We start from the raw sequence: 54,917 nt of genomic DNA, 5'->3' as shown, positions 1-54,917 counted from the left end.
TCCGCGGACGACGTACTGATGAGCCTCAGCGGCGTCGCCCTCGCTGCGGGCGACCGCCGCGACCAGGCCGGCCGCCTCCTCGACCTATTGCTGGACGGCCTGCGGTACGGCGCCTAGCAAGTTTCTAGGGTGTGGGCATGGCGAAGGTGGCGTTGGTGACCGGGTCGGTGTCGGGGATCGGAGCCGGGGTGGCTCGGCGGCTGGCGGCGGACGGGTTCACGGTCGCGGTGCACTCGCGGGTGAGTCGAGACGGCGGCGTCGCGCTGGCGGCGGAGTTGGGTGGGTCGTACCACCAGGCCGACCTTGCGGATGACGAGGCGGCTCAGGGGTTGGTGCCGTCGGTGCTCGCCGAGCACGGGCGGCTCGACGTACTGGTGAACAACGCGGGGATCAGTTGGCCGGTGCCGCATGCCGAGCTGGCCGGATTGACGGCGGCGGACTGGCGGTCGATCCTCGACGTCAACCTGATCGCACCATGGCTGCTGTGTACGGCGGCCTTGCCCGCGCTGCGCGAATCGACCGGCTGCGTGGTGAACGTGACCAGCCACGCGGGCGTGCGACCGAAGGGCAGTTCGATCGCGTACGCCGCCAGCAAAGCCGCACTCAATCACGTGACGAAATTGCTCGCGGCCGCCCTCGGACCTGATGTGCGAGTGAACGCTGTCGCGCCGGGACTTGTGGATACACCGATGACCGCCGACTGGACCGACGCCCAGGAGCTGTGGAAAACCAGCAGTCCGATGCGTCGCGCCGCCCAGCCGGCGGATGTTGCCGACCTGGTCTCGGCACTCGTCCACAACGACTACATCACCGGCGAGGTGGTCGTGCTCGACGGTGGGCTGAACCTGCGCTGACGGTCGGGCGGTTTCTGTCGGTGGGCCCTCCTACGATCGCCGGATGGCTTTGGGTCGGGACTTCCAACGGTTGTGGTTCGCGTACACGGCAAGTGCGTTGGGGTCGGGAATCGGCTTCGGGGCCTTGCCGCTGATCGCCGTACTGGTGCTTGACGTCAGTACGGCGCAGGTGTCGATCCTCGCTGCGGTGTCGGCGCTTGCTGCTGCGGTGTTCGCGCTGCCACTGGGAGACGTGATTGAGCGACGGCCGAAGCGGCCGGTGATGATCGCCGCGGACCTGGTCCGGTTCGCTGCGCTGGCCAGCGTTCCGATCGCTGCGTTGTTCGGTGTCCTGAGTTATGTGCAGCTTTGCGTGGTCGGCGTGCTGCAGTCGGCCGCACTGATCGCGTTCACCAGCGCGAGCGGCGCTCATCTGAAGGCGCTGGTCGGGCCTGAGGGACGCGCCGAGGCGAACAGCAAGTTCGAGCAGGTCTTCTGGCTGACCATGAGTGTCGGGCCGGCCATCGGCGGCGGACTGGTCAGTCTGGTCGGGGCGACCGTAACCCTGGCCGTGGACGCGGTGTCGTTCCTCCTGTCCGCGCTGGGCATCCGGCGGATTCAGCAGCCCGAACCCGCGCCGGTCGAGCACACCGGCAAGCGTGACCTCGGCGCCGGTTGGCGGTACATCTTCGCCAACCGCGGACTGGCAGTGCTGTTCTGGAACTCGCAGCTCTTCGGCGGACCGCTGATGATGATCTCGCCGCTGCTGACCGTGTTCATGCTGCGGGATCTGCACCTGGCGCCGTGGAGCTACGGCGTCTTCCTGGGCGTCTCGTGTCTCGGGGGCGTGCTCGGCGCCTGGGTCGCGCCCGCGCTCACTCGGCGCTTCGGTCTCCATCGGGTGCTGCTGTGGTCCGGCGTACTGCGGGCCCCGTGGACGCTGCTGCTGCCACTCGCACCCGCGGGGATGGCCGGCTTCTTCTGGCTGCTGGTGGCAGAGACCGCTCTCCTTGTCGCGGCCGGCGCGTTCAATCCGTCGTTCGCGACGTACCGAATGGAGGTGACCGAGGACCGCTACATGGCGCGCGTGGTGACCTCGTGGTCGATCACCTCGCGCAGTGTCCAGCCCGCCTTCATGGCTCTCGGCGCCGCGCTGACCGCGGTCATCGGCCTCCGAGGCACGATGTACGTCGGCGGGGCGTGCGCGCTGCTCAGTGCGTTCGTCCTCCCGTGGCGGTCGGCTAAATCAGCCCCATTGCCAGAGCCAGTCTGACGATCGGGCCCATCACGCCGTCCGGCTGCTCCTCCAGCCAGGCAGCCGCCTCGCTCGGTGGCAGGACCAGCACCTGAGTAACCTGCTCGCCGTCCTCGGGGTTCGTCGGCTCCTGCTCGATGACGACGTCCGCGACGACGTTGCCCCAGTACGACACCGGGTGCGGCAGATGCGGCCGGTACGGCCCGGGCCGGCGGTGGTCGGCGCGGTGCGCGCCGACCCAGGTCAGCGGACCGGTCACCCGCGCACCGGCCTCTTCGAGCAACTCGCGCTCGACGAGCTGGTCGATCGTCTCGCCAGGCTCCCGCGTCCCACCCGGCAGGAACCGCCAGCCAAGGTCGTTGCCGCAGACAACAATCCCGCCCGCGGTCCGGCAGATCACATGGACGTTGCTGATCAGCTCGTCGGCCGGCTCCTCGAGGGTGAACCGGACGTCGAGCTCACCCCAGGGCCAATGGCCGGGTGCGAAGAGCTCGGGAAACTGCTCGGCCCAGGATTCCTCGGTCTGCATCCGTCCATTGTCCTTCGGTGCGCTACCGTCGCCGCCATGGCCCCAGCAGATCCCGAGCCCGACGCCGAGCAGGCCCCTCCGGCTCCGCAGCGCCCGAACAGCCTGTTCTGGATCTGTACGGCGGTCACCGTCCTGATCGGCGTGTTCCAGTACACCAACAGCCTGAGCGCGATGGACGGCTTCGACGTACCCACGGTGCTCGGCCTGGCGGCCCTGACGCTGTGCCTGCTCGCGCTCGCGGGCATCTACGCCCTCTGCGCCCTGGAGCGCACCACGCTGCAGGCACGACCGTACGGCCGGCTGGATCTGTTCCAGGTCTCGACGGTGCTGGTCGTGGTGGCGGTGCTGATCGGCGTACTGATCCCGCCGCGCACCACCAGCACGCTCGGACTGCTGCTGCCCTTCGGTATCGGCTACTGGCTCTACCACCTCGCCGCCCGGAAGGCCGCGGACGACAAGGCTGCCGAGGAGAAGGACTAACTCAGGTGTGAGCGCAGGTAGTCGATATCGGTCTTCTGACCGTGATCGGCATTCGGTGTCTCGACCACGACCGGCGCACCGGCGGCTTTGACGACCGCGACGATGTGCGCCGGATCGATGTGACCGTCCTCGAAGTTCGCATGCCGGTCGGCGCCGGAGCCGAACTCGTCGCGGGAACCGTTCGCATGCACGAGGTCGATCCGGCCGGTGATCGCGAGCACCTTCTCGACGATCGACGGCAGCTCCTCGCCGGCCGCGTGGAAGTGACAGGTGTCGAGACAGAAGCCGACGTTCTCCAGGCGGTCGTTCCCAGACGCCTGGACGGCCTCCCACAGCCGCTCGATCCGCTCCAGCTGGCGGGCCATCGCGTTCTCACCGCCGGCGGTGTTCTCGATCAGCAGCGGGACCGGCAGCTCGGCGCGCTCGATGCACTTGCGCCAGTTGTCGAACCCCGCCTCGGGATCGTCGTCGTCCCCGACGTGGCCGCCGTGCACGATGACGCCCTTGACGTCGATCTCGGCCGCCTTGTCGAGCGTCTGCTGGAGCAGCTTGCGGCTGGGGATCCGGATCCGGTTGTTCGTGTTCGCCACGTTCAACCGGTACGGCGCATGCACGTACAGATCGACGCCGGCCGCGGCGGCTCGCTCGCGCAGCGCCTCCTCGCCGTCGGCGTACGCCACCTTCGGGGCCTTGTAGTCCTGCGGATTGCCCAGGAAGAACTGCACCAGGTCGGCGCCCCGGTCGGCCGCCTCGGCCAGCGGGTCCTCCTGGTCCACATGCGCACCCAGCTTCAAGCTCATGACCCCACCCTAGATCCGTCGTCCGACAGTTCTCGACCGGCCGGGCCTACGCTGGCTGGGTGATCACCCCGAGCCTGTTCCGTGCCCTGCGCCCCGGTCCCGTCGAGGTCGACGGCCGTACCTGGTCCCTGACCGTCCATGAACTGGGCGTCCTGCGGGTCCCGAGCGGCCGGCTCGAGGCGTCGGACCCGTTCGTAACGCTGGGCGAGGGCCCGGTGGTCGACGTACCGCCGGGGGATTATCCGGCGTTCGTGACGGTGGCCGACGTGTCGGACGCCCAGGACGGAAGCCATCTGCGGGAGGCCTACCTCTCGCTGCGGCTGGCCGAGGGCGAGGTCGCGAAGGTCGAGGCCGCGACCAGCGACGGTGAGGAGCTCGACGAGGACGAGTTCTGGCTGGTGCCGGTCGACGCGGGCACCGTCGCCTTCGCGGACGCCGAGGCGGTCCGGACCAAGATGCCGCCAGGCGACTGGTACGAGGACCTCTTCGAGAACGACAGCGACGACAGCTGGTTCGCGCTGATGGACTCGCCCGACCACCTCCGGGAGGGCTGCGCGAACATCGTGCTCCCGCTCGCCACGGAGGGTGAGAATCTCGTCCTCGCCCACTCCGGCTGGGGTGATGGCGCGTATCCGGTGGTGCGCACGGTGGACGCGGACGGGCGCACCTTGGGGATCCATATCGACCTGCTGGTCGTGGGTCCGGAGAGTGACGACTGACCAACCGGTAGTGAGGACGCCCGCCTGAGTTGCCCTGTGGATATGGTCAATCGGCTGTCCGAACGCTGGTATTCTTTGGATGTGGCCCGGTCCATCGACCGGGCTCGTTGCTTGACATCGGCGGCAAGTGCCGGGGTCAAGTGCAATCGCATCGCCCTCCTGCCACGGAGAGACCGTGGCCGCCAAGTCCGAAGGAGGTGGAGTTCGCGCATGCGTCGTTATGAAGTCATGGTGATTCTCGACCCGGAGCTCGACGAGCGCACGGTCGAACCGTCCATCGACACGTACCTGAACATCGTCCGCAAGGAGGGTGGCACCGTCGAGAAGCTCGACATCTGGGGCCGCCGCAAGCTTGCGTACGACGTCAAGAAGAAGGCCGAAGGCATCTACGCCGTCATCGACCTGACCGCGGAGCCCGCGGTGGTGAAGGAGCTCGACCGTCAGCTCACGCTGAACGAGTCGATCCTCCGCACCAAGGTCATCCGGCCGGACCAGCACTGAGCCTGGGGTCGTCAGCAGCCATCGGTACTGTCGGCACCAGCCGGTACCAATAGCTGTAGACACGCACCACACCCGAAAGCAGGAGGAACGGCAATGGCAGGCGAAACCGTCGTCACACTGGTCGGCAACCTTGTCGACGATCCGGAGCTCCGGTTCACCCCGTCCGGTGCGGCCGTCGCGAACTTCAGGATCGCGTCGACCCCGCGGACGTACGACCGGCAGTCCGGTGAATGGAAGGACGGCGAATCGCTGTTCCTGAGTTGTTCCGTCTGGCGCCAGGCCGCCGAGAACGTGGCCGAGTCGTTGCAGCGCGGAATGCGCGTGATCGTGCAGGGCCGGCTCAAGTCGCGGTCGTACGACGACCGTGAGGGCCAGAAGCGCACGGTCTTCGAGATCGACGTCGACGAGGTCGGTCCGAGCCTGCGCAGCGCCACCGCCAAGGTGACCAAGGCTATGCGGTCCGGTCCCGGTGGCGAGGGCGGCGGCAACTTCGGTGGTGGCGGTGGCGGCGGCCAGGGTGGCGGGAACTTCGGCGGTGGCGGCCAGGGTGGCGCCCCGCAGAACGACCCCTGGGCGACCCCGCAAGGCGGTGGCGGCGGCGGTCAGGCCGCTCCGCAGAACGACCCCTGGGCCAGCCAGGGCGGCGGCTCGATGGAGGAGCCTCCGTTCTGATCGGGTCCCTTCGGGGTTCCAACTCGTAAGACAGACCATTCCGGCATCCGTGCCGGGCTCTGGAAGTAGGAAGAGAGCACCACAATGGCCAAGATCATTCGGAAGCCGAAGAAGAAGGTTTGCGGCTTCTGCAAGGACAAGGCGACGTACGTCGACTACAAGGACACCGCGCTGCTGCGCAAGTTCATCTCGGACCGCGGCAAGATCCGCGCCCGCCGGGTGACCGGGAACTGCGTGCAGCACCAGCGCGACGTGGCCACCGCTATCAAGAACGCTCGTGAGGTGGCTCTGCTGCCCTACACGAGCACCGCTCGCTGAGGGAGGTCCGACACATGAAGCTCATTCTGCAGCAGGAGGTCGAGGGCCTCGGAGCCCCCGGCGACATCGTTGAGGTCAAGGACGGCTACGGCCGTAACTTCCTGGTTCCGCGCGGTCTGGCCCTGGGCTGGACGCGGGGCGCCGAGAAGCAGATCCAGTCGATCAAGCGGGCGCGTGACGCCCGGGCGATCCAGGGCAAGGAGCACGCGAGCGAGGTCAAGAACCAGCTCGAGCAGCTCTCGGTCACGCTCGGCGTCAAGGCCGGCGAGACCGGCCGCCTGTTCGGTTCGGTGACCCCGGCCGACGTCGCCGGTGCCATCAAGGCCGCCGGCGGTCCGCTGGTCGAGAAGCGCGCGATCTCCATCGCGTCGCCGATCAAGACCACCGGCAAGCACCAGGTCACGGTCCAGCTGCACCCGGAGGTGGCCGCTACGGTCCGCCTCGAGGTCGCGGCCGGCTGACCAAGCCACAAGCGAAGGCCCGCGTTCCCCTCGGGGGACGCGGGCCTTTGTGCGTTCAGCTTCGTCGGCTCAGCCTTGTTTCGGCGCGGGCCACTTCGGCGGTTTGGGGTCTTCGTCGCCGCCGACATTGCTGGGCTTGTCGACGCGGGGGTAGCGCACCGGCACCGGATCCCCGGCGGCGCCGCCGTTGGCCGGCTTCTTGATCTGCGGGTACTTCGCCGGCGTCGGATCGTCCTCGGTGGCCACTGCCGGCGTGAGGCAGGCAGCAGCTGCCACCACCCCCGCGACGACGGTGACCAGGAGCCGCTTCACTTCTTGGCCAGTGCGTAGACGACGGAGTCGTGCACGATGATCGCGTGACTGCCGGCGATCCCCCACGGTCGCGCGGTGTCGGTCTGCAGCGTGGTCGGCTTCCCGCCCGGCGTGATCGCGATCAGGTTGCTGCCGGTGGTGCCGAAGATCGTCGTACCGGTGATCGAGTACGGACGGAAGTTCGGCAGGATCGAGGTCCGGGCGTTGCTGAAGTTGATCAGGCACGCACCCCAGGCGGCGATCTTGCGGTTCGGATCCGGGAGCCACTGCCAGTTCTGCGCGTCGTTCACGTTCGTGGGTTGGCAGGTGGCGACGACCGCGCCCGTCGCGCTGGACTGCACGGTCGGGATCACCACGTCCTTGGTGCCGTTGGTGTAGAAGGTCAGGACGAGTTCCGGGCTCGCGGCAACCACCCGCTCGACGTCCTTGGCACCCTTCGGCTTCTGGAGGTCGACCTGCTGCAGGTCGCTGCCCGGCTCGCTCCACCACAGCGGGCCGGCGTACCGGGCCATCAGCGCTTTGGTGCCCTGGGCAAGGAGGATGGTGGAGAGGCGCTGCTGGTTCGGCACCGGCTTCAGTTCGCTGCCGGTCACCACGCTGGCGCCGGCGTCACCGGCCAGGTCGACCAGTGGCGACGTACCGAAGAACTGGACGGCCGACGAGTTCGGCAGCTCGACCTCGATCGCCTCGGCGCCGCCGCCGGGCCAGTAGTACAAGGTGTCCTCGGACGCCACCGCCAGCACGCGCTTGCCGTCGATGGTCGTGTAGACCGGGCTCTCGGCGTCGTTCGGCACCTTGTCCTGCCACTGCACCTTGCCGTCGCTGTTGAAGACCGCGATCTTGTGATCGGGAGTCAGTACGGCGACCTCGCTGCCGTCCGGAGCCACCGCGGGCGTGCTGTTCGCGGCGATGTCGACAGACCAGTCAGCCTTGGTGGTCCAGCCCGGCGGCACCGGCCGCGCGGAGAACTGGTCGGGTGCGACGCTCGGCTCGGGCAGCGGGGGCAGCTTGCCCGGCTCGGTCTTCGCGACCGGCGGACCGCCCGAGTTGCGGAAGACCTTCAGGTAGAGAACGGTGCCGAAGATCAGTACGCCGGCCAGCACGAACGCGACGATGATCGGCCAGATCGGCTTCTGGGCATTGCCGCCGCCACCTCCACCGCCCCCACCGCCACCGCCACCGCGCTTGCGGGACTGGGCCTCGACCGCCTCGACCTCGCCGTCGGGGTGGATCACCAGCGGCCACGAGGTGCCGTCCGCGTCGACCGCGGTCGCTTTCATCGGCCGGCCGAGCTGTGCCGCGCGCTCGGCCACCAACGCGATCGCGGCCTGCCGGGGATCGTGGTGGTTGACCGGGTGACCGCGACCGGCGATCTTCACCTCGGCGTTGTGGTCGTCGTAAAGCCGAATCGTGACCTTTGGCCAGGACGGGATCTTCTCAGCCACGATGACCTCTCATTCCCGCCACAGATCTCCCTCGCTCATCCGGAGCCGACGCACTCGTTCTAGCATGTCCCCCGCACCCGAAGGCATGCCAGGAGACTCCCGGCAGGCAGAAACCCCGTGGAGCCCGCGGTTCCACTGACCCCGACAAGGGGGTAGAAACATCCTCGCCTGTGGATGGGTCACGAACGTACACCCGGAAAGCGAGACAATACTGTGGGCGGCAGCCAGTGACACAGCGGGAAGGGAGGTCTCATGACGCAGAATCCGTGGACTCGGCAACAACAGCCGGAGCCGGGTCCCGCACCGGGACCTGTCCAGCCTGCGATCCTGGCGCCGCGGGGGCCGTCCGCGCCCCAGCACGGTGTTCCGGCGCCCGCGGAGGACCAGCGGCTGCCGAAGTTCGCGATCCCGGCGGCCGACACGTTGTGGTGGGTCGGGGCGCACGGCGGGGCCGGCGAGACGACCATGGCGCAACTACTGCCGGGGACCCGCGCGGCCAATCACCGCTGGCCGATCCCGCCGCCGCCGGTGCCGACCCCGGTGATCCTGGTCGCCCGGACGAACGGCTCCGGCCTGCGGGCGGCGCAGCGCGCGGCCACCGAGTGGGCCTCAGGTGTCGTGCAAGGAGTGGCGGTGCTCGGCCTGGTGCTGATCGCCGACGCCTCGGGGCGGCTGCCCCGGGTGCTCGACGACTTCGCCGACATCGTCGGCGGCGGCGTCCCCAGGGTCTGGGAGCTGCCCTGGATCGAGGAGTGGCGCAGAGGGGAGGCTCCCACGCCCGAGAACACCCCCGACGAGGTTTTCGAAGTTCTTGAATCCATCTACGCTCTTCGCGCGTCCAACCCAGCGGACTATCCCGCCCCGTACTGAAAGGCTGTACTTCGATGATGTTGGCACACCTGATCTCGGAGGTCCCCTCCCTGCTCCCGACCGGCGGCCAGCGGCCCCCGGGTGCGGAGAAGCTCGATCTCGTCATCGACTGGGTGCGCTGGATCGCCTTCACCATCTGCGTCCTGGGCATCCTGATCGCCGGCGCGATGATGGCGGTCGGCCAGCGCCGCGGTGAGGGTGGCGAGCACGCTGCCCGCCTCGGATGGGTCCTGGCGGCCTGCATCGTGATCGGTTCCGCGTCGCTGCTCGTCGGCGCGCTCCAGGGCAACTGACAGCGTTCCTGACGGGAGTCTGATCGACGGTGGGGCTGTTCAGCAGGAGTTCCGACGACGACGGCGACGGTGACGAGGCATCCGGCTTCTGGCAGGAGCGGGGTTTCGTGGCCGGTGCCGTCGTTCTCGGAGCGGTCGTCATCTGCGTGCTGTTGTGGCTCGTCGTCGGCAACACCGGCGGGAACCAGGCGCAGCCGCGACCGACTCCGGTGCCGACGGCAACCGACCGGCCGACCACCGCTCCCACCGAGGATCCGACCGGACCGCCCGCCACGCCGTCCGGCGACCAGACCAGTACGCCGACCCCCAGGCCCCCGAAGGCCGGGACCGGTGGCTGCAAGACGGCCAAGCCCGATCAGGCGATCCCCCGGGTGGCACCGGCGGGCGTCACCTGGCAGTTCGAGGACGACATGCTGTTCCCGCTCCAGCAGGAGGCCGGACCCGCGCTGATGGACCGCAACGGTGTCCGGTCGTGTTTCGCCCACTCGCCGACCGGCGCGGTGTTCGCCACGTTCACACTGCTCGCGCAGATCAAGAACCCTGCGCTGACCACCGACGTACTGGCCACCCGGATCGCTCCGGGCCCGGGCCGGGACAAGGCGGTCGCCGACAACCGCGCCACGCCGACGCCTCGGTCGGAGGCGAAGTCCGGGCAGTTCGCGGGCTTCAAGATCATCGACTACGAACCCACCCGCGCGATCGTGTCGATCGCGGTCCGGTTCGACGAGCGCACCACCGCCGCGCTGCCGGTGACGATGGTGTGGGACGGCACGGACTGGAAGGGCAAACTGCAGGCCGACGGCAGCTTCAACGGCAGCACCGAACCTGACCTGCTCGGATCGCTGGAGAGCTACGTCGGATTCCAGGGGGCCTGATGCTGGTACTCGGCTGTTCGCTGGCGCCCTGGGACTGGGACGACTGCGTCGAGGAGTTCCTCGGCGAGGTGGTCAGCCGGACGCTCTCACCGATCTTCAAGCTGCTGCTCGAGGCCATCGCCGACGTGGTGATCAAGGCCGTCGAAGCGGTGATGAAGGCGGTCGCCTTCCTGTGGATCTATCTCCCGACCGGCGACATCCAGAACAACGGCGCCGTGAACTGGATCCACACCCGGACCACCTACCTGATGATCACCGTGGCAACGCTCGCGATCATCGTCGGCGCGATCCAGATGGCCGTCTCCCAGCGCGGTGAACCCTTGCGCGACATCCTCAAGTCGCTGCTCACGATGGTCGTGGTGAACGCCGGCCTGCTGTTCGTGGTCGGCGCCCTGGTCGACTACGCCGACCAGTTCTCCGGCTGGATCATCGGCGAGGCGCTGGACACCAACGACCACGACTTCGCCCGCGAGCTAACGCTCCGGATGGTCGATCCGCTCAAGGATCCGGTCGAGCTGCTCGGCTTCGCGATGATCATCTTCGTCGGCATCCTGATGGTGATCACCTCGCTGATCCAGCTCGCGCTGATGGTCGTCCGCTACGGGATGCTCGTGCTCCTGGTCGGGATCTTCCCGCTCACCGCCGCCGCCACGAACACCGAGATGGGGATGATGTGGTTCAAGCGCGCACTGGCCTGGCTGGGCGGGTTCATCCTCTACAAACCGGTGGCGGCGCTGATCTACGCGGCCGCGATCATGATGATCAACAAACCCGCCGTCCCCGACGGCGTCACGGCGGAGCGTGGAGCATCGGAGATGCTCAGCCTCGTCATGGGCGTGACCATGATGATCCTCGCGGTCGTGGCACTGCCGGCCATTCTCCGTTTCGTCTCTCCGAAGACCTCGTGACATGACTCGCCTCTACTTGATCCCGCTCTGCGGCAACTGGCTGGATTGCGTCTGGGAGAAGGTCACGAACTGGGTCGGCGACCAAGTGAAGTGGTTGATTGACATGATCTTCCAGCCGATCCTCGACGCGATCGCGAACGCGGTCACGATCGTGATGGGCACGATCGGAACCTTCTGGGTGCACGTCCCGACGATCGCGGTCGGGACCCCGACGATGGGCTCGAGCCCGGGACAGCCGGCCAGTGGCACGGTGCAGTGGATGTGGGCGCACACGCAGTACATCGCCTTCTTCGTGGCGGTGATCGGCGTACTGATCGCTTGTATCAAGATGGCCTACAGCCAGCGTGGCGAGTCCGCCCGGGAGATCCTGCGGTCGCTGATCACGCTCGGCGTCGCGTCGCTGCTGGCGGTCGGCGTCACCCAGGCCCTGATCGAGTTCGGCGACCAGTTCTCCAAGTGCATCGTCACCACCTCGCTGATCGACGACCCGAACAGCCCGTGGAAGTGCGAACCCAGTGATCTGGTCGGCACCGGCAAGAGCTTCGGTGCGGCGATGACCGCCATGCTCGCGGTCTCGGCGACGGCGGGCCCGATGGGAATCGGCCTGGCGATCTCGATCGGCGTCCTGGCGATCATCGCCGGCGTGATCCAGATCGTGCTGATGGTGGTGCGCAGTGCGCTGCTGATCCTGCTGGTCGGCATGCTGCCGATCGCGGCCTCGGCCACCCACACCGAGATGGGCCGGAACTGGTTCAAGAAGATTCTCGGCTGGCTGTTCGCCTTCGTCCTCTACAAACCCGTGGCCGCGATCATCTATGCGACCGCGATCAGATTGACGTCCAACAACGGTGGGCTCAACTTCGCCACCGGCGACGAGGCCGCGCGCACGGTGATGAACATGGTCACCGGTCTGACGCTGCTGGTCCTCGCGCTGTTCGCACTGCCCGGCCTGATGCGGTTCATCGTGCCGATGGTCGCCGCGACCGCAGGCAACGCCGGCGCGGGCATGATCGCCGCGAAGCTGGTCGGCGCCGACAAGCTGGCCGGCAAGATGCAGGACTCCCTCCAGGGCGAGGGCGGTAGTGGCAGCGAGGGCGGTAGCTCCGACGGCCCGACCGGATCACAGAACGTCGGCCGAGCACGGAACCAGCCACAGAGTTCGAGCGGTCCACCGAGTGGCGGCCCGAGCGGTGGCGCGAGCGGCGGCGCGAGCGGCGGTGCGCAGGGAGCTGCGTCCGGTGCGAGCGGCGGAGCAGGCGGTGCGGCGGGTGCCGTCGGCGGCGGTGGTGGCGCGGCAGCAGGAGGTGGCGCCGCAGCAGGAGGTGGCGCCGCGGCCGGTGGCGCTGCGGCAGCCGCGGGCCCGGCAGCCGCGGTGGCTGCGCCGATCGCGATCGTCGCGGCCGGCGTCAAGGCGACCAAGCAGGCTGGCGAGATGGCCGCGGCCGAGACTCTCGGCGACGATGCTCCGCAGGGCTCCGGTGGCGGTGGCGGTGGCAGCCAGGGCGGTGGCGGTGGTGGCGACGGCGGTGGCGGCGGACCCTCCGGGAGTAGCGGGTCGTCGCAGCGCGACATGAACCGCGACCGCCAGCGTGACCAGCGCCAGTTCCGCGATGACAGCAGGCGTGACCAGGACAGACGAGACTCGGACGGACCACGTGGCAGCAGCTGACAACGTACGAAGCGCTCCGCGCACCTACGGCAACTGGCGGCAGCCCGCCTCGGCGGGTATCGCCGGCCTGGGGTCGCTCGGCACGGCCATCATGATGGGCGGTCTGCTGGCGACGATCTTCTCGATGATGGCCGGCGGCATCCTCGGCGCCGTGATCTGTCTGCTGACGGTCGGCATCGTCCTGCTGCTGCTGATGACCAAGGACAAGCACAACCTGTCCGCCCTGCAACGGCTCTCGACTCGCATTGGATGGCAACGAGCAAAGATGGCGAAGCACAACATCTACCGTTCTGGTCCGCTCGGCCGCACCGCCTGGGGCAAGTTCCAGATCCCGGGCCTCGCCGCCGCTTCCCAGCTGAGCGAGTTCAAGGACTCGTACGGTCGGCCGTTCGCGCTGCTGTTCTACCCGAGCACCCGGCACTTCACCGTGGTGATCAACGCCGAGCCCGACGGCGCGTCGCTGGTCGACGAGGAGCAGATCGACATCTGGGTCGCGCACTGGGGACAGTGGCTCGCCTCGCTCGGTCACGAGCCGGGCATCGTCGCCGCCTCGGTGACCGTGGAGAGCGCGCCCGACACCGGCATCCGGCTGCGGCGCGAGGTCAACCACAACGTCCAGCCAGGCTCGCCCGCGATCGCGCAGGCGATGCTCGCCGAGGTTGTCCAGAGCTATCCGGAGGGTTCGGCGCTCGTGTCGGCCAGGGTCGCGCTGACCTTCAAGGGCACCGACCGCAACGGCAAGCGGCGCAAGGAAGAAGACATGGGCCGCGAGCTCGCCTCCCGGCTGCCCGCCCTGACCCAGAGCCTGAACGCCACCGGCGCCGGTGCGGCCCGTCCGGTCACCGCGCAGGAGCTGTGCGAGACGATCCGGATCGCCTACGACCCGGCGTCCGCCGTACTGATCGACGAGGCGCGGAGCCAGGGGATGGCGCCGGAGCTGCAGTGGACCGATGTCGGGCCCGCCGGTGCGCAGGCGTTCTGGGACAAGTACCGGCACGACTCGGCCTGGTCGGTGACCTGGCAGATGACGCAGGCGCCGCGCGGTGAGGTGTTCTCGTCGGTGCTGTCGCAGCTGGTCGGTCCGCACCAAGACATCGACCGCAAGCGCGTCACGCTGCTCTACAGGCCGCTCGACGCGGCCACCGCGGCGCGGATGGTCGAGGCGGACAAGCGCAACGCGTCGTTCCGGGCCACGACCACCAACCGGCCGTCGGCCCGCACGATGGCCGAGGCCCGGGCGGCCGATCGGACCGCGCAGGAAGAGGCGCGCGGCGCCGGCCTGGTGAACTTCGGCATGGTCGTCACCGGCACCGTGATGTCCGCCGAGCAGATCCCGGACATGATCGCCGCCATCGACAACCTGGGCGCGACCGCGCGCGTGTTGCTGCGGCCGGCGTACGGGTCGCAGGACTCGGCCTTCGTCGCCGCGCTCCCGCTCGGCGTCGTCCTGCAGAGCCACTTGGCCGTCCCGGCCGGTCTGCGGGAAGCCCTGTGAGCAAGAAGAAGAAGGACCAGAACGTCGACCCGTCCCGGGGCGGCAAGCGGCCGATGCCGCGCGGCTGGCCGGGGATGGGCGGGGGCTACTCGACCTACGTCCAGGCCCCGCAGGAGTGGCGCGGTACGACGGTGCAGGTCTGCGGGTTGTGGCCGTTCGCGGCCGGCACCGGCAGCCCGATGGTCGGCGTACCGATCGGGCGGAACATCCTCTCCGGCGCCACCATGTGCTGCGACCCGATCAGCTGGTTCATGCGGGCCAAGCTGATCTCGAACCCGTCGATGTTCGTCCTCGGCAAGCCCGGTCTGGGCAAGTCCACGATCACCCGCCGGATGGCGCTCGGCCTAGCCGGCTACGGCATCCAGCCGCTGGTGCTCGGCGACCTCAAGCCTGACTACAAGGACCTGATCGAGGCCCTCGGCGGGCAGGTCATCCAACTCGGCCGCGGCCGCGGGCACCTGAACATCCTCGACCCGGGTGAGTCCCGCGAGGCAGCGCTGCGGCTGACCGGCAAGGCCCGGGAGGCGATCCAGGCCGACGCGCACGGCCGCCGGCAGACGATGGTCTCGGCGCTGATCTCGATCATGCGCTCGGCGCCGCCGACCGACCGCGAAGAGACGATCATCGACGAGGCCCTCAAGGTCCTCGACGAACGCCACACCGGTACGCCGGTACTCCGCGACCTGCTCAAGGTCGTCCAGGACGCGCCGGACCGGGTGCGCAACGTGGCCCTGGACCGGGGCAGCCTGGACCGCTACCGGCAGATCACCGAGGGACTGGAGGCCTCGCTGATCGGTCTGGTCGGCGGCGGCCGGCTCGGCGAGATCTTCTCCGAGCAGACCGACAACCCGATGAAGATGGACCGCCCGGTCGTCTTCGACGTCTCCAACATCGACGACTCCGAGACGAACCTGCAGGCCGCCGTGCTGCTGGCCTGCTGGTCGTACGGGTTCGGTGCGGTCGCGGTCTCGCAGGCCCTCGCGGACGCCGGGCTGGAGCCGCGGCGGCACTACTTCGTCATCCTCGACGAGCTGTGGCGGGTGCTGCGCGCCGGACGTGGTCTGGTCGACCGCGTCGACGCGCTGACCCGACTGAACCGGCAACGTGGTGTCGGGATGGCGATGATCTCGCACACCATGTCCGACCTGCTCGCGCTCGAGCACCCCGAGGACCGGATGAAGGCCAAGGGCTTCGTCGAGCGGTCCGGGATGGTCATCTGCGGCGGTCTGCCGCGGGCCGAGATGGAGAACCTCTCCGAGGTCGTGCCGATGTCCGAGGAAGAGCAGAACATGCTCATCGGCTGGCAGGACCCGCCCGCGTGGGACCCGGCCACCGGCGAGGAGGCGGCACCTCCGGGCCGAGGCAACTTCCTGGTCAAGGTCGGTGGCCGCCCGGGCATCCCGGTGCACGTCGGCCTGACCTCGGTCGAGCGCGAGATCAACGACACGAACAAACTCTGGAGGACCGGGACCGACGGTCGGCCGCTGAAGGTCGAGGTCGCACCGGACGGGACCGAAGAGGTCGTCGAGGAGTACACGTTCGACGACCCGGCGATGCTGCCGCCGCCCGACCCGACCACGCGGGTCGTCGCACGACCGGAGGTGACGAACAATGGCTGACGGAAAACGCACCACCGGACCGGGCGGGCTGTCGGTCGAGACGGTCCTGATCTTCATCGGCTGCGGTGTGTTCGCGGTTGCGGTCGGCGGTGTCTGGGGTGCGCTCAAGGCGGCCGCGTCGATCGACGGCACCCGCGCCGTACCGGGGAACCCGATCAGTGCGCTGTCCCAGCTGATCCAGGGCCGGCTGCGCTGGTCCGGCGCGGCCACCGGCGTACTGATTCTCGAGCTGGTGCTGCTGGTCCTGATCGCCGGTCTGGTCTGGTTCCTGCTCCGGCGCCGCAAGGAGTCGGTCGGCCGCGTCGACAAGCAGGCGTTCCTGATGTCGAAGCGGTCCGAGATCTACAAGCTCACCCGCCAGGGCGCTCAGGACATCGCGAACCGGCTCGGCGCCGGGCACGCCGGTCCGGGCATCATGATCGGCCGGACCGTCCGGGACAACCTCGAGGTGTTCGGGTCCTGGGAAGACATGCACGTCGACATCTGGGGTCCTCGTACCGGTAAGACGACGTCCCGCGCCGTACCGGCGATCTTGGACGCTCCCGGCTCCGTGGTCGCCACGTCGAACAAGCGCGACATCGTCGACGCCACCCGCGGCCCGCGGCTCGACAAGGGCCCGGTCTGGGTGTTCGACCCGCAGGAGGTCTGTGAGGAGCCGCCGAACTGGTGGTGGAACCCGCTGACCTACATCACCGACGAGACCAAGGCACGCGAGATGGCGGAGCACTTCGTCGCCTCGCAGCGCCAGGTCGGTGCTCAGACCGACGCGTTCTTCGACTCCGCCGGTACCGACCTGCTGGCCGGTCTGCTGCTCGCCGCCGCGGTGGCCAAGCGCCCGATCACGCAGGTGTACACGTGGCTCGCGGACCAGCGCAACGACGAGCCCGAGCGGATCCTGCGCAACACTCCGGGTCTGCAACTGTCGGCCGACGCGCTGTCCGGTGTCATCAACGCACCCGACAAGCAGCGCGCCGGTGTCTACGGCACCGCACAGCAGAGCGCGCAGTTCCTGGTCAACCGCAAGGTCACCCGCTGGGTCATCCCGCAGGGGCCGAACGACACCCGGCCGCAGTTCAACCCGCACGAGTTCGTCCGCAAGGGCGGCACGCTCTACAGCCTCTCCAAGGAAGGCGCCGGTACGGCGGGGCCGCTGGTCACCGCGTTGACCGTGGCCGTCGTGGAGGCCGCCGAGGAGTACGCCAAGGGCTGCCCGATGGGCCGGATGCCGAACCCGCTGGTCGGCGTCTTGGACGAGGCGGCGAACGTCTGCCGCTGGAAGAACCTGCCCGACCTCTACAGCCACTTCGGTTCCCGCGGCATCGTCCTGATGACGATCCTGCAGTCGTGGGCGCAGGGCCAGGAGTGCTGGGGCGAGCACGGCATGGAGAAGCTCTGGTCCGCCGCGAACATCCGCGTGTACGGCGGTGGCGCGTCCGACTCGAACTTCCTGGAGCGGCTCAGCAAGCTGATCGGCGACTACGACATCATTTCGAACTCGGTCTCGTACAACGAGGGCAAGCGCGGCACCAGCCGGCAGACGCAGCGGCAGAACATCCTGGAGATCTCCGACCTCGCGGCCATGCCGCCGGGGCGGGCCGTGGTGTTCCCGTCGGGGATCCCGGCCACCATGGTGAAGACGGTGCCGTGGTTCACCCGTCCGGACGCCGGAGTGGTCAAGGCGTCGCTGGCGAAGTACGACCCGGGTGCGAAGGCGCCGCAGGTGACGCAGGGCTCGGCGAACCCGTGGGTGACCGGTGGACAGAACACACCGCCGCCGATGCCGACCGGCGTACCGGTGTGGGAGCAGACTGAGGAGCAGCGTCGTGGATGGTGAACAGGAACTCTTCTACCCGCATGTCGCGGCGTTCGTCGAGGACCGGCTGATCTACCTGTACACGCGCCGGATCGGGCAGCAGTACGTGTGGTGCCCGGAGTGGTTCCGGCACGCCGAGGCGCTCAGCCGGCTGGACTCGATCTGGCGCGCCTGGGAGCACCTGCGGCTCGACCCGGCGACCGGCATGTCGGTCTGGTGGCGGGACCACGCGGACCCGCACATGGCGACGCTGCTCGACCCGGACGGCCCGTTCGCGGCCTGCCGCGGTTCGCACACCGACTACCCGATCCCGCCGCTCCCCGTCGAGGAGCCGCCGGCTGGACTGTTCTTCGATCAGCGCCAGCCGAACGTGCGGGGGATCTGAACCTCAGAGGTCGAGGTCGAGCCCGGTGTCCTTCGCGCGCTTCTTGGTCTTGCGCGGCTGGATGAACTTCCGGGCTTCCGGCGGCTGCGCCGGCCGCCGGGCGGCATCGCTGGCCGGCGCTTGCTCGACGCGCGCCCCGGCGTACCGGTCGGCGACACGGTCGTCGTACGCCGCCTCGCGGTCCTCGCGGTCACCGGCGCGCTGGTAGCGGCGGCCGGCGGCCGCAGTGGCGTCCGCACCCGGCTCGTCCGGGCGTGCGGCCGCTTCGTCGAGCAGATGGTTGCCATGGGCATGGTCACTGCGTGCTTGGCGCCGCTCGGCGTCGGCGAACTCGCGGTGCCGGATACTCGCGGCCTCGTTGGCCTCCGCGAGCCGGATGGCCTCCGCCGTCTCCGCAGTGGCGTCGAGCAACTCACGCCGGTCGCGGATCTCCTCGAGCTCCCGCTCCTCGTTCGCAGCGCGCTCGAGCTCTTCGGCTTCGCGTTCCTCGACCAGTTCGTCGTCCTTGTCGGCCATGGCCCCACGATGCCGCATTTCCGGGGTCAGCGGGTAGCCCCTGTGACCAGCCACGCGTCTCGGCGCTCCCTGGTCACCAGGGTGATCAGCCGGAACAGCATGAAGCCACCGAATGCCCACCACAGCGCCACGATGCCGCCGTCGAACCACAGCACGCTCAGCGCCAGCGGGACGTACAGGACAAGCGCTACGACGCCTGCGATCGCCAGGTAGCGGCCATCGCCTGCTCCGATCAGTACGCCGTCCAGTACGAACACCACGCCGTTCAGCGGCTGCCAGATGGCTGCGACGAGCAGTACGGCGGCGAGTGTCCGGCGTACTTCGGGGTCAGTCGTGAACCAGGGCACGTAGATCGAGTGCAGACCCCAGAGCGCGAGTCCACAGACCACACCGGACCACAGGCCCCACCACATCATCCGCCTGGTGATGGAACGCGTGCCTGCGATGTCGCCGGCCCCCAGTGCACGGCCGGTGAGTGCTTGGGCCGCGATGGCGATCGCATCGAGCGCCAGAGCCAGGAAGTTCCAGAAGGTGAAGGCGACCTGGTGTGCGGCGACGGACGTCGTACCGAGGGCGGTGGCGACGAACGTGAGCAGAATGATTGCCGCACGCAACGTCAGGGTGCGGACGACCAGGGGGACACCCATCTGTGCGGAGGCGAGGATTCCGGGCAGGTCCGGGCTGAGCTTGGCGCCGTCGCGTCGGGCGCCGCGGACCACGACCACGACCAGTGCGACTCCCGCTGCGGTCTGGGCGAGCGCCGTACCGAGTGCTGAGCCGGCGATGTCCAGGTGCAGGCCGTAGACCAGCAACAGGTTCAGGACGATGTTGGCCAGGTTGGCGGAGATGGCGACGACCATCGGCGTCTTGGTGTCCTGCAGACCGCGCAGTACGCCGGTGGCCGCGAGCAGGATCAGCATGGACGGGATGCCGAAGCAGGAGATGCGCAGATAGGTGACTGCGTACTCGGCGACGTCGGGAGACGGGTCGAACGCGTTGATGGCCTGGGGGGCGAACATGACACCGGCCAGCGCGAGTACGACGCCCAGCAGCAGCGCCAGCCAGAGTCCGTCGATGCCCTGAGCCAGCGCGCCGCGATGATCGCCTGCTCCGATGCGGCGTGCGACGGCCGAGGTCGTTCCGTAGGCCAGGAACACGCAGATGCCGACCAGGGTCTGCAGAACGGTGCCCGCGATCCCCAGGGCGGCCAGCTGCGGCGTCCCGAGGTGGCCGACGATGGCCGAGTCCGCGAGCAGCATCAGCGGCTCCGAAACCAGCGCCACGAAGGCGGGAACGGCCAGCCGCAGGATCTCCCGATCCTGGCCCCCGACCCAGCTCCTGCGGCTCACTGGAGGCAGGTTACCCACGGGCTGTGGGGTTCCCTGTGAGAAGGACCCCGACTTTTTTCTCTCCACAGTTGTGCACGGGTGAAACCGCAGGTCAGAGGCCTGTGGAGAAATTGTGCCCACAGATATCCACAGGGTTGTTCCCAACCTGTGCACAGGGGTTCGCGGGGTTTCCCACAGTTCGTCCACATCCCCTGTGGACGGCTGGCTACCACCTGGGGACGAGACCGGCGTACGGTCGCGTGCCTGGGTACCCAGGCGGGCGGCAGAATTCTGTCGGTCCGTGCGGCTACGGTTCGATCAGGTGTTCGAACCCCGGTCGTCGGTGGTTCGGGGGCGACGAACGAGGAGGTCGGGCTAGATGAGCGTGGCGGAGTTCCGCGGCCAGGACGGTGGCGGTCGCGAGGAGCGCAATCCCGAGATGGGGTTCGACCGCACGCCGCCCCAGGACCTCGCCGCCGAGCAGTGTGTGCTCGGCGCGATGATGCTGTCCAAGGACGCCATCGCCGACGTCATCGAGACCCTGCGCGGGACGGACTTCTACCGACCGGCGCACGAGTCCGTCTTCGACGCGATCACCGACCTGTACGCGCGCGGTGAGCCGGCCGACGCGATCACCGTCGCCGCCGAGCTGACCAAGCGCGGCGACATGGCCCGGATCGGCGGCGCGCCGTACGTGCACACGCTGGTCGCCTCGGTGCCGCTCGCGGCGAACGCGGGCTACTACGCGCACATCGTCCGTGAGAAGGCCATCCTGCGCCGACTGGTCGAGGCCGGGACCAAGATCGTCCAGCTCGGCTACGCGGGGGAGGGCGAGGTCGACGACGTCGTCGACGAGGCCCAGGCCGAGATCTACTCGGTCACCGAGAAGCGCACCACCGAGGACTACGCGCCGCTGAAGGACATCATGGAGGGCGCCCTCGACGAGATCGAGGCGATCGACTCCCGCGGTGACTCGATGGTCGGCGTACCGACCGGCTTCACCGACCTCGACGAGCTGACCAACGGCCTGCACCCCGGCCAGATGATCATCGTCGCCGCGCGTCCCGCCATGGGCAAGGCGCTCGCTCTCGACACCCCGCTGCCCACGCCCACCGGCTGGACCACGATGGCCGAGGTCGCCGTCGGCGACCAGCTGCTCGACGCCGAGGGCCTGCCGACCACCGTCGTCGCCGCGACCGACGTGATGACCGACCGCCCGTGCTTCCGGCTCTCGTTCTCCGACGGCAGCGCCATCGTCGCCGACGCCGAGCACCAGTGGCTGGTCGAGGACGGCGGTCACCCGCTGGTCTGCACCACCGCCGACCTGTTCACCGCCATGTCCGCCAGCCCCGGCCTCACCCCGCCGATCCCCGGCTCGGCCCCCCGCCAGATCACCGGCCACGGCTTCCCCGCCGCGCTCGCCGGCGAGGGCGACCGCCGGATCGAGTGGATCGACGAGGTCCCCAGCGTCCCCGTCCGCTGCGTCGAGGTCGACAACGCCGCCCACCTCTACCTGGCCGGCAAGACCATGATCCCGACCCACAACTCCACCCTCGGCCTCGATTTCGCCCGCTCCGCCTCGATCAAGCACGGCCTCACCTCGTGCGTCTTCTCCCTGGAGATGAGTCGCAACGAGATCACCATGCGACTCCTCTCCGCCGAGGCCAAGGTCCCCCTGCACCACATGCGCAACGGCAAGATGACCGACGAGGACTGGGCCCGCCTAGCCCGCAAAATGGGCGAAGTCTCCGAAGCCCCCCTCTTCATCGACGACTCCCCGAACCTCACCATGATGGAGATCCGCGCCAAGGCCCGCCGCCTCAAACAGCGCCACGACCTCCGCCTCATCATCATCGACTACCTCCAGCTGATGACCTCCGGCAAAAAGGTCGAGTCCCGCCAGCTCGAAGTCTCCGAGTTCTCCCGCTCCATCAAGCTCCTCGCCAAAGAACTAGAGCTCCCCGTAGTAGCCATCTGCCAGCTCAACCGAGGCTCCGAACAACGCTCCGACAAACGCCCCATGGCCTCCGACCTCCGCGAATCGGGTTGTTTGACCGCGGACACCCGGCTGATGCGCGCGGACACCGGCGCGGAGATCTCGCTCGGCGAACTGTTGGCCGCGGACGCGAGAGACATCCCGGTCTGGTCGCTCGACGACCGGCTGAAGCTGGTGCCGCGCACGCTGACCCACGCCTTCCCCAGCGGGGTGAAGGAAGTGTTCCGGCTGAAGCTCGCGTCCGGTCGCGAGATCAAGGCGACGGCGAACCACCCGTTCCTGACGTACGACGGCTGGAAGCCGCTCGGCGAGCTCGCTCCGGGCGCCCGCCTGGGCTCGCTGCGCCACGTCCCGCCGCCACTCGACGTCACTCCGTGGGACGAGGACGAGCTCACGCTGCTCGCCCACCTGCTCGGCGACGGTTCGTTCGTAAAGCGCCAGCCGATCCGCTATGCGAGCATCGACGAGGCGAACCTGACCGCAGTGGGCGAGGCTGCCCACCGCCGCTTCGGGATCACGCCGATCCGCGATGAGTACGCCGCCGCCCGCGTGACCACCTTGCGCCTCCCAGCGCCGTACCGGCTGGCTCGCGGGAGGCGGAACCCGATCGCGGCCTGGCTCGACGGTCTCGGCCTGTTCGGCCTGCGTAGCCACGAGAAGTTCGTGCCTGACGGCGTCTTCGGTCTCCCGAAGGAGCAGGTCGCGCACTTCATCCGCCACCTCTGGGCGACCGACGGCTCCGTCCGCTGGGACGCGAAGGCCGGCCAGGCTCGCATCTACTACGCCAGCACCAGCCGCCGCTTGGTCGACGACCTCGCCCGCCTGCTCCTCCGCCACAACATCTTCACCCGCATCAAGGTCGCCAAGAAGCCGGGCTACCGCGACGGGTACCACCTGCACATCTACGGCTCGGCGAACCAGCTCCGCTTCTGCGACGAGATCGGCGTCCACGGCCTGCGTGGCCTGAAGGTGCTCGAGGTCGCCACCGCCCTGCGTGACGTGAAGGGCAACACCAACCTCGACACGGTGCCGAAGGAAGTCTGGTCCCAGGTCCGCCAGGTTCTCGCCGACCGCCAGGTCACCCACCGCGAGTTCGCCGCCGCCATGGGCACCCAGTTCTCCGGCTCGACCCTGTGGAAGCACGCCCCCAGCCGCCAGCGCCTCGCAAAGGTCGCCGACGTCCTGGACTCCGCCGACCTCGAGGTCCTCGCCACCAACGACATCTTCTGGGACACCATCACCTCGATCGAGAGCCTCGGCGAGCAAGAGGTATACGACGCCACCGTCCTAGGCACCCACAACTTCGTCGCCGAAGGCATCGCTACACATAACTCGCTGGAACAGGACGCCGACATGGTCATCCTGTTGCACCGCGAGGACGCCTACGAGCGAGAGTCGACGCGGCCGGGCGAGGCGGACTTCATCGTCGCCAAGCACCGTAACGGTCCGACCGCCGACATCACCGTGGCGTTCCAGGGTCACTACTCGCGCTTCGTGGACATGGCCCACGACGGGTAGCTGGCGGAAATCCTGTCGCTGGGAGTGGGCGGGGTCCGCGATCATCGGGGGGTGATTGCGCCCAGCGAAGCAGATGCCGTCCTGTGGAGGATTCGGCATGCCTGCCTCGGGGATGATGCGGAGCCGAGAGCTGAGCTGCTGGCTTGGCTGGTGGGGTTGCCGGCGGCCGGGGTGCTTCAGGTGGCTGAGCGGGCGCGTGGCACGCGGTATGTGCTTGGCCCGCTGGGTGAGGCGGCCGACTGGGATCGGCTGCTGGGATCGCGAGATTTGCTCGCTGCTTGTGTGGCGTCGATGCATGCTGACGGCTATCTGCGTGAGCGGGCGGTGCGTGTGCTCAGTGATTGTGCGGGTGATTTGGTGGCTCGCTGTTTGGCGCTGCGGGCGGTGGATCACGTGGAACAGGTACGGCGGGTTGCGCTTGCGGAGCTGGTGAATCGGCCGGTTCCGTCGGCGTTGGGTGTGCTGCTTCGTGTGCGGGAACGCACGCACGGGGCGGCTGCGCTGGCGACGTACGGCGGGTACTTCGACCTGACGAAGTTATTGGATGAGCAGGACTTCGCGGTGCGGCGGTTCGCGTACGACGGGCTCATGGCAGGGCTTGGTTCCGGTGAGGTCGAGGCGAGGCTGGCGGTCGAGAACGATCAGTGGTCACGTCGGCGACTGGTTGAGCACTGGATGTCGATCGACCCGGTGGCGGCGAAGGAAGCGTTGCTGAGTTCCCGGTACGTCGAGGGCCGGCTGTTCGTCCTGTACGACGGGACGGACGAACTGTTCCAGCGATCGGAACTCGAGGAGCGACTGCTCGATCGATCGCCGCGAGTGCGTGCGGCCGCGCGATGGCGGTATCGCCGTGCCGGATACGACTCCGCGCCGTACTACCGCTTCCATTGGGAGTCCAATGGAGTCGCGTCAGCTCTGATGGGACTGCGTGAGACCGGCCAGCGGTTCACCGAAGTCGAGGCGCGGACCGCTCTGGCGAGCGACGAGCCACGGGTGCGGCTGGCAGCACTTCACCTGTGGCCGGACGAGCGGCCGCCGAAGCAGGTGCTGCTGGAGCTCCTGGCCGACCCGAGCGGTGCAGTCGTCAAGCCAGCCGCCCGGCTCCTGGCGAGGACGCCGGGCATCCGGTACGACGACGTCGCGCCGGCCGCCGCCTCGGCTGAGATCTTCATGCGCCGCGCTGCATGGCGCGTGCGATGTGAGCTTGGCGGCTGGAACCGACTGCGTGCCGACCTCGAGGCCTTGCGGGATCCCGACGAAGAGCTCGCACAGGCGGCGAGCCAGGATCTGGGCAGCTGGCTCGAATTTCATGCAGCCAGCACCTTCGTACCTCTGCTCCCCTCGGAGCGGGACGCAATCCGCTCGCGCCTGGACCAACCGAGACTTCGGCCGGAAGTTGCGGAGCTCATCAGGTTCCACACGAGATGACGGTTGACTCTCCCATGGTGGGAGAGTTGAGGATGAAGTCCGTGCAGAGGTGGACGATCGGGGCGGTGGCTCGGCAGGTGGGGTTGCCGGTGAAGGTGGTTCGGCACTGGTCTGAGGTGGGGATCGTGGTGCCGGTTGGGCGGACCGAGGGCGGCTATCGGTGTTATGACGCGGCGGGTGTTGCCAGGCTGCAGTTGGCGCGGACGTTGCGGGATCTCGGGATGGGGTTGCCGGAGATTCGGGCTGCGCTGGACCGGGAGGTCGAGCTGACTGCCGTTGCGGCGGCGCATGCGGAGGCGTTGGAGACCCAGATTCGCCGGTTGCGGACCCATCAGGCTGTTCTGCGCACTGTCACTCGACGGACTACTCGCGAAGGACTTGCCTTGATGGCTCGCACTGCCCAGATGTCGCCGGATGAGCGCCGCGCGCTGGTTCAGGATTTTCTCGTCGAGGTGCTCGGCGATCTCGACGTACCGCAGTTCAGGGACGGGCTGTTGGCGGCGGGCGCCGAGTTGCCGGACGACCCGACGGATGAACAGGTCGACGCCTGGCTGGAATTGGGCGAGCTGGTGGCCGACGGCGAGTTGCGTGCCGCGATGCGCAGACTAGCCGAGTACGGCGCCAAACAGGACGCGCAGGATGCGGCCGCGGAAATGCAGGCCCTGACTGAGCGTTGGACTGCACGCGTTCGCGCGGCACAACAAGCCGGTACGGCGGCGGACTCGCCGGCGGCTGATGAGGTCGTCGCAGAGGTCATCGACGCGTGGCTGACCAGCAGCGCGAACACTGCCGGGACCGCGGTCGACGGGCCGGAGGCGCGCGCCCAGTTGCTCGAGCAGCTCACCGCCGCAACCGAGCCAACCGTTGAGCGGTTCTGGCAGCTGCTGTGCGTGCTCGGCGGTCGCCCCGAACCGGCCGGCATCGGCGCCGAAGGTGAGTGGCTGACCACGGCCATCCGGACCAACCCCGCGCCCGGCGCGCGTCGTACCAAGCTTGAGGCCCTGTACGGCGATGCCTCCGACCCATGGCCCGGTGGAGTCCTGACCGCATTCACTCGCGTGCAGAACACGGTGACCGAACTGGTTCGCGGCACCACCGTCGACCACTTCGACCTGCCGACGCCCTGCACGGACTGGTCCGTCCGGGACCTGCTCGACCACCTCGTCTGGGAGAATCTCATCTGGGGCGGCCTCGCGCAGGGCAACCCACCCAGCACCGGCCACACCGAGGATCACCTCGGCAACGATCACGTCGCCGCGTTCGAGACCGCCGCCGCGCAGGCCCGCGAGGCCTTCCATCAGCCAGGCCTGCTGAGCCGGTCGTTCGGACCCGCACCTGGCCGCCGCCTGGTTGAGCAGCTCCTCATCGAGCTCCTCGTCCACGGCTGGGACCTGGCCACGGCGATCGGCCGGCGTCGCGACCTCGAGCCGGAGATCGCCCGCGCCGCCCTCCCGGTGGTACACGAGATCTACGGTGACCTGCCGCGGACAGCCGGCGGCTCGATCGCCGCAGCGCGGGACATCCCGGAGGATGCCGAGCCTCTCGACCGGCTGGCCGCGTTTCTCGGTCGGGCCTAGCGCGCCGGCCCGGCTGCGTTTCTCGGTGGGGCCTAGCGCGCCGGCCCGGCTGCGTTTCTCGGTGGGGCCTAGCGGCCCAGACCCGGCGGCCTACCTGCACATCAGGCCTAGCGCCAGCGGTCGGCGGAGATCGACTCCTGGGCCAGCAGGCGGAGCGACGAGATGAGCGTCTCGCCCAGGATGGTCCCGATCACCACGGACTCGGCCAGTTGGTCGCGGGTGGGCGCGGAGACCGCTTGGACTTCCAATTGGGCGAAGGTGTCCACCGCTTCCGCGTAGGCGTCGAGGAACGCGACCAGATTGTCCTGCCCGAGGTCACGGAGGGCGGCGACTGTCTCGATCAGGGTGGCGAGCGCGGGAGCTTCGGGCTCGACAGTCCAGCCGCGGCGGTTGATGAGTGCGTTGACTTCGACCGCGGCAGCGGCGCGCGCCTCGGGGGAGGCGGTGGGTTTGCGCGCCGGGGTGAGGGCTCGGTGCGCGCGGCCGATCTGGTCGTGGAGAGGGACGTCGTCGGCGTCGAGTGAGGCGACGATCTCCTTGACCTGCGCGACGGGGACCTGAGCGAGGTCGACCAGAGCGCGGATCAGGCGGAGCCGGCGGATGTGCGACTCCCCGTACGACGCCTGGTTCGGGCTGGTGAGTTCGCCCGGCGCCAGCAGGCCTTCGCGGAGGTAGTACTTGATCGTCGGGACCGGGATCCCGGTCGCCGTGCTGAGTTCGCCGATCCGCATCGCTTGCCTTTCGTCGCCATAGGACGGATAGTATCAGTATCCATAAACGGATACCGCTACTATCTATAAGGATCGCGATGATCGTTCTCGTACTACTGCTGGCCACCGCCGGCTTCCGCGGTCTGGGAATGCTGGGCGTACGCCGCTTCGCCGACTGGCGCACAGCCGCGGCCCACGGAATGGCCGTGATGCTGCTGTTCACCGCCAGCGCACACTTCGTCCCCGCCACCGTGACCGTCATGCCCACCCATGACGACCTCGTCGCGATGGTCCCGCCGTTCGTCCCGTACGCCGATGGTGTCGTCTACCTGACCGGCGTCCTGGAGTTCATGGGAGCGGCCGGCCTCGTCCTGACCATGACGCGCCGTGCCGCAGCGACCGCCCTGGCTCTGCTCTTCGTTTTGTTGCTCCCGGCAAACATCTACGCCGCGATCGCCGACGTCAGCACGGCGAGCCCGCTCTGGCAGCGGATCCCCGAGCAGCTGCTCTACATCGCCACCGCCCTCTACATTGCCGTCCGGGTCGAATCCACGAAAGAGGTGCACGCATGACCGACGTATCTCGCATCATCGCCGGCGTCATCCTGCTGACGATCGTCACGATCGAGTTCGGCGGCTACTTCATGACCAAGATCGTCCGCGGTCAGGTGCCGATGACGGACTTCCAGAAGTCGTTCGCGCGAGCCGGTCATGCGCATGCCGGCGTACTGGTCATCCTCAGCCTGGTCGGCCTCCTGTACGTCGATCAGACCAGCCTGACCGGCGTGCCGCTCTGGATCGCACGGATCGCGATCCCGCTCGCCGCAATCCTGATGTCCGGCGGCTTCTTCGCCTCCTCAGCCGGCAAAGGCCGCACGCAACCCAATCAGTTCCTCTGGCTGCTCTGGGTGGGCGCGACGTCGCTGGCCGCCGGCGTGCTGACGCTCGGCATCGGACTCATCGTGGCGTGAACGACTGCAACCGCCGCCCGGCCTCGGTGATCAGCGCGGCGGTCTCGGCCGAGGCCTCGTCGACGGTGAAGTCGGCGCCCAAGGCAACGATTCCGGCGACCAACTGGAGCAGCAACGACGGCGTCTCGACGGCAAACTCGACCACACAAAAGTCCCCGGCCGGCACGACCCGTCCCGGCGTGAACCAGTGGATGTTGGCCGCGACCTCGTCCGCCGGCAGGTGCACGGTGAGCCGCACCCGATGCCGGTACGGCGCCGCCGTGAACGACTCGACCAGGTACGACGCGGCATCCGCCGCAGGCATCGCCCGCGGCACAAACCGGTGTAACGCCGGACTCACGTCCGAGATCCGGTCGACCCGGAAGAACCGCCAGTCATCACGGTCTGGATCGAAGGCCAGCAGGTACCAGTGCCAAGACACCGTGAGCAGTTGATGCGGCTCGACCCGGCGGCGAGACGACACGTCCTGCCGGTTCACGTAGTCGAAGGCAACGATCTCGTGATTGCGGCAGCAACGCGCCAGCGTGGCCAGCGCGTCCGGATCAACCTGGGGGATCCCACGCCGCGGCACGGCCGCCGCCGAGCTCATCGCCGCCAGCTGAGGCCGCAGCCGCGCCGGCAGCACCTGCGTGAGCTTGGCCAGAGCGCTCATCGAGCTGTCCGCGATCCCAGCCAGCCCACCGCTCCCCGCGCTGACCAGGCCGAGCGCGACCGCGATCGCCTCGTCGTCGTCCAGCAGTAGCGGCGGCAACGTCGTACCGGAGCCGAGGCGGTAGCCGCCCGCCGTACCGGTGGTGCCGGTGACCGGGTAGTCGAGGGCGCGCAGGCGCTCGACGTCCCGGCGGACCGTCCGCTCGGTCACACCGAGGCGCTCAGCCAGCTCGCGGCCGGACCACTCTCGCCGACTCTGCAGCAGCGACAGCAGCCGGAGCAATCGACCGGGCATCTCTTTGCGCGCGCTCATTGAGGACAAGATACGTCCGCAAGGCCTTCTAGCGTCAGAGGCATGTTGACGAACCAAACGCAGGGATACGACGACGCAAGGCTCGGCTACCAGCGGCTGGATCCGCACCGGCCCGAGGCGATCTTCGAGGTGACGAGTGCGGCCGAGATCGAGGAGGCGGTGCAGTACGCCGTCGACCGCGACCACCGGATCGCAGTCCAGGGCAGCGGTCACGGCCTCACACGGGGGATCGACGGTGGCGTGCTGATCGCGACCCGCCGGTTCAACGGCGTACGAGTCGACGCGACTGCGAAGACGGCCTGGATCGAAGCCGGTGCGACCTGGCAGGACGTGCTGACCGCAACCGCGCCGTACGGGCTCGCGCCACTGTCGGGCAGCTTCCCCGGCGTCGGCGCCGTCGCCTACACACTCGGCGGCGGGCTCGGCCTGATGGCACGCAAGTTCGGGTACGCCGCCGACCACGTCCGCCGGATCGAGGTCGTCACGCCGGACGGCAAACGGCGCAAGGCCGAGGACGACCCGGACCTGTTCTGGGCGCTTCGCGGCGGCGGCGGCAACTTCGGCGTCGTGACCGGCCTCGAGATCGACCTCTTCGACGTCCCGACCCTGTACGGCGGCAGCCTGTACTACGACCTCGCCGACCACCCGCACGCGCTCGAAGCCTGGCGCGACTGGACCCAAGACCTCCCCGACGAGGTGACGTCCGGGGCGGCGCTCATCCCGTTCCCCGACATCGAGCCGGTGCCGGCCCCGCTCCGCGGCAAGCACATCGCCCAGCTCCAGCTGGCAGTCCTCGGAAGCCCAGACCCGATCGAACCACTCCGCTCCATCGGTACGCCGGTCCTCGACACCACCAGCGAGCTTCCGTACCTGGAATCCGGCAAGATCTTCGCCGAACCGGACCGCCCCGACAGCTACCGCTCCCACAACGCGCTGCTGACCGACCTGACCGACCTGACCTCGCTCCCGAAGAACGCGATCATCGGCCTCCGCCACCTGGGCGGCGCGCTCAGCCGAGCCCCGCAAGTGCCGAACGCAGTCGGTCACCGCAACGCCGCGTACTCACTGACGGTCCTCAAGCCCGGCGGCAACGACGTCGACCGTCGCATCTTCGATCCCTGGCGCGCGTCCACCATCGGCCGCTTCCTCAACTTCAGTTACGAGAAGCTGACCCCGACCGAAGTCGCCGAGGCGTACGCACCGCAAGACCTCACGAAACTCAGAGAGCTCCGCGACCAGTACAACGCCGACCGAAGGCTCATCGCGAACCACGAGCTCTAGCCAGCAGGCGCCTTCACAGCGCGGCGGTCACGTCGATCTCGACGAGCTGGCCGGTGAACCCGAGCTGGGCGACACCGAGCAGCGTGCTCGCGGACTTGAACGCCGGCGCGAGCGGTGACTCGTTCAGCTGGGTCCAGACCGCAGCCAGCTCGTCGCGGTCGGAGCTTTTCACGTAGATGACAGTCCGTACGACGTCGTCCGGGCCCGCGTCGGCCGCGGCGAGCGCGGTCAGGATGTTGTCGATCACCTGCGCGGTCTGGCCGTGCAGTCCGCCTTCGGCGAGTTCGCCGGCCGGGGTCAACGGGCACTGACCCGCGAGGTAGATCAAGGTGTCGGCCTGAACCTTGGTCACGTGGTGATAGCCGGGCGTCTGGTGCAACCCGTCCGGATTGCTGCGCGAGATCGTCACAGACCGAGCCAACGCGATCGCCGTTGCCGAGGTCAACAGATTTACTGGAACCGCCGCACGAACCGCTTCTGCCACGGTGTCTCGACCGCGTGCGAGTCGTAGTTCCGGCGGACGTAGGCCACTGCTTCCGCGGCCGGTGCCCCGTCCAGCACCGCGAGACAGGCGAGCGCCGTACCGGTGCGTCCGCGCCCGCCTCCACAGGCGAACTCGACGCGCTCCGACCCCGAACGCTCCAACGCGTCCAGGAACACCTCGCGGGCCTCGTCACGCGACACGGGCAGCCGGAAGTCGGGCCACCGCAACCACCGCGACTCCCACTCCACGGCAGGCGGCGCGGAGCCGAGCAGATACACGCCGTACGTCGGGAACGGGGTGACCGCCGGACCGTTGCGCAGACCGCGTCCGCGCACGAACCGTCCCGACGGCAGCTCAAGTACTCCAGGTGCACCCTTGGACCACATCTGCCTACCGTAGTTCAGAAGGAGCCCGGCCGGACTCCGTCGGCGAGCAGCTCCAGCAGCGCGACCACGGCCCGGCTCGGCCGCCGACCGGCGATCGTTGCCACCGACAACGTCCAGCTCAGGGCCGGCTCGGTCAGTGCCAGGTGCACCACGCCGGGGACCAACGGCGAGATCTCCGGTACGACGGCGATCCCGAGCCCGGCGCGGACGTACTCCGGGACCTCGCTCAGGTCGGGTACCTCGACCTGCACCTGGCGCGGAATCCCGGCACGTTCGAAGGCCTGATCCACCATCCGTCGATTGCCGAACCCGCGCAGCATGTCGACGAACCGCTCCCCGGCCAGCTGCTCAAGCACGACCGAAGCCTCGCCAGCCAGCCGATGCGCAGGCGGCACCAGGACGGCGAACGGCACCGAGGCCAGCTCGCGCGCCTCCAGTCCGCCCAGCTCCGACGGCGGCAGGCCGAGCAGGGCGACATCAAGCCGCCCATGCCGTACGTCGTCGGCCAGGCCGCTCGAACCGGTCGGCGATGTCGTCACCTGGACGTCGACCAGCGGATACTTCTGGTGGAACGCCCCGAGCAGCGGCGCGAGGTCGACCAGGCCGAGCCGGGTCATCGTGCCGATCCGCAGGTTGCCGCGGAGCCCGGTCGAGGCCTCCTCGACCACGGAGCGCGCGCGGTCGAGCGCCTCCAGCGCCGCCTTCGCCTCCGGCAACAGCGCGGCCCCCGCGGCCGACAACGTCACCCGTCGCGTCGAGCGGTCGAAGAGCGTCGTCCGCAGGTCTGTCTCCAACGCGCGGATCGCCGCCGAGACCGTGGACTGCACGGTGAACAGCCGCTGCGCTGCCCGCGTGAAGCTCAGCTCTTCCGCGACCGCGACGAAGTACTCGAGTTGCCGGTTGTCCACAGGCCGAATTATCGCCACTCTCGATAAGAGCGTGCAAGAACTTTCGTTGGACTCGATAGATGTTCCGAGGGACTCTGTTGATATGTCCACAACGCTGACTTCGTCCCGAGCTGTCGGGTCCCGGGTGCGGTTCGCTCACCAGCCGGGTTTCTGGGTGATCGCCGCGGCCTTCCTGATCACGATGGCGTTCTCGACCGTCCCGACCCCGCTCTACGCGCTCTACCAGCGGCGCGACGGATTCCCGACGTACCTGATCACGATCATCTTCGCGGCCTACGCGGTCGGCGTGATGGTCAGCCTGTACCTCGCCGGTCACGTCAGCGACTGGCTCGGTCGCCGCCGCGTGGCGCTGCTCGCCGTCCTGGCCGAGGCCGTGTCGGCGGCGATCTTCCTGATCTGGCCGGAGGTTCCCGGTCTGTTGCTCGCCCGCTTCATCTCCGGCGTCGGCGTCGGCGTACTGACCGCGACCGCGACGGCTCACCTCTCCGAGCTGCGGAAGATCGCGCGGCCGGACGAGGACCCGAGCCGGTCCGCGCTGATCTCGAGCATGGTCAACCTCGGCGGCCTGGCGTTCGGCCCGCTGGTCGGCGGCGTGCTCGCCCAGTACGTCGCCAGTCCGCTCGAGCGTCCGTACGAGATCTTCCTGGTGCTGTTGCTGCTGAGCGCGGTCGGAATCGCACTGGTTCCCGAGACCGTCGAGCGGCTGGAGGAGCGTCCGGCGTACCGGCCGCAGCGAGTCGCGCTGCCGTCGGCCGCCAAGCCATTGTTCTTCGCCAGCGCGATCGGTGCCTTCGCGGCGTTCTCGATCTTCGGGCTGTTCACGTCACTGGCCCCGACCTTCTTGGCCGGCGTACTGCACCAGCCCTCGCGGATCCTGGCCGGTGTCGTCACGTTCGCGGTCTTCATCGCCGGAGCGGGCAGCCAGATCGTCTTCGTCCGGATGGAACGGCGCAACCAGCTTCGCCTCGGCCTGGTCCTGATGTCGGTCGGCCTGGCCGGCATCGCGGTCGGCGGCCTGATTCCGAACCTCGCCCTCTTCGTCCTCGGCGGCGTGATCGCCGGAGCCGGCGTCGGTCTGGTCTTCCGCGGTGCCGTAGCCACCGCCGCGTCACTCGCCGACGCGGGCTCCCGCGGCGAGGTCCTGGCCGCGCTCTTCCTGATCGCGTACGCCGGTCTGGCGCTGCCGGTCCTCGCCATCGGCCTCGGTATCGCGCTCCTCCCGGCGGCCACGGCGCTGCTGATCTTCTCCGTACTGATCCTGATCCTGGTGAACGCCGCCGTACCGCGGATGCTGAAACACTAAGATCCATCGCATGGGTATGACGGTGCAGGTCGGGGATCAGGACGCTTATCTGGCGCGGGTCGGGCGGTCGGCGATGCTGCTGCTGCCGATGATCACGGGGATCGGTGAGCAGGTCCGGGAGTGGGCGGACGAGTTGGCCGCCGCCGGGATCACCGCGCTGGTCTGGGATCCGTTCAAGGGGCGGAGTACGGACAACACGACGCGTGAAGAGTTGTCCGACCTGCTGCTGGAGATGGATGACGACGAGGCGCTGGCCGAGCAGCGAGCGCTGCTGGACTACCTGGTCAACGAGCTGGGCTGCAGCAAGGTGGGCGTGATGGGCTGGTGCCTGGGCGGTCGGTTCGCGCTGCTGCTCGGCGCGCGTGACCAGCGGCTGGCGAACGTGATCGCGTTCCACCCGACCAGTCCGTCGGAGCGGCACCCGCAACACACGCACGACACGATCGCCGATGCGGCCGGCATCGTCGCGCCGGTGCTGGTGAGCTACCCGAGCGCCGACACCTTGGTACCGATCGCCGACTTCGAGGCGCTGCAGATCGCACTCCAGTCGCGGCAGGTCGGAGCGACGTTCACGCAGTACTTCCCGGGTGCGCAGCACGGCTTCTCGGACAAGTCCCGGCACGACAACGAGATCAACGCCGCCGCCTTCAAGCTCGCCTGGCCGCAAGCCCTCGCCTTCATGAAGGCGACGACGACCTAGGCGGCCTGGCGCCGGTGCGCGGTGGGCGTCGTGCCGCGCACTCGCTTGAAGGCGACGCTCAGCGCGAACGCATTCGCGTAGCCGACCCGGCGAGCGATCGTCTCCACGGTGTCCTGCGTACTGCGGAGCTGGTCGGCCGCGAGCGTGATGCGCCAGCTGGTGAGGTAGCTCATCGGCGCCTCGCCGACGACCGCGGTGAAGCGGCGGGCGAGGCTGGCTCGGGAAACCCCGACGCGGTCGGCGAGCTCGGGAACACTCCACGGGTACGCCGGATCTTCGTGCAGCAACCGCAGTGCAGCGCCGGCGACCGGATCGGTCTGCGCCTGGTACCACCCGGGTGCCTGCGACTCCGGTCGATCGAACCACGCTCGCAACGTGACGATCAACGCCAGATCGAGCCAGCGATCGAGCACGCTCTGCTGACCGGGCGACTCGCGCCGGATCTCGCCGGCGATCATGTCCATCACCGGCCCGGCCACATCGCCGGCCGGGACGACCAGTACCGACGGCAGCGCGTTGACCAGTCGCCGGCTGACATCGCCCGGAACCAGATAGGTGCCGCTGGCAATCATCGCCGAGCCTTCCGCACGACCGCCGTACGTGCGCAGTCCGAGCCGCTCGCTGTAGTCAATAGGGGCCCCGGGCAACGGGTGGCAGATGTTGCCGGGCAGGATCCGCAGCTGGGGCTCGGTGCCGATGCTGTCGCCGACGACGTACGGCGTCGTCCCGGTGAAGACCGCGACATCGCCCGGGCCCATCCGCAGCGGCTCGATCCCGTCCCGGGTGATCCAGGCCTCGCCGCGCACCATCGTCGCCAGCGCTAGCGGTGCCTCCTCGCGGATCTCCAGGGCCCACGGCGGCTCCAGAATGCCGAGGTTGAACACCCCGTCCACCGCGCGGGTCCCGGTCAGCAGGTCATCGAGCACATCCATGGGGCTGAGCGTATCGGACATCTAATTGCGCTGAACAGCCATGGTTAAGCTCATCTCGTCGCGATGAACTACTCCCATGACAACGACACCGATCCTCATCCTGGGTGGCAAAGGCAAGACTGGCCGCCGCGTCGCGGCCCAGCTCGACGCCCGCGGCGTCCGCTACCGGCTCGCCTCCCGATCAAGCGCACAGCGCTTCGACTGGTACGACGAGAGCACGTGGTCCCCGACCATCGCCGGCGCAGAAACGGCGTACCTGGCACCGCCGGTCGGCCCGACCGGACTCGCCCAGGCCGGCCGCTTCGTGCAGCAGGCAGCCGCCGAAGGACTCCGCCGCATCGTGCTGCTGTCCGGCCGCGGTGTCGGCAGCCCCGGCCGCGAGTTCGCCGTCTACGAAGGTCAGCTCGGACTGGAGCACGCCGTACAGGGGAGTGGGGCGGACTGGACGATCATCCAGCCGGCCTGGTTCGCCCAAGGCTTCAGCGAAGACGTCTTCCGGTACGACGTGCTGGCAGGCGAGATCCGGCTCTCGGCCGGTGACGGCGGCGAAGCGTGGATCGACACCAACGACGTCGGCGACGTGATGGCCGCGGTCCTTCTCGACGAGGCGCACACCGGCGCGACCTACGCGCTCTCCGGCCCGCGCACGCTCACGATGGCCGAGGTCGCCGCCGAGCTCAGCACCGCGACAGGCCGCCCGATCAAGTACGTCGACCTCGATCCCGAGCAGCACGTCGCCGAACTGCTCGAGCAGGGCCTGCCCCGCGAAGATGCCGAGGCCGTCCGCGACCTGTTCGCCGTGATTCGCAACCACCGCTCGGAGTACGTATCGGACGGCGTACAGAAGATTCTCGGCCGGCCGCCCCGCGACTTCACCGAGTGGGCGCGCGATACCGCGCCCACCGGTGTCTGGGCGGTTTAGTGCTGCTGGAGCTTGGTCCACTCGCTGTGGGTCATCTCCTGCAGTTCCGCCTGCGCGGTCTTCGACTGGAGGTTCGCACCCTGACCGACGGCGCCGCCGCCGAACACGATGTTGGCCCAGTTGTTCTGGGTGGTCAGTGTGGTGTTGGCGTTGTCGTCGTTGATGTCGGCCGCCGTGGTGTCGGTCGCGTCACCGTCGCAGTTCCAGTCGATCGGGCCGCTGGCCGCGCCGGTCGTCGTACGGCTGGTGCCGTTTGGGCACTTCCAGCTCGTCTTGTACGCCGACGCGGTGGCGCCGAGGCCGACCGACTCCTTCAGGCTCGTCTCGTTCAGCGCCGCCGGGGCGACGTTGGAGTAGCTCCAGTAGCGCGTGCCGTCGGCCTTCGGGACACCGCCGAGCTGGAAGAAGTAGTTCATCACGCTCAGGTAGTTCGGCTTGTAGTTGCCGTTGTCCGAGCCGCCGTGCCGGAGGCCGAGGTTGTGCCCGAGCTCGTGGATGAACGTGCCGACGTTGGTGTTGTCAGTCGCGTTCCACGTGCACTTCGGGCCGACCGTGACGATGAACGTGTCGTTCGGGATGTTGAAGGCCTGGCCGCTGCTGCAGCCGCCGTCGTAGCTGTCGGCCCAGAGCATGTAGTGGAAGACGGCCTTGCGGACCGACTTGAAGTTGGCGTTCTTGATCGCGGTGGTCTGCGACGCCGACGGGTTCAGGTCCGCGTCGTAGGCGACCTGGTTGCCACCACCGAGGTTGTACGCCGTACCGCGCGCCGTACCGGCGTCGAGATGGATCTTGATCCCGGTGGTGCCGTTCGGGTTGCTGACCGGGGCCTGCGCGAAGACCTGGACGATCCGGTCCAGCGCGGCGACGCTGGCCAGCCGGCCGCTCATGTAGTCCATCTCGACGAACAGGTCCTTCTTCTTCGGGTCGGCACCCATCGCCTTCAGGTTGACGTCGATCACGCCGTCGCCGTTGGCGTCGTACCCGTTGGTCTCCCAGCTGTCGGGCAGCGAGTCGCCGTCGGTGTCGGTGGCGAGCACCGCCTGCGACACGGCCGGGGCGGCGCTCGGACCGTCGGACGGTACGGCGGCGACAGCGCTGGTCGCGGCCAGCGCGGCGGCGGCGAGCGAACCGAAAACAGTCAGGAAGGCAGGGCGGGGCCTCATACAGATCTCCTTCGGGCGGGGAGTGATCTGCCCGACACCGTAGGTGATGGCGGCAACTTTCGGGGAGACCGATCGGAGCCATGACCCAATTGCGCCAGCTGAAGAAGCGGACAGAACCGGGCCGCTATTGGTGGCAAGCTGGTCCCATGTCCGAAACCTCAGCGCGGTTGCTCTCGCTGCTCTCGTTGCTCCAGGCCCGCCGGGACTGGCCGGGCGCGCTGCTGGCCGAACGCCTGGAAGTCAGCTCGCGCACAGTCCGCCGCGACGTCGACCGGCTACGCGACCTGGGCTACCCGGTGCGCGCGATCAAAGGCCCGGACGGCGGCTATCGGCTCGACGCCGGAGCCGAGCTGCCACCGCTGCTCTTCGACGACGACCAGGCGATCGCGGTCGCGGTCGCCCTGCAGACCGCGACCACCACGGTCGCCGGTATCGAGGAAGGCGCGCTGCGGGCGCTCGCGACGGTTCGTCAGGTGATGCCCGCGCGGCTGCGCCAGCGGGTCGACGCACTCCAGGTCACGACGATCGACCGGTACCCGAACCGCCGCCGTACGACGGTCGATTCGAACCAGCTGATCGCGATCGGCATGGCGGTCCGCGCCCAGGAGATCCTGCGCTTCGACTACCAGTCGCCGGGCGCGCCCGAAGGTGAATGGCTGCCGCCGCGGAAGGTCGAACCGCACCACCTCGTCACCTGGGGTGGCCGCTGGTACCTGATCGGCTGGGACCTCGACCGAGCCGACTGGCGAACCTTCCGGGTCGACCGGATCACGCCGAAGACGCCGACCGGGCCACGGTTCACCCCGCGCGAACTGCCGGCCGCGGATGTCGCGGAGTACATCGCGCGGCAGTTCAAGACCAAGGACCAATACCCCTGCCGCGGCGAAGCCGTCCTGCAACTGCCCGCCGACGAAGTCGCGCCATGGTCCGGACAGGACACGATGGTCGAGGAAGTCACTCCGACCAGTTGCCGCGTGACGATGACGGCTTGGTCCTGGGTCGGCCTGGCCTCCCGCTTCGCCATGTTCGAGTGCGACCTGGAACTCGTCGGCCCACCCGAACTCATCGACGCCGCCCACCACATCGCCGCCCGCTTCCAGGAGACCTCCCGATGACCGAAGAGCTGATCCTCTCCGACGCGGCTGCCTGGCACGAGTGGCTCGCCGCGAACCACGCGACCAGCGACGGCGTCTGGCTCGTCCTCGCCAAGAAGAACGTCACCACGCCGACCAGCCTCGTCGTCGCCGATGCCCTCGACGAAGCCCTCTGCCACGGCTGGATCGACGGCCAACGCAAAACCCGCGACGAACACACCTATCTCCAGCGCTACACCCCTCGCCGCCCCCGCAGTACCTGGTCCCAACGCAACGTCGACTACATCGCCCGCCTGGAGGAAGCCGGCCGCATGCACCCCGCAGGCCGCGCCGAAGTAGACCGAGCCAAGGCGGATGGCCGCTGGGCCAACGCCTACAGCGGCTCCGCCAACCTGGAGATCCCCGCCGACCTCACCGCCGCCCTGGCCGCCGTTCCCCGAGCACAAGCCATGTTCGACATCCTCACCAGCGCCAACCGCTTCGCCGTGGTCTTCCGAGTCACCAGCGCCAAACGCCCCGAAACCCGCGAACGCCGAATCGCCCAGTTCGTCGAGCAGTTGTCTCGGGGTGAGACGGTCTACCCGCAGAAGCGCTCCCTCCCCGACAGCTAACCCGCCGTATACACACGCATTCTGTACCTATTGGTATGTACACTCCTCGCATGAGCACCGAACAGATCACTCGCGAGATCGTCCTCGACCAGACGCTGCCTGCCGACCTTCCCGTACGGCGGGTGCAGGCGCGCCGGATCACCATGCAGCCCAACACCGCAGTCGGCGTGCATACGCACAACGGCCCAGTCTTCGGCAGCATCGAGGAAGGCTCAGCCATCTACCAGCTGAGGGACGAGCCCGAGCTCGTGCTGACCCCCGGCGACCTGTTCTACGAGCCGGCCGACGAGCGGGTCCGCTTCGACGCCGGCCCGGAGGGTGTCACCTTCCTCGCCTACTTCCCAGTGACCGACGGCCAGGAACCGCTCCTGGAGATCGTCGACTAATACAGCACCGGGTTCAGTGGCGAGGTGATGCGGTCGCCAGGCTTGACGCCGGGCATCCAGGCGAGGTCGTTGCGCTGGGCGTCGTTCACGGGTTCGGAGATCTCCATCGCGGCGTCGACGTAGATCACCGTCATCACCCGACGCGGCACCGACGTCGTGTTGGCCGGCGCGTGGTGGAACGTCCAGCCCAAGTGATAGCTGACCTCGCCCAGCGCATAAGGCTCCGACACCTCCGGAAACTCTTGCTCAGCAAGCGCCTCCTGCAACACCCGCTCGGACTCGTCGCTGATCGGCAGGTCGCGCCCATGCTCAAAAGTGTGGCTCCCGGCGGCGAACGACAGCGGCCCCATCTCCATTGGCGTTTCCTGCAGAGGCACCCACACCGTCACGCACCGATCGGTCGCAAACGGCCAGTAGTACTGGTCCGCGTGCCACGGTGTCACCCCGCCGCCGGACTCCTTGTACAGCGCCTGATCGTGGTACAGCCGCACCGACCGCACGCCCAGCAACTGCGCGGCGATCCGAGCCAGCCGTGGCGACGAGACGAACTCCAGCACCTGCTCGCTGTGCTGCCACAGATTGGTGACCTGCAGGAAGGCCTTCCCGTACGTGTCACGCGACGCCAGCGGCAGGTGCTGAGTGTTGAGCTCGATGACCTTTCCCGTGATCTCCGGCTCGTACGCCGCGATCGTTTCAGGGCTCAGCACGTTCTTGAGTTTCACGAAGCCGTACTGGCGGAAGTGCGCGAGGTCGGCCTGGCTGAGGGTGTAGCCGGCCTCCAGCTCGGAGCGAATGACAGTCATGAGACCTCAGGGTCCCGGCCAGTTCCGTCGTTGTAAAGGTCAGAGCACGCCGGTATAGGTGAGCGCGAAGGTCGCACACGGGAAGAGGAACAGCGACGCCAGCACGATGATGCCCTTGAAGGACTGTCGCGGTCCGATCAGCTTGCCGTAGGCGACGACCAGTACAGGCACCATCACCACCTCGAGCACCAGCATGCTGCGCGGGATGATCGTGTCCGTCGCCGCCAGGATGACCGACAGCGCCGCCGCCGCGATCCAGGCGCCGTACCCCAGCCGGTACGTCGTCCGCGCGCCGTACCGAACCGCGATCGTGTGGTACCCAGCCGCCCGGTCGGCCTCCAGATCAGCGAGCGTGGTCGGCAGGTAAAGCCCGACCGCGGCCAGCGTCCCCTGCAACCCCATCAGCCACGGGAAGTCGCTGAGATCAGGATTGATCGCGGCCCATCCGGCGAGCGGACCGAACGCACCCAGGGCAAGCGCATTGACCGCGACATCGAACCCAGCGCGGGTCTTCAGCCGCACCGGCGGCACGCTGTACGCGTAGCCGAGCAGAACCGCGAGCAGCACCCCGAGGGCGAACACAACCCCGACATGCAGGCTGATCCCCACCGCCGCTACCGCAGCTGCGAAGGCGAGCCGCTTCGCCGCGCGGAGCGTGATTCGCCCGTCCAGCAAGGGCGATTTCGCTTTGCGGGGGTTGAGCCGATCGCTCGGCAGGTCGTACGCGTCGTTGACCGCGAGCACCGCGAGCCAGACCAGCGGACCCATCACCACCGCGCCGACGATCAGCCGCGGCCACTCCTCCAGCGGCGGTACCAGTTGCCGCGTCGCGAGCAGGATGCCGACGTAGTACGGCACGATCGAGACAACCCAGAACGCCGGTCGTCCGACCGCGATCACGTCGCGAACCCTGTGCTGCGCTGTCCGGGCTAGAACCGTGGTGGCCACACCACCACTCTCCTCCCGCTAGCCCGGACCGCACCTCCCTCGAGCGCGTGAGACCCCTCACTCTCCAGCGTGGATGTGAGCAAGCGAACCGTTCTCGAGCGCGACCCAGACCGAACCGTCGGCGTCGACGGCGAGCCCGTGCGGCTCGGACCCTGCACCCAACTCGAACACCGAGACGACCGAGCCGCCGGCATCGAGCCGCGCCAGCGAACCCGAGCCCCACAACGTGATCCAGCACCCGCCGTCCTCGGTCGCCACCACTGCATGCGGCTTCGACCCAGTCGGCAACGGGAACTCCTCGATCTTCCCGTCCGCGGTAATCCGCCCAGCCTGATCCGCCTGCAGTTCCACGAACCACACCGACGAGCCGCCAGCGCTGATCCCGACCGGTCCCGCGCCTGAGGTAGGCAACGGGTACGTCGTCACCGCCCCGGCCGTCGTCATCCGCCCGATCGCGTTCCCCTGATTGAGCGTGAACCACAACTCATCAGAGGCAGTGATCACCGCCGGAAACGCACCGGCCACCCCGATCGGGTACGTCGTCACGACGCCATCCGCAGCGACCCGCGCAACCTGATCCGTATCCATCAACGTGCACCACAGGGCCCCGTCCGGCCCGACACAAACCCCGTACGGCGACCCCGGCACGGCGACCGCCGAAACGTTGCCAGCGGCATCGATATGCCCGATGTGTCCATCGCCGCTCCGCGCGAACCAAACGCCAGCACCACTCGACGTGATCACCATCGGCCGGGACTCCGGCGCAGCCAACTCAAAACGCTGCGGACCGTCCGCACTCAGCCGCACGACCGCACCCGCGTGCACGAGCGTCGTCCACACGACTCCGTCCGCGACCGCGACGCCGTACGGGCCTTCGCCCGGGCCGGAGATTTCAGTGTGTGACAAGGCAGGACCCCTTCAGATCGAGTACGGCGCCACGCCAGCGCGAGACGAACCGGCGGTCGTGGCTGACCACGACGAGGGCTCCGGCGTACCGGTCGAGCGCTGACTCCAGTTCTTCGACGAGGACGAGCGACAGATGGTTGGTGGGTTCGTCGAGCAGCAGTACGTCGTACGGCGTACTCAGCAGGCGAGCGAGGGCGAGCCGGCGGCGCTGTCCCGTGGACAGGTCGCCGACCTTCGTCGACAGCTGATCGGCGCGGAACAGCCCCAGTCCGGCGGCGCCCTGATGACGGGCGAGTGCCGAACGGAGCGGCTCGTCCGGTCGGGCTTCGGTCACCTCCTGGTGGAGGTAGCCGATCCGGCCACGGCGTTCGACGTACCCAGAGTCCGGCCGCAGACGGCCGGCGAGGAGGTCGAGCAGCGTGGACTTGCCGATGCCGTTCGGTCCGGTGATCAGCAGCCGCCCACCAGCCGGTACGTCGACCGAAGTCGGCCGAAGCCGGTCCTTGACCGCGACACCAACAGCGCTGAGCCCGGCCGCGGACCCGGTCGTCCGGAGTGCCGCGGTGAAGCGCAGCGGCTTCGCCGGGATCGGCGCCGGATCCTCCTCCAACCGGCGCAACCTCTCCTTGGCGTTGCGGATCTTGCTCCGCTCCGCTTCGTTCACCCGGCCGGTGGCCCGGTCGTAGGCGACCTTGTTGTTGTCCTTCATCGGTCGCCCGTGCGCCACCCGGTCCGCGGTGGTGCGGACGGTGTCGCGCATTGCGGCGACGTCGTCCTCCCACTGCTGCCGGGCCTGCTCGAGGCGGGCTCGCTCGGCGGCCTTCTCCACCAGGTAGCCCTGGTAGCCGTTGCCGTACCGCGTGATCCGGTGCGTATCGCCGTCGACCTCGAAGAGCGTCGACGCCACCCGCTCGAGGAACGCGCGGTCGTGCGACACCACCACCGTCGTACCCCGTCGAGAGCGCAGATGGCTCTCCAGCCAGGTGGCGGCAGCGATATCCAAATGGTTGGTTGGTTCGTCGAGCAGCAGGATCTCCGGCGCCGAGGCGAGGACCGCGGCCAGATGCAGCCGGGCGAGCTCTCCACCCGACAGCTCCGACAACCGGCGATCGGCAGGCACTGTCGACAGCCCGAGCCCGTGCGTGGCCCGCGCGAACCGGGCGTCCGCGTCGTAGCCCTCCCGAAGCTCGAACTCCGCCTGCAGTTCGCCGTACTCGTCGAGGATCTCGAGCTCACCGGCCGCGAGCCGGACCTCGAGCTCGCGGAGGCGCGCCTCGATCCGCCGCAGATCGGCCAGTGCGTGATCGGCGAGCGCGGCGACGTCGAGCTCGAGCGGCAACGGGTTGTCCTGGGCAAGGAATCCCAGGCTGCCAACAGCGGTCACCGACCCATCGGTGGCCGGCTCGAGACCGGCCGCGATCCGGAGCAGCGTCGACTTGCCGGAGCCGTTCTCGCCGATCAGGCCGCTGATCTGCCCGGGCGGGAAGGCGCAGCTGATCCGGTCGAGGACGAGCTGGTGATCGAAGGACTTGGTGACATCGTGCAAGGACAGCTGGGTAGACATACGTCTCCTGACTCTCGCGGGTTCGGGGCTGGCGAACGGCGGGTCAGAAGATCACTGGCTGCTCCTTAAAGCGACGAATGTTGCGTTAAGATGATGACATGACCGAGACCGATCGCGCAAGCAGGCCGGGCGGACGATCTGCCCGCGTCCGCTCCGACGTGCTGGCCGCCGTCGCGGCCGAGCTCACCGAGCACGGGTACGACGGCCTCACGATCGACGGCGTCGCCGCGCGCTCCGGCGTCCATCGGACGACTGTCTACCGCCGGTGGAAGACCGTGGCCGGGCTGCTCGTCGACCTGCTGCAGACCGATGACGACTGGGCGCCGGCGGACACGGGTTCGCTCGAGGGTGACCTGATCGCGCTCAATCGCGAGGTCTATGACGCTCTCGCTGAACAGCCGTCGGTGACGCAGGCGGTGATCGCCGCCTCGTTCCGTACGCCGGAAGCCGCAGAGGCATTGACGAAGTTCTGGGCAGACCGCTACCGCCGCTCGGCCGTCGTCGTCGAGCGCGCGGTCGCGCGGGGCGAAGTGCCCGCGACGACCAACGGGCATGAGGTGGTGGTTGCTGCGACCGCACCGCTGTACCACCAACTCGTTCTGCTCAAGCAGCCGCTGACTCGGGCCGCGGCCGATCGGTACGCCCGGCTAGCCTCAACCATGTGACTGAGCGTTTGATCGACGAAGTCGTGCTGGTGACCGGTGCTGCGCGCGGAATCGGGCGCGCGGTGGCGGAGAAGGCAGCCGCCGAAGGTGCGGCGGTCGGGCTGATCGACGTACTGGCTGGTGAGCTCGCGAGGACGACCGCCGAACTACGGGCCACCGGTGCCCGAGTGGCCGCCGTCGTCGGTGACATCACCGACGAGAACGCTGTCGCCAAAGCAGTCGGCGAACTGAGCTCTGAGCTCGGCCCGGCGACCGTGCTGGTCAACAACGCCGGCAAGAACGCGTACGCCGACGCGACGCGGATGACCGTCGCGGAATGGGACTCGGTCTTCGACGTCGACCTGAAGGGCGCCTGGCTGATGGCGCGCCAGGTACTGCCGTCGATGATCGAGAACCGGCACGGCGCGATCGTGAACATCGCCTCGATCCACTCGTCGCTGACCACCGCCGGCATGTTCCCGTACGCCGCGGCCAAGTCCGGACTGGTCGGGATGACCCGCTCGCTGGCCCTCGACGTCGGACCGCACAACGTCCGCGTCAACGCCGTCAGTCCCGGCTACATCGCGACCGATCTCCTCGAGGAGTTCTTCACGACCTTCCCGGCCGAACGCGAGCACGCCCTCGACGTCCATCCGCTCGGCCGGATCGGCACGCCCGCGGACGTCGCCGAGGTCGTCTGCTTCCTCGCCTCCCGGGCGGCCGCCTTCGTCACCGGCGCCAACTGGGCCGTCGACGGCGGCCTCGGCGTCCGTTCCGCCTGATCAGCTCGTGGGGTTGTAGGCGCAGGCTTCCTTGAGATCGGGCGGCGGCGTCGAGGTGGTCTTCGGCTTGCGCGGGGACTGCGTGGCGGTGGGTTTCGGGGCGGCCGGTTTCGCGGGCGGGTTGAGGTGCTTCTGGATGATCACCCGCATCGCCGCGTAGTTGGGGTTCTGGCCGGTCGGGTAGTTCTTCTTCTTGTCGAGGTCGATGTTGGTGATGGTCGCGTTCTTCATCCGCTGGCCGAGGGTGACGAAGGAGGACAGGATGCTCTGCGGGATGTCGGTGCGCACCAGGCTCTCGCCGGCCTTGGCGAGCTCCAGGTAGTTCGCCATGACGTTCTGCGGGGTGGCGCGCTCGACGATGGCTTTGACCGTGCACCGCTGCCGGGCCTGCCGGGCGATGTCGGCACCCTTGACCTTGTAGCGGCCGCGGGCGAACCAGAGCGCGTCGGTTCCGTTCAGGTGCCGGTCGGGACCGGGCGCGAGATAGCGGCTGGCCGGAATCTTCTTGTCGTCGTTGCCGCCGACCGGGACCGGGTAGTTGATGTTGACCGTGATACCGCCGAGCGCCTCGACGAGCTGCGCGAAGCCGGCCAGGTTGATCTGTACGTAGTAGTGCAGCTTCAGGCCGAGCGCCTCGCCCACCGACATCTTCAGGACATCGGCGCCCGGGTTGTCGGAGGGGCCGATCAGATCGCCCCACTCGGCGGGGACGAAGCGGTACATCGCGTCCAGGTAGAAGTTCGGCTGCTCCTTCTTGCCGTTCGGATCCCAGAACCCGGTCGGGAACCGCTCGTGCAAGCGGGTGCCGGCCGGGAACGGCATCCGCATCCAGTTCCGGGTGAGCGAGATCAGCGAGGTCTTGCCGGTCCGGGTGTCGATACTCGCGACCATCACCGAGTCGGTCCGGGTGTTGTCGCGGCCCTCGCCGTCGTCGGCGCCGAGCAGCAGGATGTTCAGCCGCGGGATCTGCGCCCACGGGTCCTTCGCGTTCTTGATCTTCGGCCGGGTCTGGCTCTTCGACTGCTCACCCGAAAAGACCTTCTCCACAAGCTGCCGCTGCGCCATCAGGGTCTGCGCGCCGAGCGCCGTACTGGAGGCCATCCCGAAGCAGACCAGCCCGATCACCGCGGACCCGGCCAGCCGCGCGCCCGGTCCCGCGGTGAGCGGCCGCAGCATCTTGTACGACGTCACGAGCACGGCGACCCAGCAGAGCGCGACGACGGCCAGCCCGACCACCATCAGCAGCAGCACGTCGGGATTGAGCGCCCACGCGATCACGTCGTCGCGACGAACCAGCGCGAGGTACGCGGCCGCGCCGTACAGGCAGAGACTGAGAGTCGTGACTACGGTTCCCAACCGCCGCCGACCGGCTGCCAGGTAGCTGACGCCGGGCAGCAGCACGCCCGCGATTGCCAGGCCCAGTGCCCCGAGCCCGGACCGCTCACGACGCCTCGCCCGCCGCGCACGGCGTGCCGGGGCTGCTGATCTGTTGCGCGATGACATGGGCTCCACTCATCAACCGACGACAGGACAGAGGTCCGGCCCCGACCGCACCCGGACGCTTCGAGTCACTGACCCGGCAAAAAGTTCGGCCGACTCCGCCGGCTTTACCAAGTGGCGGCGGCCATCAGGACCACCACGGGGTCGCGCCATCGCGGAGGGCGTTGGTCGCGCAGTGCACCTCGCCGCCGCCCAGGTGCGACCAGAAGAAGTTCTCGACCCAGTGCACCCGTACGCCGTTCCGCGCGAGCGCACGCTCGGCGGCCTGCCGGAAAACGTCCTGACCGTCGAGGCGAGGTCCGTGCGGATCAGGTGCGGCGAACTGCCGATCGGTGATGGACAACCCGTTCACCAGACCAGGCGTGAGCGCTTTCAGCAGGCCGTAGCCGGGGACGCGGTCGAAGAAGACAGGCAGCCGGACCAGCTCGTCCGCGCGCAGACCGGTCGCCTTGAGCAGGATCGCGAGCTGCTCGTCGATGTGCTGAGCGGCCGCCTCGTTGTCGGCCAGCTTGGTCAGGAGCGAGTCGACCGTGGGCTTCGACTTGGCGTTGGTGTCCGCGAAGAGTCGCTGGTTGCCGCCACCGCGCTGCTGTACGTCGCGCAGCAGCTTGGCCGCGAGCCGCGGATCGGCGACCGCGAGGGTCCAGCCGCGGGCGTTGTTGGCCCGGACGACGTGAGTGGTCTCGTCGACGTGCCCGACCATCAGCCACGAGGTGTCGACCGCGAGCGGCGGCTGATAGCCCTGACTCGTCACCAGCTTCAGGTACGCCGGATCGGGCCGCCGCGCGCCGGCGCCGTACAGGACTCGGCCTTGTGGATAACCGGCGTACGGGGGGAGCGTCTCCAGGTTGCCGCCCATGTTGAGCAGGTCGTCGAGGCCAGGCGACGGTTTCGCGGCGAGCTCTTGGACGACACCGACATCAGGCCCGCGCAGGTCGCGGAAGATCAGCCGGCCGGCCGGACGCGGAGTGGCGACTCCGTCGATGTCCCAGACATTGCCGGACCTGATCAGCATCCGCATCGTGTGCTGACCGCCGACGGCCGGCATGCTCGCGGTCGCCGGTTCGAACGTGTCCTGCAACCACATGTCCTTCCAGCCCTGCGGCGTACCGGTCACGAACTTGAGCCGAGCACCAGCTGCTGCACGCAGCGACAGAGCGAACGGCGTCCACTCACCCGGTACGCCGTCCGGGTACGGCGGAGTATCGTCCCACCAGCCGGGCCCGTCGTTCGGGCGACCGGCGAGCACGGTCCGGGCCGGCTGCAGATCGTTCTGCAACATCAACGGGGCGACGCGCATTCGGACCGCATCGGTGCTTGTTCGGCCGTGGTCGGTGACGGTCAGCGTGACGGTGATTTGGCCGTCCCAGCGGGTGGGGTCACGGACGATGTCGCGTCCTTCCAGGCCGAGCCGGACACCGCGACGCAACTGGGCCGCGGTCAGCGTGCCGACCGGCTTCCCGTCCGCGAAGACGCGCGCCTTGTCTGCCGGACTGATAGTCACACTCCCGCTTGCCATCGCCGAAAGGTTGCGCAGGGCATCGACCTTCAGCGGTGCCAAGTCTGCGGCGTCCCGGGGGCCGTTGATCCGCTCGTCGGCCGCGTCGTTGCAGGCGGCGAGCTTGTCGTCGACCGCCCGGCCGGGCGCGTCCAGGTCGGTGGGGGAGACGGTGCAGCGGCGGGCGTCATCGTCGAGGTTAGGCAGGAAGATCGCGCCGCGGTGATCGGTCCAGGTGTCCCGGCCCGCGTCGTCGGCGGTGGTCAGCAGGCCGTCGCGGTTCACATCAGCGGTCAGGTGCGCGGCTGCGGGCGACGCCCAGGCGGGCGCCGGTAGGGCGGTGGTGAGCAGGGTCGCGGCGGCGAGGCCCGCGGTCCAGCGTCTCATCGGAGCATCTCCTTTGTGATACGGGCGTGCTTTTTCCAGCTCGAAACTAACACGGGCGTATCAAAACAGGGAGGGCGAGATTCGATCTCCACCCGTAGCCGGAGAAGGGATCGGGGTACTGCAGGCAAGAAGAGGTGAGTGGACGCCCGCCAGGGTGTCGTGAAGGAGAGAACGCGGATGCGCCGCTGGACTGTTGTCAGGATCGCCGGACTCGCCGTGGTGGCGGTGGTCGGTGCCGGAGTTCTCTATCAGCTTCCGGCCAGTCCGTTCGAGCGCGGAGGCAGGCCCGAGCGCCCGGTCGCCCACCAGTCCCAGCCCGTCCTACCCAAGGCCGCACAGGCGTCCAATGGCGACCAGTCATCCACCACGCCGGAACGCCCTGTCCCGGCGATTACCTATCCGCAGCGAGGCACGGTCCACTTCACCGTGCTGCCCGGCGACCCGGACCACCGCGTGATCGGTCGCGCGGGTCGGCTGTTCAAGTTCCAGATCGCCGTCGAAGGCGGAATCAAAGGCATCGACCAGGCCGAACTATCCGCGTTCGTCCGCGCGACCTACGGTGCTCCGCAGGGCTGGACCGCGGGCGGCAAGTTCCGCTTCGAGCAGGTCGGACCGGGCGAGCCGAGCGACTTCCAGTTGATGTTCGTCACTCCGGAAACCCGCGACACGTACTGCGGCTATGCGCCGGACCGCTACACGAGCTGCCGGATCGGCGACCGGGTCGTGCTCAACATCGCCCGCTGGGTGCACGGTGTCCCGAACTACGGCGCCGCACTGGAGGCCTACCGCCAGTACATGGTCAACCATGAGACGGGCCATCGCCTCGGCTACGCCCATCAACTCTGCCCGGGTGCCGGCCAGCCCGCGCCCGTCATGCAGCAGCAGACACTCGGCCTGCACGGTTGTACGGCGTACGCGTGGCCCTACCGCGGTGGTTCGCTCTACCGGGGTCAGCTCGGCAAGTACGACGACTCGATCCCCGGGACCTAGTTCTGCAGCAGGACCTGCGCCTGGGTTCTCGGACCGGCGCCGACGGCGGCGGACTCGAGGCCATCGGCAACGGTGTGCAGCAGACGGACCAGATGGGCCGCGTCGTCGGGGCCGAGGATGCCGGTGACGACGTCGAGGACGCGGACGGTCAGGCCGTCCAGCTGGGACAGTCGCGCCTGACCCAACGCGGTGACCACGATCTCCGGTCCGATCCGGACCATGCCGAGCGCGGCCAGGTCGGAGATGGCCAGCTCGGCCTCGGCCTTCGTCGTACCGATCTGCTCGGCGACGCCTTCGGCGGTGTTCCGTCCGTTCGCGATCGCGCTCAGCACCAGGGCCGCGGGCATCTTCAGGCCGACCGCGTCCTGCAGGCCGAGAATGAGCGGGTGGGCGTGGCCGCGCACTCGCTCGACCGCGTCGAGCAGCCGGAGCGCGTCACCGACATCACCGATCAGGTGCTCGGTCTGCACCGCGGCGAAGGCCGTCGGTTCGACCGGGGCGGGTGATCCCACGACCCCGTCCGCTGCCGGCCTGCGCAGCGCGAGGGCCTGGGTTTCCTCGTCTTCGATGGTCACAAGATCCAGCGTACGGAGTCCCTCCGACAGCTCGGCGTGTCGTTCCTGAGGAAACCCTATGAATCGTGGCACCCCGATCCTTTAGCCTCGCGAGCATGCAGCTGAGTGGGAAACGAGCACTGGTCATCGGCGGCGGCGGAGCCGGAATCGGCCGGGCGATCACCGAAGCGTTCGGGGTCGAAGGGGCCGCGGTGGTGGTCGCGGATCTCGATCCGGCCCGGGCGGCCGAGGCTGCCGATCACGTCCGCGCGGCCGGCGGTACGGCGTACCCGGTCAGCGGCGATGTGCGTTCGCTCGCCGACCTCGAGGCGATGGTCGCGGGTGCGGCGGAGAGCCTCGATGGACTCGACATCCTGGTGACCGTGGTCGGCGGTCAGGTCGCGTTCGTCCCCGCGGTGAAACTGCACGAGATGGCCGACGAGGACTGGGACACCATCTACGAGGTCAACCTCCGGTACGTCGCCCGCGCGGTCCGAGCCGCTCTCCGCGTCTTCCTTGCGCAGGGCACTGGTGGCGCGATCGTCAGCGTGGGCTCGATCACCGGGTTCATGGCCGCGCCCGAGCAAGCGGCGTACGGGGTGATGAAGGCCGGAATCCTCAGCCTGGCCCGGACCGTGGCCGCCGAGTACGCCGCCGATGGTATCCGGATGAATGTCGCGGCCGCCGGTGCGATTGCCACCGCGGTGAATACCGCGCCGGCCACTGAATGGGTCGACGAGATTCCGTTGGGTCGTTACGGCCGCTCCGAAGAAGTCGCGGCCGCGGTCGTCCACCTCGCCTCGGATGCGTCGGCGTACACGACCGGACAGCAGCTGGTGCTGGATGGCGGAGTCTCCGTCCGCGGGCCGTTCGGCTGAATTCCGCAATAGTCGAAAATTTGCTCGAACAATGCGAGTCCGGTCGGTCCGAAAAAGTTTGCCCGGCGGCGGACAAAGTCAAATCCGTGCGTGACCAAGGGCGCACATGCTCCGTTGGATCTGATGTGACGGTGGACACCTACGGCGCACCGGCACCGCGCTCGCCCGCGACTGAGTCACTGTAAAAAGTGGCCTCTGCCGATCACCCGCGAACTTTTCACCAGGAGGACCAGTGACAACCGCCACCGCCACCCAGACCATCGAGCGCCGTCGCGTCCGGGTCTGGTTCGGTGAGCATGTGATCGCCGACTACAACGCCGAGCCGGCGTTGGCCGAGCGGTACGCCCACGCCATGAGCCGTCGTTTCGCCGGACTGCGGGTCACCAACGACCCGATGCCTGCCGTCGACCGGCTCCCCGACCCCCTGCCCGGCGAGCGCATGTGGGACGTAGCACCCCGCTGAGAGAATCCCCCGTCGCCTTTTCGTCTCCGCTTCTCACCGAACAACCCACGCGGACGACGGCCGGCCGAGAACCTCACCTCGACCACAAAGGGCTTCGTGTTTTCTCTTGCACACAATGCGCCTGATGACTGAAAACCTTTCACGTCCGCACCGGACTCCCCAGCCCGGTGCGGACGTTTTGCGTGCCGATCAGTACATCTCGATGTCGTCCAGGAAGACGCCGTCGGCCGACGGCGTGAAGGTTCGCGTGAACGCGACCTTGACGTGCTGCGCCCGGACCGGCGCGAACCGGACCAGATAGCGGTTGCCCGAGGCATCGTTCGGCCGGGTCACCACGGGACCGCGATCGGTCCAGTTCGACCCGTCGTCGCTGGTCAGTACGCGTACGGTGTCGGGCCGGTAGCCGGCGTACTCGACGTAGCCCTGGACGTCGACCTCGTGCACGGTCTTCGCCGCGCCGAGGTCGAAGCTGACGTCGAACGACTTCGTCTCGCCCGCCTTGCCCTGGATCACGTACGGCCGGCCGTCGCCCCAGTTGTCGGAGATCACGCCGTCGGTCGACTCGCGGCCGGTCGAGTCCGGGAAGCCGCTCGGCGGCTCCCACGACTTCTGGTACGTCAGTCCCGCGACCAGGTTCGTCCGTGGCAGCGGCGCTCCGGCGACCTTGAACTCGAGGAGTCCGTCGACCGGTGCGTTGAGCCGGACGTAACGAGCCTTCGCGTTCAGGCCGACGAAGTCCTCACCGCCGTCGGCCGCCGTCCGCTTGCCGGCGGTCACCCAGTTCACCCCGTCGTACGACGTCTCGATCGTGTACGCGGCGGGATGCGTCGTACCCCAGTTCAGGTACACGCCGTCCACCTGCTGCTGCGAGCCGAGGTCCACTGCCGTACCGGACTTGATCGTCGCGGCCAGGTTCTCAGCGGCCATCGGTTTGCCGGCGGCCGCGTCCAGGACGAGTGTCCGGATCCGGTCCAGGAAGGTGACATCGCCGGTGAACGTGCCCGGCGTACTGACGAGGGCCTTGGCCAGGTCCATGGCGAGCTGCGGATGGGTCTTCTTCAGGAGGTTCACCACCTCCCAGTCCTCGATGCCGTCGCGCTGGGACTCCAGCCGGATGGTCCGCTCGAGCAGGTTCGGGTGCTTCTTGTCCACGTTGACGATCCAGTAGTCGCCCTTGACGTCCTGCTCGTCCATCGAGATGTTCCAGTTGTTGAACGCCCAGTGCAGGTGGCCGTTCGCGTTCCGGGCAGCGGCCAGCCAGCCGATCAGCCGCTGGTAGTACTCCGGCTGGTCGATGAAGCGGTTGAGGAACCCGAGCGTCGGGATGTTGCAGTTGTAGAGCCAGAGATCCTTGCCCTTGGCCCGCTCCGCGTCGAAGGTCTTCGGGTTGGTCTCGTAGTTGAGCAGGTTCGGGATCAGGATGTCCTCGGTCTGCGCGACCTCCGAGGCGACCGGGTCGTGGAAGGTGGCGTCACCGATCTTCACCTCCGGCCAGACCGCCTTGATCTTGGCGTAGATTCCGTTCCAGCCCTCGCGACCCTGGTCGCCCTGCGGTTCGTCACCCACGTGCATCCACCACTTGGACGACCAGCCCTTGGCCTGCACGTGATCGCGGACGGCAGCGACGTACTGCTTGATCCAGCTGTCGGCCTCCGGCGAGGTCCAGGGCACGTTCTTCTTCACGGTCTTGCCGCTGGCGTTGCGGGCCAGCGTCTCGACGTCCCAAGTGGTCCAGTAGCCGGGGCCGGCGTTCACCCAGAAGCCCTCGAGCCGGCTGACCGTTCCGCGGTCGGTGAAGAACTTCACCACCTGGTCGATCTTGGAGAAGTCGAAGTGCGCCTTGCCGTCCGCGTCGACGGTGGTTCCGCCGGCCAGCAGCAGCGTGTTCATCGGGAGCGTCAGGTTGTTGTTGCGGTAGTCGCGGCGCAGGTCCGCGTAGTCCTCCATCAGCTTCCACCACTTCGGCGTGAAGGGGGAGAAGCCGTAGTTCGCAAGCATCGTCTCGACGCCGCTCGACGGCTCCTGCCAGGAGACCGTGCCGAAGAACAGTGTCCACTCGACGTCGGTGAAGCCGCTGTCCTTCGCGTCCGGAATCGTCACCGGGCGCACGTTCACCGACAGTGGCACCGTCTCGGTACCACGGTCGGTCTCGATCCGGACAGTCCCGCGATAGATGCCCCCGGCAACGTATTTCGGAACGTGCACGCGGATCCAGATCGGCTGCGCCTGGTTCGCCTCGACCGTGGTCGAGCGGTCGTTGGACAGACCGTCCGGGAAGTCGTCGGGCGCCGGCCGGCTCGGGGCGTAGACGTACTGGTTGCCGCCGAAGACCGAGTTGTGGTTGAGCGCGGTGAACTTGACGAAGTTGTAGCTCAGCTCGGACGGCGGGATCTGGCGGAAGCCGGCGGTCAGCGGCGAGAAGCTGACCCGCTTGATCGTGAAGGCGCGGTCGCGGCGGATGACGACCTGCCCGGCCTCGAACTCGTTGCGGGCGGAGTCGAGGGCGAGCGTGGACGCGCCGCCGGTGTCGCCGGGCAGCGAGTCGGGGAAGACGTGGGTCGCGGCGCGCGCGGCCCAGAGCTGGGTCTGCGCCGGCTGGGCGAGGGACGGGGTCAGCGACGTGCTGACAGCCGTGATGCTCGCCGTCACCAGGATCGTGGCGAGCACTCTGGACGGTCTCATGGCGGGGAACCCTCCTGCGAGATGGGTGGGGTCGCTCCTCATTCTTCGAGCGTCCGGAGCCAGCACCAACAAACCTGACTAGACCACTTGCCGGGTGTCCACGGTTCACCCGGGCAACACCCGGCGGACATCCAGAAGGGCGATGATCCGGCGGATTTCCCTTTGTCAGGAGGAAGCACGATGGGGCACTCGCACGACGCCGGTCACGGCCACGGGCACGGCCACGGGCACGGCCACGGACATGGGCACGGCCACGGACATGGGCACGATCACGACCATCACCACCCCAACACCGAGCTGGACGCGTCGACGCTGGCCGCGCTCGACGAGTCGGTGCCGGACAGCGACCTGAGCCCGGCCGAGGTCTCCCGGCGCGGTCTGCTCCGCTCGGCCGGCATCCTCGGCGGTACGGCGGCGCTCGCGGTCACCGGCGCTCAGTTCGCTGCCGCCACCGCCCCGAAGAGCAGCGGCTGGACCTTCCGGCCCGGCAACCGTCCGAACGTCTGGCTGGCCGGCGACCACCACATCCACACCCAGTTCAGCTCCGACGGCATGTACCGGGTGATCGACCAGGCCCGGCACGCGGCGGCGTACGGGCTGGACTGGCTCGTGATCACCGACCACGGCGGCGCGACGCACGCCCGGATCGGCGTCGACCTGGTCAACCCGCAGATCAAGGCCGCGCGCACCGAGCTCCGCGACACCCTGATCTTCCAGGGGCTGGAGTGGAACATCCCGGCCGCCGAGCACGGCACGATCTTCGTCGCGCCGGGCGCCCGCGAGGTCGAGGTGCTCAAGCAGTTCGAGAACAACTACGACGGCAGCGTGAAGAACGCCGGTGCGAACACCCCGGCCAACGAGGCCCTCGCCGTCTCCGGCATCCAGTGGC

The 54,917-nt window shown here is 68.5% G+C and carries 57 protein-coding genes (2 of these 57 cut by a window edge); 36 read left to right on the top strand and 21 right to left on the bottom strand.

What is annotated here, in order from left to right; all coding sequences use genetic code 11:
- The 3 genes in view from ABZS29_RS09735 to ABZS29_RS09725 are tightly spaced (at most 43 nt apart) and all read left to right on the top strand, a layout consistent with a single transcriptional unit that may run on beyond the window.
- Positions 1–117 carry the end of a TetR/AcrR family transcriptional regulator gene (locus ABZS29_RS09735; protein WP_355460218.1) on the top strand. 450 nt of this gene lie to the left of the window's left edge, so 117 of the gene's 567 nt are visible here — the last part of the coding sequence; its start codon lies beyond the left edge, outside the window; it ends in the stop codon at positions 115–117.
- Between the two features lie 20 nt (positions 118–137).
- The gene (locus ABZS29_RS09730) at positions 138–854 is read left to right on the top strand and encodes an SDR family oxidoreductase (protein WP_355460217.1); all 717 of its coding nucleotides are present in this window, start codon (positions 138–140) and stop codon (positions 852–854) included.
- Between the two features lie 43 nt (positions 855–897).
- On the top strand, positions 898–2,106 hold the full coding sequence (locus ABZS29_RS09725) for an MFS transporter (RefSeq protein WP_355460215.1): 1,209 nt from the start codon (positions 898–900) through the stop codon (positions 2,104–2,106).
- On the opposite strand, the gene ABZS29_RS09720 is transcribed toward ABZS29_RS09725, so the two are convergent.
- Complete coding sequence (locus ABZS29_RS09720; RefSeq protein ID WP_355460213.1) at positions 2,075–2,617, bottom strand: NUDIX domain-containing protein; 543 nt, start codon at positions 2,615–2,617, stop codon at positions 2,075–2,077. The two genes, ABZS29_RS09725 and ABZS29_RS09720, sit on opposite strands and share 32 nt — an antisense overlap.
- A gap of 36 nt (positions 2,618–2,653) precedes the next feature.
- Here ABZS29_RS09720 and ABZS29_RS09715 point away from each other — a divergent pair, with 36 nt between their 5' ends.
- The gene (locus ABZS29_RS09715) at positions 2,654–3,097 is read left to right on the top strand and encodes a hypothetical protein (protein ID WP_355460211.1); all 444 of its coding nucleotides are present in this window, start codon (positions 2,654–2,656) and stop codon (positions 3,095–3,097) included.
- On the opposite strand, the gene ABZS29_RS09710 is transcribed toward ABZS29_RS09715, so the two are convergent.
- Complete coding sequence (locus tag ABZS29_RS09710; RefSeq protein WP_355460209.1) at positions 3,094–3,897, bottom strand: deoxyribonuclease IV; 804 nt, start codon at positions 3,895–3,897, stop codon at positions 3,094–3,096. The genes ABZS29_RS09715 and ABZS29_RS09710 overlap by 4 nt on opposite strands.
- 59 nt (positions 3,898–3,956) lie before the next feature.
- Here ABZS29_RS09710 and ABZS29_RS09705 point away from each other — a divergent pair, with 59 nt between their 5' ends.
- From ABZS29_RS09705 to rplI, 5 genes are all read left to right on the top strand, one after another.
- The gene (locus ABZS29_RS09705; protein ID WP_355460207.1) at positions 3,957–4,616 is read left to right on the top strand and encodes a DUF4241 domain-containing protein; all 660 of its coding nucleotides are present in this window, start codon (positions 3,957–3,959) and stop codon (positions 4,614–4,616) included.
- A gap of 210 nt (positions 4,617–4,826) precedes the next feature.
- Positions 4,827–5,117: a 30S ribosomal protein S6 gene (gene rpsF, locus ABZS29_RS09700; RefSeq protein ID WP_132416259.1), complete on the top strand. Its 291-nt coding sequence runs from the start codon at positions 4,827–4,829 to the stop codon at positions 5,115–5,117.
- 93 nt (positions 5,118–5,210) lie between these two features.
- Positions 5,211–5,789: a single-stranded DNA-binding protein gene (locus tag ABZS29_RS09695; RefSeq protein WP_355460205.1), complete on the top strand. Its 579-nt coding sequence runs from the start codon at positions 5,211–5,213 to the stop codon at positions 5,787–5,789.
- A gap of 84 nt (positions 5,790–5,873) precedes the next feature.
- Positions 5,874–6,107 (top strand): 30S ribosomal protein S18, encoded by a 234-nt coding sequence (gene rpsR / locus ABZS29_RS09690; protein ID WP_012924539.1) that lies wholly within the window; start codon positions 5,874–5,876, stop codon positions 6,105–6,107.
- 14 nt (positions 6,108–6,121) lie between these two features.
- Positions 6,122–6,568, top strand: a complete 447-nt coding sequence (gene rplI / locus ABZS29_RS09685) for a 50S ribosomal protein L9 (RefSeq protein ID WP_355460202.1) — start codon at positions 6,122–6,124, stop codon at positions 6,566–6,568.
- Between the two features lie 69 nt (positions 6,569–6,637).
- Here the strand turns inward: rplI and ABZS29_RS09680 are convergent, their stop codons facing one another.
- Together ABZS29_RS09680 and ABZS29_RS09675 are read right to left on the bottom strand one after the other, a co-directional pair.
- On the bottom strand, positions 6,638–6,880 hold the full coding sequence (locus tag ABZS29_RS09680) for a hypothetical protein (RefSeq protein ID WP_355460201.1): 243 nt from the start codon (positions 6,878–6,880) through the stop codon (positions 6,638–6,640).
- Positions 6,877–8,325, bottom strand: coding sequence for a hypothetical protein (locus ABZS29_RS09675; protein WP_355460199.1), 1,449 nt, complete (start codon positions 8,323–8,325; stop codon positions 6,877–6,879). The genes ABZS29_RS09680 and ABZS29_RS09675 overlap by 4 nt, the downstream gene beginning before the upstream one ends.
- 252 nt (positions 8,326–8,577) lie before the next feature.
- Here ABZS29_RS09675 and ABZS29_RS09670 point away from each other — a divergent pair, with 252 nt between their 5' ends.
- The 9 genes from ABZS29_RS09670 to ABZS29_RS09630 are packed head-to-tail and all read left to right on the top strand — an operon-like array spanning position 8,578 to position 18,252.
- Positions 8,578–9,195 (top strand): DUF6668 family protein, encoded by a 618-nt coding sequence (locus ABZS29_RS09670; RefSeq protein ID WP_355460198.1) that lies wholly within the window; start codon positions 8,578–8,580, stop codon positions 9,193–9,195.
- 14 nt (positions 9,196–9,209) lie between these two features.
- Entirely contained in the window at positions 9,210–9,488 is a 279-nt protein-coding gene (locus ABZS29_RS09665) for a conjugal transfer protein TrbC (RefSeq protein ID WP_355460196.1), read from the top strand.
- Between the two features lie 29 nt (positions 9,489–9,517).
- Complete coding sequence (locus tag ABZS29_RS09660; protein ID WP_355460194.1) at positions 9,518–10,363, top strand: hypothetical protein; 846 nt, start codon at positions 9,518–9,520, stop codon at positions 10,361–10,363.
- A complete protein-coding gene (locus ABZS29_RS09655) occupies positions 10,363–11,271 on the top strand; it encodes a hypothetical protein (RefSeq protein ID WP_355460193.1) in 909 nt (302 codons plus the stop codon). Before ABZS29_RS09660 ends, ABZS29_RS09655 begins: the two co-directional genes overlap by 1 nt.
- Position 11,272: 1 nt before the next feature.
- Positions 11,273–12,940, top strand: a complete 1,668-nt coding sequence (locus ABZS29_RS09650; RefSeq protein WP_355460191.1) for a hypothetical protein — start codon at positions 11,273–11,275, stop codon at positions 12,938–12,940.
- Entirely contained in the window at positions 12,927–14,435 is a 1,509-nt protein-coding gene (locus tag ABZS29_RS09645; protein ID WP_355460190.1) for an SCO6880 family protein, read from the top strand. The genes ABZS29_RS09650 and ABZS29_RS09645 overlap by 14 nt, the downstream gene beginning before the upstream one ends.
- Positions 14,432–16,054, top strand: a complete 1,623-nt coding sequence (locus ABZS29_RS09640) for an ATP/GTP-binding protein (protein ID WP_355460188.1) — start codon at positions 14,432–14,434, stop codon at positions 16,052–16,054. The genes ABZS29_RS09645 and ABZS29_RS09640 overlap by 4 nt, the downstream gene beginning before the upstream one ends.
- Positions 16,047–17,888 carry a TraM recognition domain-containing protein gene (locus ABZS29_RS09635; RefSeq protein ID WP_355460187.1) on the top strand — a complete coding sequence of 614 codons (1,842 nt, stop codon included), beginning with the start codon at positions 16,047–16,049 and terminating at the stop codon, positions 17,886–17,888. Before ABZS29_RS09640 ends, ABZS29_RS09635 begins: the two co-directional genes overlap by 8 nt.
- The gene (locus ABZS29_RS09630) at positions 17,878–18,252 is read left to right on the top strand and encodes a DUF4913 domain-containing protein (protein WP_355460185.1); all 375 of its coding nucleotides are present in this window, start codon (positions 17,878–17,880) and stop codon (positions 18,250–18,252) included. Before ABZS29_RS09635 ends, ABZS29_RS09630 begins: the two co-directional genes overlap by 11 nt.
- Before the next feature lie 3 nt (positions 18,253–18,255).
- On the opposite strand, the gene ABZS29_RS09625 is transcribed toward ABZS29_RS09630, so the two are convergent.
- Both ABZS29_RS09625 and ABZS29_RS09620 read right to left on the bottom strand, forming a co-directional pair.
- Positions 18,256–18,768 carry a hypothetical protein gene (locus ABZS29_RS09625; protein ID WP_355460184.1) on the bottom strand — a complete coding sequence of 171 codons (513 nt, stop codon included), beginning with the start codon at positions 18,766–18,768 and terminating at the stop codon, positions 18,256–18,258.
- A 26-nt stretch (positions 18,769–18,794) separates the two neighbouring features.
- Positions 18,795–20,117: an MATE family efflux transporter gene (locus ABZS29_RS09620; RefSeq protein ID WP_355460182.1), complete on the bottom strand. Its 1,323-nt coding sequence runs from the start codon at positions 20,115–20,117 to the stop codon at positions 18,795–18,797.
- Between the two features lie 358 nt (positions 20,118–20,475).
- On the opposite strand from ABZS29_RS09620, the gene ABZS29_RS09615 reads away from it, so the two are divergent.
- From ABZS29_RS09615 to ABZS29_RS09605, 3 genes are read left to right on the top strand one after another with little or no spacing between them, the layout of a single operon-like run.
- Positions 20,476–23,610 carry a replicative DNA helicase gene (locus ABZS29_RS09615; RefSeq protein ID WP_355460180.1) on the top strand — a complete coding sequence of 1,045 codons (3,135 nt, stop codon included), beginning with the start codon at positions 20,476–20,478 and terminating at the stop codon, positions 23,608–23,610.
- Between the two features lie 51 nt (positions 23,611–23,661).
- Positions 23,662–25,038 (top strand): hypothetical protein, encoded by a 1,377-nt coding sequence (locus tag ABZS29_RS09610; protein ID WP_355460178.1) that lies wholly within the window; start codon positions 23,662–23,664, stop codon positions 25,036–25,038.
- A 32-nt stretch (positions 25,039–25,070) separates the two neighbouring features.
- Complete coding sequence (locus ABZS29_RS09605; protein WP_355460177.1) at positions 25,071–26,615, top strand: TIGR03086 family metal-binding protein; 1,545 nt, start codon at positions 25,071–25,073, stop codon at positions 26,613–26,615.
- Positions 26,616–26,722: 107 nt separating this feature from the next.
- On the opposite strand, the gene ABZS29_RS09600 is transcribed toward ABZS29_RS09605, so the two are convergent.
- Positions 26,723–27,346 carry a MerR family transcriptional regulator gene (locus ABZS29_RS09600; RefSeq protein WP_355460175.1) on the bottom strand — a complete coding sequence of 208 codons (624 nt, stop codon included), beginning with the start codon at positions 27,344–27,346 and terminating at the stop codon, positions 26,723–26,725.
- Positions 27,347–27,423: 77 nt separating this feature from the next.
- On the opposite strand from ABZS29_RS09600, the gene ABZS29_RS09595 reads away from it, so the two are divergent.
- Together ABZS29_RS09595 and ABZS29_RS09590 are read left to right on the top strand one after the other, a co-directional pair.
- Positions 27,424–27,897: a hypothetical protein gene (locus ABZS29_RS09595; protein ID WP_355460173.1), complete on the top strand. Its 474-nt coding sequence runs from the start codon at positions 27,424–27,426 to the stop codon at positions 27,895–27,897.
- Positions 27,894–28,295, top strand: a complete 402-nt coding sequence (locus ABZS29_RS09590; protein ID WP_355460171.1) for a hypothetical protein — start codon at positions 27,894–27,896, stop codon at positions 28,293–28,295. The genes ABZS29_RS09595 and ABZS29_RS09590 overlap by 4 nt, the downstream gene beginning before the upstream one ends.
- On the opposite strand, the gene ABZS29_RS09585 is transcribed toward ABZS29_RS09590, so the two are convergent.
- Positions 28,282–29,259, bottom strand: a complete 978-nt coding sequence (locus ABZS29_RS09585; RefSeq protein WP_355460169.1) for a WYL domain-containing protein — start codon at positions 29,257–29,259, stop codon at positions 28,282–28,284. The genes ABZS29_RS09590 and ABZS29_RS09585 overlap by 14 nt on opposite strands.
- A 42-nt stretch (positions 29,260–29,301) precedes the next feature.
- Here ABZS29_RS09585 and ABZS29_RS09580 point away from each other — a divergent pair, with 42 nt between their 5' ends.
- Positions 29,302–30,540, top strand: coding sequence for an FAD-binding oxidoreductase (locus ABZS29_RS09580; protein WP_355460167.1), 1,239 nt, complete (start codon positions 29,302–29,304; stop codon positions 30,538–30,540).
- Between the two features lie 13 nt (positions 30,541–30,553).
- On the opposite strand, the gene ABZS29_RS09575 is transcribed toward ABZS29_RS09580, so the two are convergent.
- The 3 genes from ABZS29_RS09575 to ABZS29_RS09565 are packed head-to-tail and all read right to left on the bottom strand — an operon-like array spanning position 30,554 to position 32,318.
- On the bottom strand, positions 30,554–30,949 hold the full coding sequence (locus tag ABZS29_RS09575) for a RidA family protein (RefSeq protein ID WP_355460165.1): 396 nt from the start codon (positions 30,947–30,949) through the stop codon (positions 30,554–30,556).
- 41 nt (positions 30,950–30,990) lie between these two features.
- The gene (locus tag ABZS29_RS09570; RefSeq protein WP_355460164.1) at positions 30,991–31,410 is read right to left on the bottom strand and encodes a protein phosphatase; all 420 of its coding nucleotides are present in this window, start codon (positions 31,408–31,410) and stop codon (positions 30,991–30,993) included.
- A 14-nt stretch (positions 31,411–31,424) separates the two neighbouring features.
- Positions 31,425–32,318 carry a LysR family transcriptional regulator gene (locus ABZS29_RS09565; protein ID WP_355460162.1) on the bottom strand — a complete coding sequence of 298 codons (894 nt, stop codon included), beginning with the start codon at positions 32,316–32,318 and terminating at the stop codon, positions 31,425–31,427.
- Between the two features lie 82 nt (positions 32,319–32,400).
- Between ABZS29_RS09565 and ABZS29_RS09560 the strand changes: the two genes are divergently transcribed.
- Together ABZS29_RS09560 and ABZS29_RS09555 are read left to right on the top strand one after the other, a co-directional pair.
- Positions 32,401–33,621 (top strand): MFS transporter, encoded by a 1,221-nt coding sequence (locus ABZS29_RS09560; protein ID WP_355460161.1) that lies wholly within the window; start codon positions 32,401–32,403, stop codon positions 33,619–33,621.
- Between the two features lie 10 nt (positions 33,622–33,631).
- A complete protein-coding gene (locus ABZS29_RS09555; protein ID WP_355460159.1) occupies positions 33,632–34,321 on the top strand; it encodes a dienelactone hydrolase family protein in 690 nt (229 codons plus the stop codon).
- Here the strand turns inward: ABZS29_RS09555 and ABZS29_RS09550 are convergent.
- Positions 34,318–35,253 carry an AraC family transcriptional regulator gene (locus tag ABZS29_RS09550; protein ID WP_355460157.1) on the bottom strand — a complete coding sequence of 312 codons (936 nt, stop codon included), beginning with the start codon at positions 35,251–35,253 and terminating at the stop codon, positions 34,318–34,320. The two genes, ABZS29_RS09555 and ABZS29_RS09550, sit on opposite strands and share 4 nt — an antisense overlap.
- A 76-nt stretch (positions 35,254–35,329) precedes the next feature.
- On the opposite strand from ABZS29_RS09550, the gene ABZS29_RS09545 reads away from it, so the two are divergent.
- A complete protein-coding gene (locus ABZS29_RS09545) occupies positions 35,330–36,175 on the top strand; it encodes an NAD(P)H-binding protein (RefSeq protein WP_355460155.1) in 846 nt (281 codons plus the stop codon).
- On the opposite strand, the gene ABZS29_RS09540 is transcribed toward ABZS29_RS09545, so the two are convergent.
- Positions 36,172–37,338 carry a zinc-dependent metalloprotease family protein gene (locus ABZS29_RS09540; RefSeq protein ID WP_355460153.1) on the bottom strand — a complete coding sequence of 389 codons (1,167 nt, stop codon included), beginning with the start codon at positions 37,336–37,338 and terminating at the stop codon, positions 36,172–36,174. The two genes, ABZS29_RS09545 and ABZS29_RS09540, sit on opposite strands and share 4 nt — an antisense overlap.
- Positions 37,339–37,484: 146 nt before the next feature.
- Between ABZS29_RS09540 and ABZS29_RS09535 the strand changes: the two genes are divergently transcribed.
- The 3 genes from ABZS29_RS09535 to ABZS29_RS09525 are packed head-to-tail and all read left to right on the top strand — an operon-like array spanning position 37,485 to position 39,429.
- Positions 37,485–38,453, top strand: coding sequence for a WYL domain-containing protein (locus ABZS29_RS09535; protein ID WP_355460151.1), 969 nt, complete (start codon positions 37,485–37,487; stop codon positions 38,451–38,453).
- On the top strand, positions 38,450–39,043 hold the full coding sequence (locus tag ABZS29_RS09530) for a YdeI/OmpD-associated family protein (protein ID WP_355460149.1): 594 nt from the start codon (positions 38,450–38,452) through the stop codon (positions 39,041–39,043). Before ABZS29_RS09535 ends, ABZS29_RS09530 begins: the two co-directional genes overlap by 4 nt.
- 50 nt (positions 39,044–39,093) lie before the next feature.
- Positions 39,094–39,429, top strand: a complete 336-nt coding sequence (locus ABZS29_RS09525; protein ID WP_355460147.1) for a cupin domain-containing protein — start codon at positions 39,094–39,096, stop codon at positions 39,427–39,429.
- On the opposite strand, the gene ABZS29_RS09520 is transcribed toward ABZS29_RS09525, so the two are convergent.
- From ABZS29_RS09520 to ABZS29_RS09505, 4 genes are read right to left on the bottom strand one after another with little or no spacing between them, the layout of a single operon-like run.
- Positions 39,426–40,232 (bottom strand): phytanoyl-CoA dioxygenase family protein, encoded by an 807-nt coding sequence (locus tag ABZS29_RS09520; protein WP_355460146.1) that lies wholly within the window; start codon positions 40,230–40,232, stop codon positions 39,426–39,428. The two genes, ABZS29_RS09525 and ABZS29_RS09520, sit on opposite strands and share 4 nt — an antisense overlap.
- Before the next feature lie 39 nt (positions 40,233–40,271).
- Positions 40,272–41,180, bottom strand: a complete 909-nt coding sequence (locus ABZS29_RS09515) for a UbiA prenyltransferase family protein (protein WP_355460145.1) — start codon at positions 41,178–41,180, stop codon at positions 40,272–40,274.
- A 57-nt stretch (positions 41,181–41,237) separates the two neighbouring features.
- Positions 41,238–42,086 carry a virginiamycin B lyase gene (locus ABZS29_RS09510; protein ID WP_355460143.1) on the bottom strand — a complete coding sequence of 283 codons (849 nt, stop codon included), beginning with the start codon at positions 42,084–42,086 and terminating at the stop codon, positions 41,238–41,240.
- On the bottom strand, positions 42,073–43,650 hold the full coding sequence (locus ABZS29_RS09505; RefSeq protein ID WP_355460141.1) for an ABC-F family ATP-binding cassette domain-containing protein: 1,578 nt from the start codon (positions 43,648–43,650) through the stop codon (positions 42,073–42,075). Before ABZS29_RS09505 ends, ABZS29_RS09510 begins: the two co-directional genes overlap by 14 nt.
- Positions 43,651–43,748: 98 nt before the next feature.
- On the opposite strand from ABZS29_RS09505, the gene ABZS29_RS09500 reads away from it, so the two are divergent.
- A complete protein-coding gene (locus tag ABZS29_RS09500) occupies positions 43,749–44,315 on the top strand; it encodes a TetR/AcrR family transcriptional regulator (RefSeq protein WP_355460139.1) in 567 nt (188 codons plus the stop codon).
- Entirely contained in the window at positions 44,312–45,076 is a 765-nt protein-coding gene (locus tag ABZS29_RS09495) for a glucose 1-dehydrogenase (protein WP_355460137.1), read from the top strand. The genes ABZS29_RS09500 and ABZS29_RS09495 overlap by 4 nt, the downstream gene beginning before the upstream one ends.
- Here ABZS29_RS09495 and ABZS29_RS09490 read toward each other — a convergent pair whose 3' ends face one another.
- Together ABZS29_RS09490 and ABZS29_RS09485 are read right to left on the bottom strand one after the other, a co-directional pair.
- Complete coding sequence (locus ABZS29_RS09490; protein ID WP_355460135.1) at positions 45,077–46,579, bottom strand: LCP family protein; 1,503 nt, start codon at positions 46,577–46,579, stop codon at positions 45,077–45,079. It abuts the gene before it with no gap.
- Between the two features lie 124 nt (positions 46,580–46,703).
- Positions 46,704–48,461, bottom strand: a complete 1,758-nt coding sequence (locus tag ABZS29_RS09485) for a protein-arginine deiminase family protein (RefSeq protein ID WP_355460134.1) — start codon at positions 48,459–48,461, stop codon at positions 46,704–46,706.
- Between the two features lie 138 nt (positions 48,462–48,599).
- Between ABZS29_RS09485 and ABZS29_RS09480 the strand changes: the two genes are divergently transcribed.
- Positions 48,600–49,451: a DUF3152 domain-containing protein gene (locus ABZS29_RS09480; RefSeq protein ID WP_355460132.1), complete on the top strand. Its 852-nt coding sequence runs from the start codon at positions 48,600–48,602 to the stop codon at positions 49,449–49,451.
- Here the strand turns inward: ABZS29_RS09480 and ABZS29_RS09475 are convergent.
- Positions 49,448–50,026 carry a MarR family transcriptional regulator gene (locus ABZS29_RS09475; protein ID WP_355460130.1) on the bottom strand — a complete coding sequence of 193 codons (579 nt, stop codon included), beginning with the start codon at positions 50,024–50,026 and terminating at the stop codon, positions 49,448–49,450. The two genes, ABZS29_RS09480 and ABZS29_RS09475, sit on opposite strands and share 4 nt — an antisense overlap.
- A 95-nt stretch (positions 50,027–50,121) precedes the next feature.
- On the opposite strand from ABZS29_RS09475, the gene ABZS29_RS09470 reads away from it, so the two are divergent.
- Positions 50,122–50,883 carry an SDR family oxidoreductase gene (locus ABZS29_RS09470; protein WP_355460128.1) on the top strand — a complete coding sequence of 254 codons (762 nt, stop codon included), beginning with the start codon at positions 50,122–50,124 and terminating at the stop codon, positions 50,881–50,883.
- A 232-nt stretch (positions 50,884–51,115) separates the two neighbouring features.
- Entirely contained in the window at positions 51,116–51,346 is a 231-nt protein-coding gene (locus ABZS29_RS09465; protein WP_132413983.1) for a hypothetical protein, read from the top strand.
- Positions 51,347–51,535: 189 nt separating this feature from the next.
- Here ABZS29_RS09465 and ABZS29_RS09460 read toward each other — a convergent pair whose 3' ends face one another.
- Positions 51,536–54,028, bottom strand: coding sequence for a glycoside hydrolase domain-containing protein (locus tag ABZS29_RS09460; RefSeq protein ID WP_355460126.1), 2,493 nt, complete (start codon positions 54,026–54,028; stop codon positions 51,536–51,538).
- A gap of 180 nt (positions 54,029–54,208) precedes the next feature.
- Here ABZS29_RS09460 and ABZS29_RS09455 point away from each other — a divergent pair, with 180 nt between their 5' ends.
- Positions 54,209–54,917, top strand: partial view of a PHP domain-containing protein gene (locus ABZS29_RS09455; RefSeq protein WP_355460124.1) — the 5' end (the start) only. It continues 1,067 nt past the right edge of the window; the window shows 709 of its 1,776 coding nt (coding positions 1–709); the start codon lies at positions 54,209–54,211; its stop codon lies off the right edge, out of view.

Origin of the sequence: Kribbella sp. NPDC005582, from assembly GCF_040605415.1 — a bacterium.
In the GTDB taxonomy this organism is placed as follows: Bacteria; Actinomycetota; Actinomycetes; order Propionibacteriales; family Kribbellaceae; genus Kribbella.
The sequence above is the reverse complement of the archived record's forward strand: the minus strand, read 5'-3'. Positions and strand labels throughout refer to the sequence as shown.

Bases quoted from the DNA above. Each gene is read 5' to 3' on its own strand.
- ABZS29_RS09730 (WP_355460217.1), top strand. From the start codon at position 138: ATGGCGAAGGTGGCGTTGGTGACCGGGTCGGTGTCGGGGATCGGAGCC.
- ABZS29_RS09725 (WP_355460215.1), top strand. From the start codon at position 898: ATGGCTTTGGGTCGGGACTTCCAACGGTTGTGGTTCGCGTACACGGCA.
- ABZS29_RS09720 (WP_355460213.1), bottom strand. From the start codon at position 2,617: ATGCAGACCGAGGAATCCTGGGCCGAGCAGTTTCCCGAGCTCTTCGCA.
- ABZS29_RS09715 (WP_355460211.1), top strand. From the start codon at position 2,654: ATGGCCCCAGCAGATCCCGAGCCCGACGCCGAGCAGGCCCCTCCGGCT.
- ABZS29_RS09710 (WP_355460209.1), bottom strand. From the start codon at position 3,897: ATGAGCTTGAAGCTGGGTGCGCATGTGGACCAGGAGGACCCGCTGGCC.
- rpsF (WP_132416259.1), top strand. From the start codon at position 4,827: ATGCGTCGTTATGAAGTCATGGTGATTCTCGACCCGGAGCTCGACGAG.
- ABZS29_RS09695 (WP_355460205.1), top strand. From the start codon at position 5,211: ATGGCAGGCGAAACCGTCGTCACACTGGTCGGCAACCTTGTCGACGAT.
- rpsR (WP_012924539.1), top strand. From the start codon at position 5,874: ATGGCCAAGATCATTCGGAAGCCGAAGAAGAAGGTTTGCGGCTTCTGC.
- rplI (WP_355460202.1), top strand. From the start codon at position 6,122: ATGAAGCTCATTCTGCAGCAGGAGGTCGAGGGCCTCGGAGCCCCCGGC.
- ABZS29_RS09670 (WP_355460198.1), top strand. From the start codon at position 8,578: ATGACGCAGAATCCGTGGACTCGGCAACAACAGCCGGAGCCGGGTCCC.
- ABZS29_RS09665 (WP_355460196.1), top strand. From the start codon at position 9,210: ATGATGTTGGCACACCTGATCTCGGAGGTCCCCTCCCTGCTCCCGACC.
- ABZS29_RS09655 (WP_355460193.1), top strand. From the start codon at position 10,363: ATGCTGGTACTCGGCTGTTCGCTGGCGCCCTGGGACTGGGACGACTGC.
- ABZS29_RS09650 (WP_355460191.1), top strand. From the start codon at position 11,273: ATGACTCGCCTCTACTTGATCCCGCTCTGCGGCAACTGGCTGGATTGC.
- ABZS29_RS09635 (WP_355460187.1), top strand. From the start codon at position 16,047: ATGGCTGACGGAAAACGCACCACCGGACCGGGCGGGCTGTCGGTCGAG.
- ABZS29_RS09625 (WP_355460184.1), bottom strand. From the start codon at position 18,768: ATGGCCGACAAGGACGACGAACTGGTCGAGGAACGCGAAGCCGAAGAG.
- ABZS29_RS09615 (WP_355460180.1), top strand. From the start codon at position 20,476: ATGAGCGTGGCGGAGTTCCGCGGCCAGGACGGTGGCGGTCGCGAGGAG.
- ABZS29_RS09605 (WP_355460177.1), top strand. From the start codon at position 25,071: ATGAAGTCCGTGCAGAGGTGGACGATCGGGGCGGTGGCTCGGCAGGTG.
- ABZS29_RS09600 (WP_355460175.1), bottom strand. From the start codon at position 27,346: ATGCGGATCGGCGAACTCAGCACGGCGACCGGGATCCCGGTCCCGACG.
- ABZS29_RS09595 (WP_355460173.1), top strand. From the start codon at position 27,424: ATGATCGTTCTCGTACTACTGCTGGCCACCGCCGGCTTCCGCGGTCTG.
- ABZS29_RS09590 (WP_355460171.1), top strand. From the start codon at position 27,894: ATGACCGACGTATCTCGCATCATCGCCGGCGTCATCCTGCTGACGATC.
- ABZS29_RS09585 (WP_355460169.1), bottom strand. From the start codon at position 29,259: ATGAGCGCGCGCAAAGAGATGCCCGGTCGATTGCTCCGGCTGCTGTCG.
- ABZS29_RS09580 (WP_355460167.1), top strand. From the start codon at position 29,302: ATGTTGACGAACCAAACGCAGGGATACGACGACGCAAGGCTCGGCTAC.
- ABZS29_RS09570 (WP_355460164.1), bottom strand. From the start codon at position 31,410: ATGTGGTCCAAGGGTGCACCTGGAGTACTTGAGCTGCCGTCGGGACGG.
- ABZS29_RS09560 (WP_355460161.1), top strand. From the start codon at position 32,401: ATGTCCACAACGCTGACTTCGTCCCGAGCTGTCGGGTCCCGGGTGCGG.
- ABZS29_RS09555 (WP_355460159.1), top strand. From the start codon at position 33,632: ATGGGTATGACGGTGCAGGTCGGGGATCAGGACGCTTATCTGGCGCGG.
- ABZS29_RS09550 (WP_355460157.1), bottom strand. From the start codon at position 35,253: ATGGATGTGCTCGATGACCTGCTGACCGGGACCCGCGCGGTGGACGGG.
- ABZS29_RS09545 (WP_355460155.1), top strand. From the start codon at position 35,330: ATGACAACGACACCGATCCTCATCCTGGGTGGCAAAGGCAAGACTGGC.
- ABZS29_RS09540 (WP_355460153.1), bottom strand. From the start codon at position 37,338: ATGAGGCCCCGCCCTGCCTTCCTGACTGTTTTCGGTTCGCTCGCCGCC.
- ABZS29_RS09535 (WP_355460151.1), top strand. From the start codon at position 37,485: ATGTCCGAAACCTCAGCGCGGTTGCTCTCGCTGCTCTCGTTGCTCCAG.
- ABZS29_RS09530 (WP_355460149.1), top strand. From the start codon at position 38,450: ATGACCGAAGAGCTGATCCTCTCCGACGCGGCTGCCTGGCACGAGTGG.
- ABZS29_RS09525 (WP_355460147.1), top strand. From the start codon at position 39,094: ATGAGCACCGAACAGATCACTCGCGAGATCGTCCTCGACCAGACGCTG.
- ABZS29_RS09520 (WP_355460146.1), bottom strand. From the start codon at position 40,232: ATGACTGTCATTCGCTCCGAGCTGGAGGCCGGCTACACCCTCAGCCAG.
- ABZS29_RS09505 (WP_355460141.1), bottom strand. From the start codon at position 43,650: ATGTCTACCCAGCTGTCCTTGCACGATGTCACCAAGTCCTTCGATCAC.
- ABZS29_RS09500 (WP_355460139.1), top strand. From the start codon at position 43,749: ATGACCGAGACCGATCGCGCAAGCAGGCCGGGCGGACGATCTGCCCGC.
- ABZS29_RS09490 (WP_355460135.1), bottom strand. From the start codon at position 46,579: ATGTCATCGCGCAACAGATCAGCAGCCCCGGCACGCCGTGCGCGGCGG.
- ABZS29_RS09485 (WP_355460134.1), bottom strand. From the start codon at position 48,461: ATGAGACGCTGGACCGCGGGCCTCGCCGCCGCGACCCTGCTCACCACC.
- ABZS29_RS09470 (WP_355460128.1), top strand. From the start codon at position 50,122: ATGCAGCTGAGTGGGAAACGAGCACTGGTCATCGGCGGCGGCGGAGCC.
- ABZS29_RS09460 (WP_355460126.1), bottom strand. From the start codon at position 54,028: ATGAGACCGTCCAGAGTGCTCGCCACGATCCTGGTGACGGCGAGCATC.